Genomic DNA, 57,671 nt, shown 5'->3' on the forward strand with positions numbered 1-57,671 from the left:
TTGAATCCGAATATTCATTTTCATGAAGTAAATGTACCTACATATCCTCTTTTTCATTATCAACCATACGAATTAGCATTGTCTAGTAAATTAGTTGATACGATTAAAAAGTATAAAATAGACGTACTTCATGTTCATTATGCTATTCCGCATGCGTATGCTGGATATATGGCAAAAAAAATGCTTGAAGAAGAAGGGATTTATATACCTATGGTGACTACATTGCATGGTACAGATATTACCTTAGTAGGAAATCATCCTTTTTATAAACCAGCAGTAACATTTAGTATTAATAAAAGTGATATTGTTACTTCTGTTTCTCAAAGTCTTAAAGATGACACATTACGTTTATTTGATATCAAAAAGGATATTGAGGTAGTTCCTAATTTTATTGATGCAAGTCAAAGAAAAACCAGTTTTACAGATTGCCAACGTGAACTTATGGCGACTCCAGAAGAACGTATTGTTACTCATATTAGTAATTTTAGAGCAGTAAAACGTATTGCTGATGTTGTAGATATATTTTATAATATTCAGAAAAAGATGCCTGCAAAATTATTGATGGTTGGAGAGGGGCCAGAACGTAAACCGGCAGAACAAAGATGTAAGGAGCTTGGTATAAAGGATAAAGTAGTTTTCTTTGGTAATAGTAATGAAATAGATAAGATATTGTGTTTTTCTGATTTGTTTTTACTTCCGTCAGAACGAGAAAGCTTTGGGTTGGCAGCATTAGAAGCTATGGTAAATAAGGTGCCTGTAATATCTAGTAATGCAGGAGGGATCCCTGAAGTTAATAGTCATGGAGTTTCTGGTTATATGAGTGATGTAGGAGATGTAAAAGATATGTCAGAAAATTCAATTAGAATTCTGGAAGATGATAGGAGATTAGAAGTCTTTAAAGAAAATGCATATAAAGAAGCAATGAAGTTTGATATCAGTAATATTATCCCTCTTTATATAAAAATGTATGAGAGTGCTTTGGCAGCAGTATAACATCATTTATTTATAAAACTAAAAACCCGTTGTCATATTCATGATAACGGGTTTTTAGTAAGTATCGTTTTATTTGATGATAGTGTACTTAAAAAGTATATCTGGCAGAAATACCAACATTTACTCCTGTATTATCTACATCTCTAAACCCGTTTGATCGATCTATGTCATGGATGTCAAATGTTGGGCGAATACTAAACGCTACTTGAAGTGGAAAATCAAAACGATAATCAACTCCAAAATCAGCTCCTATGTATGGAAAAAATTCAGCATCTCTATCTACGTCACCAATAACAACACCAAGGTATCGGGTTTTAAAATCTATGTACCCAGCACCAACACCTGGACCAGCAAACCAATTTAGTTTATCCCAGATATTATATGTCCAATGGAAAAATACTCCACCACGATAAGTAGAGATAAAAGAATTTGTTTTAAAACCTAAATTGGCATCAATTCTGTTATGTTCACTTATTATTTGTCGTTGATATGTAATTTCGGGACCAAATCCCTCATCACCAACAACTCCATCTGATAATCGAATCCCTATAGCATTTTCAGGAATATCTTGTGCTTGTAGTTGTGAAACCGAAATAATGATTGATAGTACAAAAAAAAGTTTTTTCATGATTTTAATTTTTTAAAGTTTTAATTGATTATTATAATAGAAATGAAATAAATGGTTAGAGTTTTCGAAGGTTTTGTTTATAAAACCTGTGAGTTCAGAATTTTAATCAAATTTATATCTGGCACTTACCCCAAAATTAAATATGATATCATCATTAGTATAGCTATCGAAGTATATCTCTGGTCTGAAGTCCAGTGAAACCACTAATGGAAAATCAAAATTATATTCGATACCGATATCCCCTGTTACAAAACCAAAGGTAGTTAAATCATCATTACGTGTGGCATTGGTATCAAAATCTACTAATCCGCCTCCAATTCCTGGTCCAACATACCAGTTTAGACCTTCGTTTATATTAAAAACCCATTGGTATGTTCCGGTTAGCTTTATAGCATTATAGTTTCTTTTTCCTTGAACCCCAAGTCCTATTTCCATTCTTGTTTTAGAGCTTAAAGCATTTTGATATGAGGCTTCTGCCCAAAAACCATCTCCTTCACTTATACGTAAACCAATAGTATGTTCAGAAATTTCCTGAGATTGTATATTATAAGTACAAAGAAATAAAAAAGGAATTATAAATAATATATACTTCGTCATAATCGTAAATAGTGATTTCCTATTCTCGACTATAACGTCATAAATCTTCTATTCTGTAAACAGAAATCCTAAATCTTTGTTAAGATTAAACTAGTTGCTTTGTAGCTGCATGTCTGTACTCTCAAAAATCTTATCTGCAGAATCAGCTATAAATCCATTAAAAATAGCATCTTGATCATTTTTATGGCGATAAGAAAACTCATAATAACATGATGTGATTTGTTTAACATTTTCTTCAAATTCGACCTCGACCACATCGGCCAAAATACTTGATTGCTCTAATAACTGGGATGGAGAACCTTTTATTTCACCTCCAGAAGTATTCATTTTAAAACCATTCTTTTTGAGAAATTCATTTACCTGAGATAGATCTTTAAATGTTTGAAGTTTGTTGACATCTACTGTGAAATGATTAGAACAAAATCCATTGACATATACCCAGGCTGCATATTCTGATGCTACGAGAAGTTTTTTGTAAATTTCGTAGGATGGTTTATCCCAAACTCTACCTTTTAGAATGAGGTTTTCCTCCTGAAATTTTTTCTGATCTGTTTCATTTAAAATATTCTGAATATCTCTATTTAGTTCCAGAGAAAACTCTTCCAGAATCAATTCACTAATGAAGATTTTTGGTGCGTTAACATTACTCTTATGTTCAAAATGTTTTGCATACAATTTTTTAGCTTTAAAATAGTATTCTTCTTTAAATTCATAGCCCATTGCAATAAATGGTCTTGCTAGAACATCTATACTTACTCTTGGATCATTAAAAGTGCGTATAGCAATATGATCATTAAAAACAGTATTGCCTTCTGTTTCAAATAAAGATCTAATTTTTTGTGCAGAAGGGGTTTTTATAGTGTATTGTTTCCAAAGCTCTTCAAAAAATTGGGTCAAATCCATTTTAATTATATTTTTATTTAAGGCAAAATTATTATTTTTGACTATTATTGTATGTATATATATTATTTTTAGTTCCAATTGTATAAATTTTGTGTCAAATTAATGATAATGTTTTGTTTTTGTTATCAATTTTGACTGCAAGTGTTTTAAATTTTTTAGGAGTATGAATCATTTTGATTATATAGATCAGCAGATATTATTACAGATACGTGAAGATGCTAGGAAACCTTTTTCTCAAATAGCAGAAAATTTAAAAATTTCTAATTCTTTAGTACATCAAAGAATTAAAAAACTTAAGCAGCGTGGTGTGATAAAGAAAGCTGAGTTTGTTGTAGATGAAAAACAGATAGGTTTTAAAACAAAATCTTATGTTGGTATTCGTTTGCGAGAGGCTAGATACGCAAAAGAAGTAGTTGATGGTTTAAAAAAAATTCCAGAAATATTAGAATGTAGCTATGTTTCTGGGCATTATGCTATTTTCATTCTTATTTTTGCATTTGACAACCATCATTTACGTAAGATTCTTTATGAACAGGTACATCAAATTGATGGAGTAGCAGGAACGGATAGTTTTATTTGTTTTGATACTAATTTCAAAAGGCAGGTTTCTTTAAATTCTTTAGGAAAGAATATTTCATACGATGGATAAAAGTATATTGACATCTTTACAAAACCAACTAGAAGGTCAACTAGAATTTGATACTTTGTTTACTGCTTTATACGCTACAGACGCTTCGGTATACCGTAGAATCCCATTGGCAGTAGCATTTCCAAAGTCAATACAAGACGTAAAAAAAATAGTTGCTTTTGCATCCCAGTACAATGTTGGTATTATTCCCAGAACCGCAGGGACTTCACTTGCAGGGCAATGTGTAGGAGATGGTATTGTGGTAGATGTTTCTAAATATTTTACTAAAATAATTGCAATAGATAAAACAAAAAAAACGGTGACCGTTCAACCAGGAGTAATACGGGATGATCTTAATCGTTTTTTGAAACCATATGGATTATTTTTTGGCCCCAACACATCAACATCTAATCGTTGTATGATAGGAGGAATGGTAGGGAATAATAGTAGTGGTACTACATCTATCCAATATGGGGTTACAAGAGATAAAGTCTTAGAATTGCAAACCATATTGTCTGATGGTAGTGAAGTTACCTTTTCTGAAATATCATCAAATGATTTTGAGGTAAAACGAAATTTGGATACTCTAGAAGGAGAAATCTACAAGAAAATCTATACCGAACTTTCTTCTAAAGAGGTTCAACAACAAATTGCTACTCATTTTCCTAAACCCGAAATCCATCGCCGCAGCACAGGTTACGCTATTGATGAACTAATCGATTCTGAGGTGTTTTTTGAAACGAAAACACATTTTAATATGTGTAAGCTTCTTACGGGAAGTGAAGGTACATTAGCTTTTACAACACAAATTACATTGCAGTTAGATGAGCTCCCGCCAGAAGAAGCGTTAATGATTGCAGCGCATTTTAGAACTATTGATGATTGTATGAGAGCTGTAAAGCCTGTAATGCAACATTCGCTATTTACTTGCGAAATGATGGATAAAACCATTTTGGATTGCACGAAAAACAATATCGAACAATTGAAGAATCGTTTTTTTATTGTTGATGATCCTGAAGCAATTCTCATGCTGGAACTTAGAGCAGATGATGCTGATCATTTAGAACAACAAAAAGACAACCTGTTAAAAACTCTGGATGATTCAAAGCTAAGTTATGCTAATCCAATTTTACACAGGAAAGAAATAGATAAAGCTTTAGAGCTAAGAAAAGCAGGATTGGGATTATTAGGTAATATTGTTGGCGATAAGAAAGCCGTTGCCTGTATCGAGGATACAGCGGTTGCTATCCCTGATTTAGCGGAGTATATATCAGAATTTGCTGATTTAATGAAGTCTTATGATCAACAAGCTGTGTATTATGCACATGCAGGAGCAGGAGAAATTCATCTTCGACCTATTCTGGATCTGAAAAAAAGTAATGATGTAATTCTATTTAAAAAAATAACAGATGATGTAGCATCTTTGGTAAAGAAATATCAAGGTTCTATGAGTGGTGAACATGGTGATGGTATTGTGAGAGCAGGGTATATACCTTTTATGATTGGGGAAGATAATTATAAGATTTTAGAACGCATTAAAAACACATTTGATCCTAAATCTATTTTTAACCCGGGCAAGATTATAGATGCCTATCCTATGGATCAAAAACTACGATATGAAATAGATAGAAAAGAACCAGAGATAGATACTATTTTTGATTTTACCGACTCGATGGGAATCCTAAGAGCTACAGAAAAATGTAATGGTAGTGGTGATTGTCGTAAGTCTGTAGAAGAAGGAGGTACCATGTGCCCCAGTTACCGAGCTACAAAAAATGAAAAAGATACTACTAGAGGTAGAGCAAATACACTGAGGGAGTTTTTAACCAATAGCGAAAAGGTTAATAAATTTGATAATAGAGAATTAAAAGAAGTTTTTGACCTCTGTTTAAGTTGTAAAGGATGTTCTAGTGAGTGCCCCTCTAATGTAGATGTAGCTACACTGAAGGCAGAGTTTGAATATCAATATCAAAAAGAAAATGGAGTATCGTTACGTACAAAGCTCTTTGCTAATAGTAATCGATTGAATGATATGGGGAGAATTGCTCCCGGTTTAACAAATTTTTTCTTTACAAATGCACTAACATCCGGGATTTTAAAATCTACATTGGGTATTGCTAAAAAACGAAATTTACCTTTGTTAAGCAAACAATCCTTAAGAGGTTGGTGTAATCAAAATATAAAAAAAATACAACCTGAGCGGTCTATAAAAACGGTATACTTTTTTATAGATGAATTTACAAATCATCTCGATGCCGAAATTGGGATAGATGCTATCGAGCTACTCGTTAAATTAAAGTATGAAGTAAAAATAGTTGATCATAAAGAAAGCGGGCGAACTTTTATATCGAAAGGATTATTAAAACAAGCCAAAACTCTTGCAAATCTTAATGTTGAAACCTTCAGTAATTATATTACAGAAGAAACTCCTCTAATCGGGTTAGAACCTTCTGCGATACTTACCTTTAGAGATGAATATTTACGATTGACTGATGATAAAGAAAAAGCAAAATCAGTGGCAGCACATACTTTCCTGATTGATGAATTCCTGCATTCAGAAATCGAAAAAGGAAATATAACTGCTGATTTGTTTACTACAGATACCAAAATAATTAAAATACATGGGCACTGCCATCAAAAGGCTTTATCTGGCATACATAATACATTTTCGATACTAAATTTACCTAAAAACTTCAATGTTACTATTATCCCATCTGGATGTTGTGGTATGGCAGGGTCTTTTGGATATGAGAAAGAACATTATGATATTAGTATGCAAATAGGGGAGCAGACCTTATTTCCGTCAGTTAGAAAAACACCCGAAAATACTATTATTGTTGCTGTAGGTACTAGCTGCAGACATCAAATAAAAGATGGGACGCAACGAGAAGCGTTACACCCCATTAGTATTCTAAAAAAAGCTTTATTGTAAATAAGATTTTAAAATTGGAAGTTTCAAAGAAATGTTAAGTTCAAAAATTATACTAAAATATCATCCATGTATAGTTTCAGAAGTGCCGTAGTTTTGAATAAGTTCTCCTTCAAATTTTAATAAATCTTCCCATTGTTTATCTACATCAATACCTTTTCCATATTTACGTGCAAAACCGATAAATGTGGTGTAATGACCAGCTTCACTAATCATTAAATCATGATAGAATTTTGATAGTTCAGGATCTTTTATTTTTTTTGAAAGAAGCTTAAATCGTTCGCAACTTCGGGCTTCGATCATTGCTGAAAATAACAACCGATTAACTAAGCTTTGCTTACGACTGCCACCTTTAATACCATATTTAAACAGTTCATTTACATAACTGTCTTTTCGTTCTCGACCTAATTTATAACCACGCTTTTTAATAATTTCATGAACCATTTCAAAATGCTGTAATTCTTCTTGTGCCAAAGTTAATAAATCGGTAACCAAATCAGTATGTTCAGAATTTAACGTAATAATGGTAATGGCATTTGTGGCTGCTTTTTGTTCACACCATGCGTGATCGGTTAAAATTTCTTCAATATTTGTTTCCGCAAGAGTTGCCCAACGTGGATCTGTTGCCAGTTTTAAACCAAGCATATTTGTTTTGTTTTAAGATAAATATAAAGTATTGCCAAAGATACGTTTTGCGATTTTTATTTCAATGATTCTGGCAACTAACTTATTAATATATGATTTTTCAAAATATTTATGTTCACATATCAATTGCTGGCATTAACTAAAAGGTGAGTATAGCTGATTATGATTTCTTGAGAGATGTTATTCTTGATTTATCATGAAAGAGGCTTGTAGAGCTTCGGTATTAATTTCTAAGCTTTCGGCCTCTTCAATTGATTCTTCATAGTTTTTCATCGATTCACTTTCATAGTGAACCAATTTCCACGCAGCATCATGGTATTCTAATGAAGTTAGATTTTCTATCCAGTCGCCAGAATTTAGATAGAGGCAGGAACCATTCTTATCACTATATTCTCGCATTTGAGGTTGATGAATATGGCCACAGATCACATAACTATATTTATTTTTAACAGCTAACTCTGCAGCAACATCTTCAAAATCATTGACATATTTTACTGCTTTTTTTACACTGTTTTTAATTTTCTTAGAAAGTGAGAATTTTTCTTTTCCTATACGTACCAGAAACCAATTAATAGCTTGATTAAAAAGAATAAGCATGTCATATCCCCAACCGCCTAACTTAGCTAACCATTTTGCGTTTTGGATTGAAGCATCAAAAACATCTCCATGAAAGAACCATGCTTTTTTACCATCTAATTCTAACACGAGTTTATCAACTAATTTAAAATGCCCCATTTGGGTGTCACTAAACTTACGAAGCATCTCATCGTGATTACCTGTGATATAGATAACCTCTGTTCCTTTTGATGCAAATGAAATGATCTTTTTGATAACCTTAAGGTGAGATTTAGGAAAGTATCGTTTTCTAAATTGCCAGATATCTATAATATCACCGTTAAGAATAAGAGTTTTTGGTTTGATACTATTTAGATAGTTGAGAAGCTCTTTTGCATGACATCCATAAGTACCAAGATGGATGTCAGAAATTACAACAAGCTCTACAATACGTTTTTTCATGCAATACAATAATATCACAAATAAAGCGAAGGTATTTTGAAATTCAATTACGATAACATAAGCATATTGTTAAGAAACCTTCACTAATTATTTGGAAATATTAATTGGGTATTAACAAATACTCAACGAACTTAGAGAAATAGACTAATATCCAATCCCGGTTTAACTCATGTAATAACCGAGATTGAATATTACACAACTTACTGGCAGGTTACCCCTTGATCTATATAGATAGCTGTTCCGTAGTTCGTTCTAAGGTTACATACTGCTTGAGGTATAGTCGTCAAGGAATTGTTTCGCAAAAACAACACATCTAAATTGGTCAGGTTCCCGATTTGAGAAGGGATGCTGGATAGGACATTACCTTTCAAATCTAAATACCATAATTTGGTTAGTTTCCCGATTTCTGAAGAGATACTGATTAGGGAATTGTTACTCAAAAATAACTCCTTCAAATTGACCAGATTTCCAATTTCTGAGGGGATGCTGGACAGGGAATTGTCTGCCAAAGATAATAAGGTTAAGTTGGCTAAGTTTCCTATTTCCGAGGAGATGCTAGTCAGGGAATTGTTAGACAAGTTCAAATTCGTTAACTTGATCAGGCTTCCGATTTGAGAAGGGAAGCTAGTTAGGGAATTGTTATTTAACTTTAAGTCTGTTAAATTGGCTAGGTTTCCAATTTCTTGAGAGATACTAGTTAGGGAATTGTTACCCAAGTGTAGGATCGTTAACTTGGTCAGGTTACCGATTTGAGAAGGGAAGCTAGTTAGGGAATTGTTACCCAAAAATAACCGCGTTAAATTGGTTAGGTTACCGATTTCCGAAGGTATGCTAGTTAGGGAATTACCTTCCAAGCTTAAATACCATAATTTAGTCAAGTTACCGATTTCCATAGGAATTACTGTAAGGTTTTTATTTCTTAAATTCAATCCGGTTACGTTTCCATTCTGGTGGGTTACCCCACTCCAGGAATCCATAGTTTGATCGGTGAGGTTCCAACCCAGGGTATTATTGAGATTCGTATTATAGAGTTTGATTAAAATTTCCCTATCTGATAATTGGACCACAACAGTCACTGTATATTCCTGTGTAGTACTATCTCCTGCGGTTACTGTATAGGTAAGAGCATTGGTGAAATCCTGCGTTACTTCATTGCCAGGTGATACAGTTGCCTGCTGGGCAGACAATGCTATGGTTGGCTTTAATGCAGTTACATCTGTTCCAGAAGGTACGGTTGCAGTAATAGTATGTGTAGTTTCATCGATCTCTGCAGTTACATCTGCTGAGAGGGCGGTATTTATTGAAGCTGCTAATACAAAGACAGTGATTGCTTTTTCTGTATTTGGAGCTATGGTTACCGTTACGGTATATCCTTGTGTGGTACTATCCACTGCAGTTACGGTATAGGTAACGGCATTAGTGAAATTTTGTACTATCTCATTACCTGGTGTTACTGTAGCTTGGGAAGACAAGGTAATACTTGGCTTTAATGCAGTCATATCTGTTCCAGAAGGTACGGTTGCGGTAATAGTATGGGTGGTTTCATCAATGGTAGCTGTTACATCAGCAGAGAGGGCGTTGTTTTGTGAAGCGGTAAATACAAAGGAGGTAATTGCTTTTTCTGTATTTGAGACTACTATTACCGTAACGGTATATGCTTGTTTAGACCCATCCTGTGCAGTTACGGTATAGTTACGAGCATTGGTAAAATCCTGTGCCATTTCATTACCCGGGGCTACAGTGGCTTGAGCAGACAGGGTTATGCTAGGTTGTAAAGCAGTTACATTCGTTCCGTAAGGTACTGTTACAGTAATGGTATAGGCGTTCTCATCGATCACAGCGGTTACATCCTCAGTCAAGGCGTTGTTTAGTGAAGTGGTAAATACAAAGGCGGTAATTGCTTTTTCATTACTTAAATCTGCTGCTGGTGGTGGCGTAGTATCATCATCGCTACTACAGCTATATTGCATAAAGAGCAAGACAATAAGTATTCCTGTTGTAAATAATTGTTTGAAGAAGTTTCTTTGTCTAGTGTGGTTCCAATGTATAGTAATCATAATTATAGGTTTTTATAACACAAAATTAGTTGGTGTGGTATTCTTAAGAAACCCTGTTTTCTATGAAAAATGCCCCCCTGTTTTCAGGAGGGGGTGACAACGCTTTATCATTAAAAGTTTACGTAAATCTTTTAGAATTGTTGTGCCATTATTCGTTTCAAGGTCACATATCACTTGAGGAATACTGGTCAGAGAATTGTTAGTCAAATATAGTTGTGATAAATTGGTCAGATTTCCTATTTCCGGGATGATCACCATAAGGTTTGTATCTTCTAAATCCAAACCTGTTACGTTTCCGTTCCGATGGGTTACCTCATCCCATGAATCCATGGTTTGGTCGTTAAGATCCTAGCCCAGAGTATTACCGTGATTTGCATTATAGAACTTGGTTAAAATTTCCTTGTCTGATAATTCGACTTCAACAATCGCTGTATTTACTTGTGTAGTTATTGTATAGGCAAGGGCATTTTTGGTAAAACCCTGTGCTGTTTCATTGTCCAGGGCTACAATAGTATGGGCATCCTGATCGATCACTGCAGTTATATCAACAGAAAGGGCAGGGCAATAAAGATTCCTGTCGTAAACAATTGTTTTAAGTGGTTTCTTTATCTAGTGTGGTTTCGGAGTATAGAGGTCATGAGTATATGGTTTTATAACACAAAATTAGTTGGTGTAGTATTCTTAAAAAAACCTTGTTTACAGTAAAAAATACAACCCCCTAAAATAGGGGGTTTTTAAATATAGTATAATTTTATTCTTTAGATATTAAGAGAGTTTAATTGGTCACAAATATAGAGTTTCCTCTAGTCCAATTATCATTGGTAAAAATTGTTTCCACACCATTTTTCCAGTATTTGGTTCCCCCAGTCATATATACATCATTATTAAAAATCATAGTGGATTCTGCTTTTCCACTAATGGCAGTTGACGAACCATTTTTCCAATACTGGTTTTCTCCTCCTATATATACATCACCATTGTTGGCCACTGCAATGGAATATGCTCGACCCGTACCACTTAGGTTAGTGCGTACGCCATTTTTCCAGTATCTTGGAGAATAACCAGTAGGTGATATTTCATACCCTACCACATGTACAACATTGTCAATAACCTTAATCGCCATTGCCCGAGCAAAACTACTTCCTGCACTTGTGTTTAGTGTTATTCTAGTACCGTTTCTCCAATATACGGCATCGACCCCTGCACTTCCTGCAACATATACATCGCCACTAACAACAGTTATATCTTCTGCTACAGAGGAACTAGTACTAGTAATAGTATAAGAAAGATATGTACCCACTCCATTTTTCCAATATCTTGCTTGCGCATTAACACCATCGTTTTGATACCCTGCTACATAAACATCTCCACTAGATACATATACTGAATTACCCTTAGCTCTACTAGTACTGGGAGATAAAGAGGTCTCTGATCCATTCTTCCAGAGTACTGCAAATTCGTTTTTAATTCCTGTAACATACACATCCGTACCAGAGACAAAAATGGAATTAGCCCTAGCATTATTAGTACTGGGAGATAAAAGGGTTGCTGTACCATTTTTCCAGAGTATAGCATCAGGATCTGTTCCACCGAGTGCCTCTCCTGCGATATAGATTTTTGTCGGGGTTATTGTACTGGTTGCACTATTATTTCCGGTAGTTGTATCGGCTTGTTCACCTGCTACGGTGGCTGTGTTTGTATAGTTACCTGTGGCCAGTACTGTGGCTGTTATATCCAAGGTGACGCTTGCTCCATTGCTTAAATTGTCAATAGACCAAATGCCTGTACTATTAGTATAGGTACCTGTCGATGCTGTAGCATTTACAAAAGTATAGCCCGATGGCAGGTTGTCAGTAACCTTAACCCCTGTAGCATCTTCAGGACCTTTGTTTGTAGCTGTTAGTGTAAAGATAATGTTGTTGCCCACATCTGGGGTAGCTATATTTACTGTTTTTGTGATCCCCAGATCTGCTGTTGGATTTGATACTGTTGGTGTAACTGTAGCACTATTATTGCTGACAGTTGCATCAGTTTGTTCACCTGTTATGGTGGCCGTGTTTGCATAGTCTCCAGTGGCAAGTATTGTGGCTGTTATATCCAGGGTGGCGCTTGCTCCATTGCTTAAATTGCCAACAGACCAGATGCCTGTGTTATTGGCATAGGTACCTGTCAATGCTGTGGCATCTACAAAAGTATAGCCCGATGGCAGGTTGTCTGTAACCTTAACCCCTGTAGCATCATCAGGGCCGTTGTTTGTAGCTGTTATTGTAAAGGTAATATTATTACCTACGCTTGGAGCAGTTGTATTTACTGTTTTTGTGACATCCAAATCTGTTTTTAGAGTTGATGCCGTTGGTGTAACTGTAAAAGTAACACTATTGTTGTCAGTAGTTGTATCGGTTTGTTCACCTGCTATGGTAGCGGTATTTGCATAGTCTCCCGTGGCCAGCACTGTAGCAGTTATATCCAGGGTGGCGTTTGCTCCATTGCTTAAATCGCCAACAGACCAGATGCCTGCGTCATTGGTATAGGTACCTGTCGATGCTGTGGCACTTACAAAGGTATAGCCCGATGGCAGGTTATCTGTAACTTTAACCCCTGTAGCATCGTCAGGGCCGTTGTTTATAGCTGTTGTTGTAAAGGTAATATTACTGCCCACATTTGGAGCAGTTGTATTTACTGTTTTTGTGATGCCTAGATCTGCAGTACTTGCAGCTTGAGTATCATCATCATCACTACAGCCATATTGCATAAAGAGCAAGGCAATAAGTATTCCTGTTGTAAACAATTGTTTGAAGAAGTTTCTTTGTCTAGTGTTGTTCCAATATATAGTAATCATAAGTATAGGTTTTTATAACACAAAATTAGTTGGTGTGGTATTCTTAAGAAACCCTGTTTTCTATGAAAAATGCCCCCCTGTTTTCAGGAGGGGTAGTGTGATTTTATTTTGTAAAAGGTTGTAATTTCCCCTAGCTTAATGACATTGAATCTAAATCCATTTTTTTCTATCATATTACTACCTTGTTTTTAAAGATTAAAAATTACATTTGCTAAAAATTGTAGGTATGGCAGGAAATACATTTGGTAATCTATTTAAGGTAACTACTTTTGGAGAATCACACGGAGTAGCGATTGGTGGAGTCATTGATGGCTGCCCAGCTGGTGTAACACTTGATTTAGAAGCTATTCAACAAGAGCTTGATCGTCGTAAACCTGGTCAGTCAGCTATTGTTACACAGCGTAAAGAGCCCGATAGTGTGGAGTTTTATTCTGGTATTTTTGAAGGTGTTACAACAGGTACTCCTATTGGTTTTGCGATCAAAAATGCAAATCAAAAATCTAAAGATTATTCTCATATCAAAGATTCCTATCGCCCGTCTCATGCAGATTATACTTATGATCAAAAATATGGTGTTAGGGATTATAGAGGAGGAGGACGTTCTTCTGCTCGTGAAACCGCAAGTAGGGTAGTAGCAGGAGCAATCGCTAAACAGGTATTGTCTGATATAAAATTTAACGCTTATGTAAGTGGTGTTGGTACTATTAAATTAGAAAAAAGTCATACTGAGCTTGATTTATCATTAACCGAAAGTAATATTGTACGATGCCCAGATCCTAAGTTGGCTTCGGAAATGGAACACTACATTAAACAAATTAGAAAAGAAGGAGATACCGTTGGCGGAATTGTAAGTTGCGTTATTTCTGGTGCACCTGTGGGATTAGGAGAACCTGCCTTTGATAAGCTACATGCCGAATTAGGAAAAGCGATGTTGTCAATCAATGCTGTTAAAGGATTTGAATATGGAAGTGGTTTTGCCGGATCAGAGCTAAAAGGAAGTCAGCATAATGATCTTTTTAATGCTGATGGTACTACACAAACTAATCTATCAGGTGGTATACAAGGAGGGATTTCTAATGGAATGGATATCTATTTTAATGTAGCCTTTAAACCAGTAGCTACAATTATGCAGGATCAGGAGACTATAGATAAAGAAGGTAATATCGTTACTATGCAAGGAAAAGGTCGACATGATCCTTGTGTAGTGCCCAGAGCAGTGCCTATCGTAGAAGCAATGGCTGCTTTGGTACTTGTTGATTATTGGTTAATGAATAGAACTATTAAGAAATAAATTGATAACCAGTTAAGTGGTTTAGTTTTGATATGAGGCAGTAAATTAATAATTACTTGTCTGTAAAACAGTTGATATATTAAAAAAAACAAACCTTTTATTTCGTATTTCGCAATTTCTATCCCTTTTTATTATTTTAAATTTATATATTGGGCGCTGTTTGGCTTAAAAAATTAAATTCTTCACATGAAAAAACTAGCACTGCATTGGAAAATTATGATCGGAATGATACTTGGTATCTTATTCGGATTTTTGATGACAACACTTTCATGGGGAAAGGGATTTACAGGAGATTGGATTGCTCCTTTTGGTACCATCTTTGTGAATTTATTGAAACTAATTGCAGTTCCGTTAATTTTAGCTTCTTTAATCAAAGGAATCTCTGATCTAAAAGATATTTCAAAATTTAAATTGATAGGAGGAAGAACTATTGTAATTTATGTTTTAACTACAGTAATTGCAATAACCATTGGTTTGTTGATGGTTAATGTTTTTAAACCAGGAAATGGGATTACTCCCGAAACTATAGAAAAACTCACTACAGAATATGCTGGTAATGCTAAAATATCTGAACGTATAGCAGAAGCAAGTAAACAAAAAGAAAGTGGACCATTACAGTTTATAGTAGATATGGTACCTCAGAATGCTTTTAAAGCAATGAGTAATAATAAAATGATGCTTCAGGTAATTTTCTTTTCTATTATCCTTGGTATTAGTATGTTATTGATAAAACCTGCACAATCAGAACCACTTAAGAAATTCTTTGATAGTCTAAATGATGTAGTGTTAAAGATGGTTGATTTAATTATGCTTACTGCACCATATGCCGTTTTTGCATTATTAGCCAATGTAGTCGTTACTTCTGATGATCCTGATATATTGTTGGCATTATTAAAATATGCTGGTGTTGTGATATTTGGATTAGCTTTAATGATTGTATTCTATTGTATACTCGTCGCTGTTATTACTAAGAAATCCCCATTATGGTTTCTAAAAGAAATCAGCCCGGCGCAGTTATTAGCGTTTTCAACTAGTTCTAGCGCAGCTACACTTCCTGTAACTATGGAAAGAGTAGAAGAGCATATTGGTGTAGATAAAGAAGTGTCTAGTTTTGTATTACCAGTTGGAGCAACTATCAATATGGATGGAACCAGTTTGTATCAAGCAGTAGCTTCGGTATTTATTATGCAAGTGCTTTGGCCAGAAGGATTAACGTTTGGTAATCAGATTACTATTGTATTAACTGCCTTATTGGCTTCAATAGGATCGGCAGCTGTTCCCGGAGCAGGAATGGTAATGCTGGTTATTGTATTAGAAGCAATTGGTTTCCCGTCGGATAAGTTACCAATAGGTTTAGCACTAATCTTTGCAGTAGACAGACCATTAGATATGCTAAGAACAACAGTTAATGTTACTGGAGATGCAACTGTATCTATGATCGTAGCAAAATCAGTTGGGAAATTGGGTGAACCCAATGTAAAAGAATGGGATGACGATTATCAGGGATAAGTAGATTGTGTTTAACTAACCGACCAATTTTTAAGCAATTCAAATAATAATGGATATTCTATTTCTCGTTCAGGATTCCACATCATAGTTAATTGCGCTTTCTGTTTTATATTTTTTAATTCAATTATTTTTATTGGAAACTCATGTCCATGTAATGAAGATACAGGTTCAAAAGAGATTCCTAATCCAGCTTCAACTAACCTGAAACCCGTACTGGCAGAATCGGTTTCGTGAATAATTTTGGGAGTAAAACCAGCATCAATACATATAGATTCAAGAATACGGACATAGTTTGGCCCATCTGCCACAGAAGGAAATATAAATTCTTCATTTGAAAATATCGAAAAATCGGTATAGTTATGTCTATCAACAGCATGATCTTCAGGTAATAGTATTACAAAATTGTCAATATGAAGTACTTTGCTTTTTAAGTTAAGTGGAACCAAGGGATTTGTAGCAAAACCTATATCTAATTCATTTTGTTGTAATGCCAGATATTGATCACGATTATTCATTTCTTTTAAAACAGCTTTTATGCCGGGAATCTGACGATTCATCGTTTTTAAAATTTCAGGAAGAATTGTTTGCATTATAGAATGTGTAAAACCTATGCTAATCTCTCCTGCATGACCGTGATGAATATTAGCCGTTTGTTTTTTGATTCTTTCTAGTTGAATAAGTAGCTTTTTTACTTCTTTTATAAAATGCTGACCCGCTGGAGTAAGTTTTACGTTACGTTTATCTCTTTTAAATAAAACAGCTCCAATTTGATCTTCTAGCTGTTTAATTTGTCTGCTTAAAGCAGGTTGAACAATATTCAATTCTTCTGCAGCCCTGGTAAAGTTTAATTTTTCAGATAAAACGACTACACTTTTTAATTGCTGAATGTTCATTAATCATTTTTTTTTATTAGTCTATCAAAATTAAGTATTTTTTATTATTAATATGGATCGCTAATTTTGAAATGTATAAATGTTTGTTTTATCCATTGCGCGCATATTGGAGAATTCTTGATCAAAATTAAGTTAGCCTGCCTTTCTGATAAATATTTTAGCATATTTAAAAGCTATAATTACTGGTTTTACAGGCTAGCTTTTTTGATGATCAATTTTTTATATAAATAATATTAAAAGATTTAATTCTAATACACAACATGCAGAATATAATACCAAAAACAGATATATTAGAAAAAGCATATGACCCGTCCGAATTTAGAAAAATGGGACATCAGGTTATCGATTTACTTGCTGATCACTTGGAGAAGGTTCAGACTGATCGAGAACATCCTGTACTTCCGTTTCGTGAGCCAGATGAAGAGTTAGCTTATTGGAAACAGGACTTTATTTCAGATTCTGGAACATTAGATGTGTTTAAGAACATTTTAGAGCATTCTATTCAAGTACATCATCCTAGGTATATTGGTCACCAGATTGCAGTTCCTGCATTGGTTTCGACTTTAGCGGGATTAATGTCTGATTTGCTAAGTAATGGTACCGGAGTATATGAGATGGGAATGGCATCCAATGCAATAGAAAAAATTGTTACTGATTTTGTTGCTGAAAAAATTGGGTATACCAAAGAAACTTCAGGTTTTCTTACTTCTGGAGGTACTTTGGCCAATCTTACTGCATTATTGGCTGCACGTAAAGCCAAAGCACAATCTGCAATCTGGGAACAAGGACATCAGGAAAAATTAGCGGTAATGGTTTCTGAAGAAGCACATTATTGTATTGATAGAGCAGCCAGAATTTTAGGTTTGGGAAGTAATGGAATTATCAAAGTACCTGTAGATAAAGATTTTAAAATAGATACCGGTGTATTAAATAAGTGCCTGGATAAAGCTAAATCTGAAGGGTTTCATGTGATTGCACTTATTGGTTGTGCCTGTTCTACTGCTACAGGATCTTATGATGATTTGGAAATGCTAGCTGATTTTGCAGAGGAGAATAATTTGTGGTTTCATATTGATGGAGCACATGGTGGTGGAGTGGTATTCTCAAATAAGTATCAACATTTAGCCAGTGGAATATCTCGTGCCGATTCTGTGGTTATAGATTTTCATAAAATGCTAATGACTCCTGCTTTAAACACAGCGTTAATTTTTAAGAAAGGAGAAAATGCATATCAAACATTTGCTCAGAAAGCCCAATACCTTTGGGATTCTCAACATACCAGAGAATGGTACAATTCGGGGAAACGAACTTTTGAATGTACAAAACTGATGATGTCTATTAAGGTGTATACAATCCTTAAAACGTATGGAGAAGAAATATTCGAAAAAAATATTGATAAACTTTACGATATGGGTTCGATTTTTGCAAAAATGATCAAAGAGCGATCTTCTTTTGAGTTAGCTCTAGAACCAGAAGCTAATATTATTAATTTTAGATATCTCAAAACAGATAGTAAAGATCTTAATACTCTTAATAATGCTATTCGTCAACGGTTAGTGAAATCAGGTAAATTTTATATTGTTCAAACAACGATAGGAGAACATCGTTATTTAAGAACTACAATTATGAACCCATTAACCCAGAAAGATGATCTGGTAGCTCTTTTGGACGAAATAGAACATATTGCAGAAACTTTGATTTAGTTAGATTCTTATAAAGTGATATGGTTGCATATTTTGATATTTAACATTTGTTAACGCAACGAATACTAAATGTAATTCATCTACTGTTATATAGATAGTAACCAAAAACAGTTGAGATGAAACATTTTATTTATATAGTGTTCTTATTTGCAATGATAGGTTGTAGTGGAGATGATGATGGTAACCCGGGTGATCCTATTCCTGATCCATCTGGTTTAGCAGGGGTGTGGAATTTAGTAAACGTTACAGGAGGGTTTGCAGGTATCAATCAGGATTTTAAAAAGGGAACTATAGTCTGGAATTTTGATGACACTAAAAAAAGAGTAGAAGTAACTAATAATAATCCAACTAGTGCGTCTACCGAGGATTTATTTCCAAGCGGAAATTATACTTTTTCAATTGTTACGATTAATGGTAATAAGGAACTGATCGTCAACGACAGAAACTTAGGTAATTTTGAAATTACTACTAATGAATTTGTCGTTGACGAGCAGTTTAAAGATGGTTTTCGGTATACATTTCAACGTTAAAGGTTGATCTGCTTGTTTTTTGGATACTTAACCTGATAAGAAAATTGTTTTTCTGCCTTTTGGTTGGGAGAAATATCTAGTTTCCAATTCATAATACCAGTTTTGGGATCATATTTGGCACTACCAGAATTTATATTACCCAGTTTGATTTCTTTATTCTGTGAAACAGGTATGCGATCTTCTAGAGTAATAAGGATTTTATTTTGTTTATTATTCTTGATACTTATTTTGTATCCACGATTTATAATTCTATTGCTACCTGTAAAGGATTTACTTTTAATATTGTCTAATCGTTCTCTTTTTACAACAATATTTGGGTCAACACCTAAAGAAATAGTCAAACTATCTGTGGTGGCCAAAGGATCAATATTTGTTTTACCAGCAAAACTACCTTCAAAATAGATATTCGCTTCTCCTGCTAAGAGGTTAAATTGTTCCCAGTTTCCTAATTTAGCAGTAAGAAACACATTTTCATTCAGTTCTGGTGCGATATAGTATTGATAATCAGCTTTCATGTCAAATTTATCAATAGCAATTACAGTAATATCGGCATTAGAATTAATGGTATGCTTTTTTTTGATTTTAAATCGGGTAGTGGTTATTCCTGATTCTTTGGTTTCGACGATTTGGTTGTACTCTTTTTTTTCTTCTTTTCTTCCGGTAGAAGAAAGACCACTAACTTTTCCTCGTAATTTAGAAGTTACAACTACTTCTTCTAATTCATGAGAATCTACTTCTAGAGCTATATTTATTGATGATGAATAGATAGGAATCATTTTATTGGTAAAACCGAGATACGAAAAAGAAAGTTCTCGACCACCTTGGATATTAATGGTGTATCTACCATCAAAATCTGTTTGTGCACCATTAGTTGTTCCTTTTTCTATGACATTAACTCCAGGAAGAGGTAGCCCTTGTTCATCTGTTATGATTCCAGATACTCTTCTTATAGTTGGATTGTATTTGTAAGAATATTTATTAACTGTATTACTTTTTCTATATCCTCGATATGTGAAATTTAAATATTTTGGGTTTAGATCTGGTTTTAGATTATTAGTATTAGGATCTCCCGTAGATAGAATGATATTAGCATTTTTCCAATCCGTACCTGTTTGTTGATATACATTCGCTTTATAAGTTATGTTAAGTGGTGATTCTGTGCTATTTGATTTAATATCATATAGAGGGAACCATCCAGCATTAGCAACATTATATCGTATTTCTAAGATCAAATTAGAGGCAGTAGGTGCGTCTAGTTTCAATTTGATCTCGCCTCGCTGTTCTTTGGTATGATCTTCAAGTTTATTGATCTCATTTTTATGATCTTGAATTTGATTATTTAGGTCATCTACTTTTTGAGTGAGTGTGTATATTTCGTTTTCTATTGCTGTTGACCTTTCTCGATAATAAGTAGAAATTTCTTTTACTTTCTCTAAAGAAATAGGAGAGGTGTCACTTCCAATACGTTGATTGTTATTTAGGAGTTTTTGTTCTTGTTGAAAACCTGATATACTATTGTTGAAATTATTTTTTTGCTGTAATATTGATTTTAATTGTTTTCTTAAAGAAGCTAATTCTTCAGAATCTTTTTTCTTATCTAGATAATTAATTACAAAATTTATGGCAAGAATGGACGTATTTTTTAATCCAGAGACTTGAATACTGTTTTCATCGATATTAGGAGACAAATTGGGTAATGTAATTTCATTAGCACCTGGAGTCAGGTTAACAGAGGCTGTTCGTTTTATTTGTGCTCCTTCAAGATACACAATTACCTCTTCTATTGTAGTTTCGGTTTTTTTTTCAGCACCGGGTGCTATTATAAATGAAAAAAACAAAAATAATATTGTATAGACTCTCATAGTAGTATGGTTTTAATTACAAAGCGAATGTATAGTGCTATTTTTTTTATAAAAACCAGTATTGAGTGAATTGCCCTTTTGATTTAGGTAACGTTTCTTTTTGAAGTTGTTTGTCTGTAATTTTAGTAGGGGAAAAACCCCCTATGCATTCTTAGTTATAATCCCCTTACGCCGTATTGTTCTTATCTATACATTTGAAGTATCACATAAACACTTATAAAAATGAAACGGCTTTTACTACCCATAGTGCTTATTACTTTTGCTGTAATATGTCTTAGTATTGTACATATTGATAACATTAATAAGCTAGATGCTCAATCAAATGAATTAAGAAAAAAACATGAAACAGAACGTGCAGTAGATTACCAAGCAAATAATCCTTCGACTATCAAGGATACTAAATGAAAGGCAATACATGATTCAATTACAATTGATCAATAAAAAGCGCATTGAGTTCTGGAGTTGGAATCATACAACTTTCTTTTTTGCCAAACCACTTATACCTGTTTTTGGCAATAATATCATAAATCCAATCTCTGAAGAACCTTGGTAAAATAAGAAAAACCGAGAGCATGGGATATATACCAGACAACTGTTTTGCAATATGTAGAGCAGCTGTTGATTTATAATAGTAAGCAATATTAGGATCAATTAGTAGTATAGAATCCAATTTTGAAGGATCAATATTTCTCTCTTCAATTAACCTTTTACCAATTTTACTTTGTAATGGTGCATAACGAAATAGGTCATTCTTGTCTCGTTTAATAATAAATAAGACCGTAGTGTTGCATAAATTACAAACACCATCAAATAATATAACCTTTTTCCCTTCTTCAATCATATTACAAAGATAATGGTAATATGCATCATTAATAATCAATTATAAATATATTAAGAATCATTTCACGGTTACAGAATCAATTACTTGTTGAGTAGTAATCTGAAGACTTCTAGGAAGCTTATTGTCTTTTGGTAAAACAGCAAGATAGCGATCATTATTTGAGTCATAAACTTGCTTGAAAACCGGATCTTCTAACTGAAGAGCATCACAAATTTCTTTAATTAGATCAAGATGATAAATAAGATCGGTACTCCCAAGGTGAAAGATGCCTTTCTTATTGCGATTAATAATATAATGTATCTGCAATGTTAATTTGGATATAGAAGTTGCATTAATAATTACATTAGGAAAAACCTCTATAGGAGCTTTAAGGTCATGAAGAGTTTTAAGCTCTTGTACTCTGGGAGTAGTAGAGCCAAAAACCATAGGTACACGAGCAATAACATATTTATGAGCAGGCAATCGCATTAGTGCATTTTCAATTTTTATTTTGAACCTTCCAAAAACACTATCGCTAAGCGTTTTGTCATATTCGTATGATGGGTAGTTACTAAAAGAATCAAATACGTTAGCACTAGAGATAAAAATAAGTCGGCATTTATGTTTCTGAATCCATTGTATGATACGTTGATGCGCATCTAATTGTGAATTAAAGTTGCCTCTAAGAGCAGTAATTATAACAGTAGGTTTAAGATTATCCAATAAAATAGAAATATCTTCCAATTCCATATCATATTGAAAGAATTTTTGATTTTTTTCAAAAAAGGTATTATCTGTACGGTATGTGCCATAGGTATCAAAATAAGAATTAAGCTCTTTATATAGTGCATTTCCTATAAAACCACTGGCTCCTATGATTAAAATTCTTTTCAATGCTAATTGTGTAAAAAAAATTAAGTTCCAAATATTACTACTGTAACTTTGAAACTTAACTATACTATTTTTATTGTAAAACTATCCTTTATAGAAAGGTAATTTTACTACTGTTGCAGGAATTGCATTTTTACGTACCTGAATATTTATTTTGCTTCCCGGTTTTGCAAAAACCGATGGAACATAGCCAAGACCGATTCCTTTTCCTAAAGAAGGCGACATTGTACCAGAAGTTACTATCCCAATAGTGTTTCCGTTTCCGTCTACAATATCATAATCATGACGAGGAATACCACGTTCATCTAACTCAAAACCAATTAGCTTTCGCTCTGCACCATGTTCTTTTTCTTTGGCTAAGGCATCTGCATTAATAAAATCTTTTGAGAATTTAGTAACCCACCCTAATCCAGCTTCAATAGGAGAGGTCGTATCATTGATGTCATTACCATAAAGGCAGTATCCCATTTCTAATCTCAATGTATCTCTGGCAGCTAGACCAATGGGCTTAATACCATAATCCGCTCCAGCTTCTAATACTTTACTCCAGATTTGTTCTACTTCAGAATTTTTGCAGTAGATTTCAAAACCACCACTACCAGTATATCCTGTGGCAGAAATAATAACATGTTCAATACCCGCAAAATCAGATACTTCAAAAGTATAAAATTTCATGGCTTCAAGATCAACAGAAGTTAAAGATTGCATGGCTGCAGCTGCTTTTGGTCCTTGGATAGCTAATAAAGAATATTCATCAGACAGATCGCGCATATCAGCATTCATTGTATTATGACCGCTTATCCAATCCCAATCTTTTTTGATATTAGATGCATTGACAACCATAAGATACTTCTGATCAGCAATTCTATATACAATTAGATCATCAACAACTCCTCCTTTATCATTTGGCAAATAACTATATTGTGCTTTTCCATCTACTAACTTAGAAGCATCATTAGAAGTTACTTTTTGGATAAGATCTAATGCATTAGGGCCTGTAATAAGAAACTCTCCCATATGGGATACATCAAAAACCCCAACACCTTTACGTACTGTTTCGTGTTCTATATTTACACCTTCGTAAGATACAGGCATATTATAACCAGCAAAAGGAACCATTTTAGCTCCCAAAGCAGTATGAATTTCTGTTAAAGCAGTATTTTGCATAATAGGATGATTTAGTGTTATAAAATTGACGCCGAATGTAAAAAACTTTGTGTAGGTATCCAATGCTTTTTTGGTATAATCCTAATAAGTTATCAGTTTCACATCATATTGATGATTAAAACTTATAGAAGGCGTAACAAATAGATAAAAGGTACAAAATAATTCTAAGAGAGCTTCTAATTCATCGCGTTTAGTAATTTTGAGAAGCGTTATTAATTTATTGTAAAACCACTTTTCATGTTAACAGGATATTCAGGCACACCTCTAGCCAAAAAATTAGGAATTAAAGACAATAATGTATTAATGCCATATAAGCAGCCAAACTATTATTATAGTCTCTTTTCAGATTTACCGAAAGGAATTAAAGAGATAAAGCAGGCTAAAAATGAAACTGTAGATTTTATTCATATTTTTTGCACGACTTTTAAAGAATTACAGGAAGTAGCAGTAATTTATAAAACTGCTTTAAAGAAGAAAGGGATGTTATGGATTAGCTGGCCTAAGGGAAGTTCTACCATTCCTACAGATCTTAAAAGAGATCCCATAAAAAATTATCTAATTAGCATAGGATTAATTGATGTTAAAGTAGCGGCAATAGATAATAATTGGAGCGGACTAAAATTTGTATATAGAATTGAAGATAGAAATTAATGAGGTAAAAACATTCTTTCGATACTTATTTTTGAAACGATGATGACAAAATAAAAAATCAATGAAAACCCTGCATGTATGCGTATGTAACAAAGGAATCCGGTTAGTTTTATTAAAATGAAATTTTTAATGTTAATTATTTGTTGTAGTATCGTTAAAAAAAAATATTTACCTTTATCATGAATTATTGTACAGGTGAAAAAGGAATCACAAATAACACAAAGTTTTTTTATTAAGAATATAAATGAAGGAAATGAAGAAGCCTTCAAGATTCTTTTTGAACTTTATTATGGTAAGTTATTATACGTAGCTCAAAGCTATGTTTCTAATAAAGAAGAAGCAGAAGAGATAGTACAAGATGTATTTGTGAAGACTTGGAAAAACAGAAAAAATATTGCCACAAATATCAATGGATACCTGTTTAAAAGTACTAAAAATTCCTGCCTAGACTATCTACGATCCAAAAAATATAAGCTTAGTAAAGCAAATAATATAGTACAACTTGAAGCATTTATAAATCATAAGGCACTTGCTGATAAAGATGCTTCTTCAATACTAGAAAAAGAATTAGAACAACAAATACAGACAGGTATTGAATTACTTCCTAAAAAATGTAAAAAAGTTTTTGTAAAAAGCCGAATTGAAGGTTTAAAGAATAGAGAAATATCTGACGAATTAGATATTTCTATTAAAACTGTAGAAAATCATATGTCTAAGGCTATAAAGCATATGAGGCTACATCTACGTGAATTTTTATCTTTTTTTTAAAAAAAACCATAAATTATTGGGGGGAAATACATATTTGTACGTCTGTATAAATATAAGACTGTAATTAATGCAAGAAAAAGACCTTATAAAGTATATAAAGGGAGATGCTAGTCCAGATGAAAAGAAATTAGTAATTGAATGGATTAAGAAAGATAGTGAGCACCAAAAAAGGTTCAGTTTACTCAAGGCAGAATATATTGCTTCTACTTTGGATTCGTTCAGTAATATGGATGTCAAGACACAATATCAACGTTTTGCTTCAAAGAAATCTAAAAAAAGAAAATATTACTATACGGCGGCTATTGCAGCATCAGTAGTAGTGCCTTTTATGATGTGGTATATGTTCACATCATCGTCTTATGATAATTCGATTGTTGATGTAACAGAAATTTTTGACTCTAGTACTAAAAATGTAACTACGGGTCATGGTGGATACAAAACAGTAGTTTTACCAGATGGCTCTACTATTGTATTAAATGCAAATAGTAGTCTTACTTATCCCAATACATTTACAGATAGTGTTAGAAAAGTTACTTTAATAGGGGAGGCGTTTTTTGATATAAAGAGAGATGTTACCAAGCCTTTTATTGTAACTACAGATCATATCAATATAAAGGTTTTAGGAACATCATTTAATGTGAAGTCTTATCCGAAAGATGAAAAAATTGAAACTACATTAGTAACAGGTAAAGTTGAAGTTTTTCAACAACAAAAAGAAAAGCCTATCGTTTTAGAACCGTCCCAAAGGGCAGTTTTTGATAAAGAAAAAAGTAATATCAAAGTGGATAGAGTTGATTCTAAAAGCATAGTTGCTTGGCAGGAAGGTAAATTAATTTTTGATAAAACTCCATTAAAACAAGTTGTTTTAGATCTAAACAGAAAATATAATGTAGAGTTTGTGATAAAATCTGATTCACTTCTCCAATATAAGTATACAGGAGAGTTTGATAACCTTACCCTAAAAGAAGTTTTAGAGTTACTTAAAATCTCTTCACCTATTAATTATAAATACGTAAACAACAAAGTCATGCTTAATTCAGAATAATAAATAGAGAAGAGGATGCTGTAACATCCTCCTCTATTAATCATTTAATTAGACTCAGAATTAGAATAATTAAAATCACACAAAATTATGAAAAAAAACCTTTCCGGAGTTTTCTTATCCAGAAAACATCTTATAAGAATTATGAAAATTTATTCTTTACTTATTTGTATTACCATTTCAAAACTATTTTCATTCAATACATATTCTCAAAATATATCCATTTCATTGGAGGAAGTTACGTTGCAGATGGCTATTGAAGAGATTGAACAAAAAAGTGAGTTTCGCTTCTTTTATAACAACAATTTGGTTGATATTTCAAGAAAAGTATCTCTTACAGCAACTAATGAACGAGTAAAAAAAGTACTATATGGACTATTTGATGATACTAATATAAATTTTAAGATTTATAAGAATCAAATAGTTTTATTTCCAAGAAATGTAAAAACATCAGATTTAGCACTTAAAAATCTATTAGATTATATCGAAGAAAAATCATTAGAGAAAGCTAAGAAAAGTACCATTAGTGATATAACAAAACCACAGCAAAACTTTGTAAGCGGTAATGTGAAAAGTAATGAAGGTTACCCTTTACCAGGAGTGAATGTAGTTATTAAAGGTACAAATAAAGGTACATTAACAGATTTTGATGGAAATTATAAATTAGAAGCAAATCAAGGAGATCCTCTGGTTTTTTCTTACGTAGGTTTCGAAACACTAGAAGTTATAGTGAATAAAAACACCATTGATGTAACACTAAAAGAAGATGTTAGTAATCTCGAGGAAGTGGTTGTAACAGGGTATGCGGTTCAGCGAAAATCTAGGCTTACAGGTTCAGCAATAAATGTAAAGTTAGAAGCTGTTAATGCTACACCTAGAGCAGCGATACAAGAAAGTATTCAAGGTAACGTTCCTGGAGTATTAGTAACTTCTGATAGTGGTCAACCTGGATCTACACCAAATGTAAGAATAAGAGGTGTTGGATCTTTCACTGCTTCATTTCCACTATACGTCATTGACGGTATACAGACAAGAGATGCTTCTATAATTACTTCTCTTAATCCAGGAGACATTAAAACAATTTCTGTTTTAAAAGATGCTGCTGCTACTTCTATTTATGGAACTAGAGGAGCTAATGGTGTCATTGTGATACAGACAAAATCAGGAGAACAGGGTAAAATGATTATTTCATATAGTGCACAAGCAGGATTATCTTCTCCAACAGTTGCAGATCGCTTTAGACCTCTTAATACCTCAGAATTACAAGAGTTATTGGTAGAAGGAGTACAAAATGCAGGAATCAGAGATAATGATAATGAAGCTTTGGCTTATATAACGGATAGAGGGTTTAATTCAGATGTGAATACTGATTGGTTTGATTTGTTAACTCAAGATGGTTTTTACCAACAACATGATCTATCATTAAGAGGAGGGAACGAAAACACAAAGTATTATATATCTGGAGGATACTTTAATCAAGAAGGAGTTATTGTTGGTTCTCAATTTGAAAGAATGAACTCAAGAATCAAATTAGACCAAAAAATAAATAACAAAATTCAAATTAGCGCCAATATATCTTACAACAAGAATATTTTTGATGAAAGACGAGATGGAGGATCTTTTGCAAATCCTGTAAGATCCATATATCGAATACGTCCTGATATTTCTCCTTATAATGAAGACGGAACTTATAATTTTAGATTCAACAGTACTCATAACCCAGTAGCTCAAGCTGAAACAGAAACAAGAAGAAATATTACACATAGAATTTTAGCCGGGGCTGACCTATCTTATGAAATATTGGATGGACTTTCGTTTGAATCATCAATTAATATGAATCAAGGATTTAGAGATGATTATATACGACTACCTGCTGGTTTTGGAGATGGCAGACCAACAGGAAGAGGAAATCAGGACTCTGATTTTTTATTCACTTGGCTATTTAGAAATATGTTGAGATATAATATGAGTTGGAGAAATCATAACATGTCAGCTTTTGGAGGGTATGAATTACAAAAAACTAGAAATAAATTTACAGATATACAGGTAGAAAACATACCCGATGGTTTTGTAGACTTAAATGCAGGTAGTTTACCTACAGAAGCTTCTACAAACAGAAGACAAAGTGGATTAAATTCTATATTCCTTAACGCAGAATATTCTTATAATGAGAAATATTTGATTAGTGGGTCGCTTAGACGTGATGGTAGTTCTACATTTAAGGATGATAACCAGTTTGGTGTTTTCTGGTCTGTTGGTATTGGTTGGAATATTGCCAACGAAGAGTTTATGAGTTCATTAAGTTTTATAAATGACTTTAAATTAAGAGCAAGTTATGGAGAGAATGGAAACGACCCTATTGCTGGTAATGAAAACTCTAATAGTGTAGATGATAATCCTTATGCAGTATTTGATCTTTTTTCTATTAATGATTATGATGGTAGTCCAGGATTGTTCTTTTCAGATTTAGGAAACCCTAATTTAAAATGGGAGGTTAACAAACCTCTGAATATTGGTATTGATTATTCGTTTTTTAACAATAGAATACAAGGGAGTTTTGATTGGTATAAAAGAGAAACTACAGACCTTATTAGAGCAAGACCTATTTCATCTACAAATGGAGACGTAGATATTGTACAAAATATTGGTGCAATGGAAAATACAGGAATAGAGTTTGATATCACTACACGTAATATTGTGAGCAGTAATAATGGTTTTAGTTGGACGACCAGTTTTAATTATACTACAAATAAAAATAAAGTCACAAAACTGTCTGATGGTGGAGAACCAATTATAGATGGTACTCGTATTACAGCAGTAGGAGAAGATTTTGAAACATTTTATTTGGTTCGATATGCAGGTGTAGATCCTGAAAATGGAGAAGCTTTATGGTTTATTAATGATGAATCAGATGCTACTACTAATAATTATGGTGATGCAGATCAGGTAATTATAGGGAATGCTACTCCTGATTTTTATGCAGGACTAAGAAATACATTTTCATATAAAGGAATCTCGTTAGATTTTCAGTTGTATAGTGCTTGGGGAGGTTTAGTGTATGATACCTGGAATAGATTTACACTTAGTGATGGATCTCGTAGACTCTCTAGTACAGGTAATGTAACTCGAGGTACATATGAAAGAAGATGGCAGCAACCGGGAGATGTTACAGATGTACCAGCTTTCGTATATGGTAATAGGCAAACTGGACAATCATCAAAGTCATCAAGCAGATTTATATATGATGGATCATTTATACGATTACGAGATGTGACTCTTGCATACAAATTACCTCTTAAGAGTATTGAGTCAATTGGACTTTCTTCTGCCAGAATTTATATCAAAGGAAACAATTTGTACACCTATATAAAAGATGATCGGTTGGAGAGAGACCCTGAGTCAGGATCAGATGGAAGGTTAAACCAGGAGATTCCGATTTCGAGAGCACTGTTCTTAGGTTTAGATTTAACATTTTAATTTATAGCATCATGAAAAATAATATAATATATACCCTTGTAGCATTAGTTTTGATGTTAAGTGCTTGTGAGGACACATTGGAGCAAGAATTTTCTGATAATGTAGAGGTTTCTAATGCCATTATAGATCTTAATTCTTTAAATTTAGCAGCAAATGGTTCCTATAGCTTATTTGCAGATACAGATGTGTATAACCGTACCGTGATGTTGCTTCCCGAAATTTTGTCTGACAATGCATTCATAGATGCATTTGATAATACAGGGAGATATTTGGATTTTGATTTATATACAGTAAACTCTAATAATAGATTCATAACCCCTGCTTGGGAAGATCTTACACGTATTATAGCTTCCACTTCAATAATTATAAAAAAGGCAGAGTTGTTATCCTTTCCTGAGTCAGAGCAGGAAGATGCCAAACAATATATAGGTGAAATGTATGCTTTAAGAGCATTGGCATTTCACAATCTTCAATTATTATTTGCGCAACCTTATAATTTTACACCTGATGCTTCTCATTTTGGAGTACCTATTCCTGATTTTGAAACTTTAGGGGATGGAGGTACTATTCAAGAACCAGGAAGAAGTACTACAGCAACAGTCTATGCTCAAATTGAAAATGATTTAGTAAAGGCTATAGATTTAATGGAAACAAAATCATCTCCTTCTAGAATGGATGTTTATGCAGCAAAAGCATTACTTGCCCGAGTGTATTTGCATATGGAAGATTGGGGAAAAGCAAGAGATATGGCTACCGATGTAATTGATAATAGTGGAAATAAACTATTAGAGAATCAGGAGTATATTGCAAGTTGGGCTTTAGATGATAATAGTGAGACATTATTTACATTGGTAAATAATGAAACCGATAATTCTGGAACAAACTCTATAGGTTATTTTTATCTTACTTATAAAGATGCTTTTGCTACTGATGATTTTGTTAATACTTTAAGTATGACTGATATTAGGAGAGAATTATACCCTACAGATGATGGAGTGAATTTGGTTAAAAAGTTCCCTAGAACAAACGTTCAGGATGATAATATTCAAATATTGAGGCTTTCCGAGATATATTTAATCAAAGCCGAGGCGCATGCACAATTAAATGAAAATATTGACGCTCAGCAAGCTCTGGATGCTATCATACAAAGAGCTGATCCAACAGTAGGAGCATCCACAGAAATAGGACAAGCACTAATCGATAAGGTTATTTTGGAAAGAAGAAAAGAATTAGCCTATGAAGGATTTAGGTTATATGATCTTACCAGATATGGAATGACATTTAGTAAATTTCTACAAGACGGAGATCCTATTGTAATTTCAGCTCCAGAAAACAGAACAGTTATGCCTATACCTGTAGATGAGATTAATGTAAATCCAAATATTGCAAATCAACAAAATCCAGGATACTAACTATATAGAAGTTGCACTGAAGATGTCGGTATACATGATAGAAATTAAGGATGTCAGTACCTGACAATAGGTTCGCACCAAGAAAATTAATGGTAACATTTATGAATGCTACAGGTGCACGAATGATTTTATATTTAAAAAAGAATTTTACAAAAAAATATAGAGATTTGAGTTAGTTATTATTGATAAATGGGCTCGACCTAATATTGAGCATTAGTCGAGCTCATTTTTATTAGTAACTTTTTTTTAATTATCATGGCTAAGTTCTAAAAAGCATATTATTTACTACTATGTTTTTAAATTCCATCCAGGCAGTATTGGAAGCAAAGGCTATAGCTGCTACGGTTGCCATTTTACTGGTTGAATTTTTTATTTTTTCTAAGACTAAAAACCAATTCAGATAATTCTGAAGGTATTTTGTTGCCACTCCATTGAAGGGCTCCATAAATTTCCTTAGACGCATATCCATATTATTCACATTTTGTACGTGATATATTTTGTCAACAGCTCTTTGACCCTTCGAAGCATTAAATTTTTTGTGTGCTACCTTCTTGTCTTTTGCAAATGCAGTATAGCTTCTGTGACTGTCGCTACAAAGGGTTTCTACTTTAGCCAACTTCCCTTGTAATATAGTCTCCAAGTCACTTTTACTAATGCGACCTCTGGTAGCTACTTTGAAATCTTTGTTCCCTGATCGGTCACAACTGGCTATCACAGCTACTTTTTCATTACTGAGACCAGCTTTACTTGCCTTTGCGCCACGTTTTCTAGCAGGACGATCCAAATTTCGATTCCCTTTTTCAGAGTAAGCAAAGAAAAGATCATCACTCTCTAGGATTCCTTGGAATTCATCCACACTTACGCTCCCAAAGGAGACAAGTAATTTGTGCCTCCAATCAAAAGAAGTCTGAATAGAAATCCCTGTTTCTTTGGCACTCTTGCGAATACTATATCCAGAGAGTAAACAGAATAAATAACGATTAACTTTGTCTTTCTTCTTGAGGTTGTACCAGAACTTACCGGTAGTTTCACTAAAGTTTTTATGACAAGTATTACAAACATAGCGCTGTACTCCTTTGAGCTTACCATTAGCCTTAATTTTATTGCACTTACAATGAGGACAGCTTATGGCTTTACTCTGATTGCTATCAATCAGGGCTGAACCCTCAGTAGAGATCTCCAATAATGTGGAAACAATTTCTGATTGAACCAAAGCCGATGAACTAATGAAAAAATCTCTAAAATCTTCTGGTATCATTTCTCCGTTTTTATAAAGTAAAGATAAAACATATTCTAATTAGAACTTAGCCATTATCATCTGTGGTTAATCATTACATCTCCAGTTAAAAATCCATACTTTAAACTATTTTGATATATTACCTATACTTAGGACACAAAATGAGCGATCGAGATTAACGAGAACAGTAAAGTAAATTTGATGAATTGAAAAGGATTTGTTAATTACAATTGATAGTAGCGGTTACCTTTTTTAGTTTCTTCCAAATTTGATGTTGGTAGGGTTTTGGAGATATATTAAACAATACAAGGTGTTTATTTTGCAGCTCACACATACTATAACTTACCGTAATATTTAGATTCACTTCTTTTTTTGTAGTAAAAGCATCATAAGTGAGTATTTTTCCTACATATAAAGAATCATTTACTTTTTCAAAAAAAGCTTTAGACTTAGAGATTTCATTATTTTGTTCTGGATTCATTTTGGATACTGAACTCATTAAACCATCAAAATAAGTTTCTATTTCGGATTCAAGTTTTTTGGCGGATAGCTGTGGATCTTCACTTAAATTCCATAAAAACACATATGAAAAATAGTCAGAAGAGCTCTCTTCCCCCCATTCTGGCGCGAAACGTACATATTCGATACCTGAATATTGTAAAGAAGTGGCAAATTCTAATGGAAATTCAATAACTTCGCCTTTCCAATTCTCTGGAGCACTTAATAAATTTTTAGTGTTGGTATCAGTACCACATTGAATAAATAATGATGTTAATAGAATAAAAGGTATGATTTTTGCAAAAGACATATTAAAGTATTATTTTAAGCAATAAAAATACAAAATTGTTTAATTACAAATTTTTAATAAATTTGTGTTAAAGGGAAAAAAGAATACAAAACCTACAAAATGAATTATTATAGAGAATTTTTACTATTATTTATTTTCGTAATTCAGATGGCCCCAGCTCAGACTGAACAAGATCGAAAAGAAGCAGAGATTATTAATGTCCAAAAAGGAATTGTTGCCAAACTTACCGGCCACGAACCTATAAAAGGCAAGAAAAAATTAAAAAGTAGAGCAAGCAAATCTGAGAGAAAGATTTCTGCTGACTTTTTATATAACTCCTTAAAAGATATAGGACTTAAACCTGAAAGGCATAGTTATAATGTAAAGGATAAAAAAGGAAACTTATTTAATGGCGCAAATATTTATGCAGATATTCCTGCTACCAATGGTAGTGATGAATATGTCATATTAGCAGCACATTTTGATACAGTTGAAAATAGTCCTGGTGCAGTTCATAATGCTACAGGTGTTGCAATTGCATATTATGTTGCTATGAAATTGGTAGAACTAAAGGAGCGTAAAAGAAATTTTATGGTTGTGTTTTTTGATCATTGGAAAAGTAATATGGTGGGTACAAGAATGTTCACCAAAAAATTGAAAGACGAAGAATATAAAATTCATTCTATGCACCGATCTGATTATATGGGTTGGGATAATGATGAAGATAGAGCAATAGAAATGTTAGCATCTAGTCTTAGTTTAGAGTCATTATACCGTATAGAATCTCCAGTACCTATTTATAAGAGAGAAGTAGCTACACCAGAGAGTAGATTTTTTGCCAATTTTGGTTTCGAAACTGTAACACTTACAGCAGAATTGAAAAATGCAGATAACTCACCTTTTGTACGTAAAAGTGAAGATAAGTATACAACGGTAAATTTTAAATACCTGGCATCTACAACTGATATCGTTCATGGGGTAATGAAATCCCTAGCTAAAGATTGAAAAAATAAAGACTATATTTTAGAAAAGAGTGCTTACTTAAGTAAGCACTCTTTTAATTTTTCATAACTATTTACCTTTATACTGTGTTTTTTCTTATCCATTATTTGTTGGATTTGATTAGGAATCTCTATAGTCGTACCTAAAGTATCTTCAACAATATTTAAAAATTTAACCGGGTGCGCGGTTTCTAGAAATATACCATATTCATCATTAGTTAGCTCTTGTTCTTTAAGACCTAAATATCCAACAGCCCCATGTGGGTCAGAAATATATCCTGTTTCATTATATATCATTTTCATCGCTTCTCTGGTCTGATCATCATTAAAACTATATGCAGAGAAATTATTCTTAAGCTCAGTAAAACTATGATTAAAAAGCTGTTGTATTCTAATAAAATTGCTAGGATTACCAACATCCATTGCATTTGAAATGGTAGCTTTTGATGGTTTTGGTTGATATTCTGAAGTCTCTAAATATCTAACAACAGTATCATTTATATTGGTCGAGGCTACAAATTGTTTAACAGGAAGCCCTAATTTATGAGCAACAATTCCTGCGCAAATATTACCAAAATTACCACTTGGAACAGAAAATACAATATCTTTTTTCTTATGTTTAACTTGTTTGTAGGCAAATAAGAAATAAAATAATTGAGGAAGCCATCGAGCTACATTAATTGAATTTGCTGAGGTTAATTGTTTGTGATTAGTAATGCTTGCATCCAGAAAAGCAGTTTTTACCATTTCCTGACAGTCATCAAAAACCCCGTCAATTTCTAGGGCCGTTATATTTTGCCCAAGTGTAGTTAGTTGTTTCTCTTGTATTTCACTTACTTTCCCGCTTGGATAGAGAATAACCACATTTACACCTTTTACTCCCAAAAAACCATTTGCAACTGCACCACCAGTATCTCCAGAAGTAGCAACCAAAACGGTAACCTGGTTTTCGTTGTTTTTATTAAAATACTCTAAACATCGTGCCATAAAACGAGCTCCAACATCTTTAAAAGCCATTGTTGGACCATGAAATAGCTCTAATGTTCCTATATTATTTTCGACTTCTATAACAGGAAAATCAAAACTTAAAACATCTGCCAGAATATCTCGTAACTCTGGTTCTGGTATTTCATCTCCTACAAATTGCTGTATTGCTTGATACGCAATTTCGATATTATCCAGATGTTCTATGTTTTCAAAAAACGAACTAGGGAGTGGTGTTATATTTTCTGGAAAGTATAATCCTCGATCTGGAGCTAAACCTTTTATGACAGCTTCAGAAAAAGATACTTTAGGAGCATTATTATTTAAACTATAGTATTGCATTGTTTTTTATTTTCTGTATTCAGTTTCTTCTATTATTTTAATTCCTTTGCTATTAATTTTTGAGATGTGTATATCAAAATCAATTCCTGTTTTGTTATAAATATCGTTTATTGCATCTGCTACGTCGTTTGCAATCTTTATACCTTTGCTTAGCGCAAAAATTGAAGGCCCTGAACCAGATATTCCTGAGCCCAAGGCACCCTTTGCAATAGCAGCATTTTTAACATTGTTAAATTCTGGAATTAAGATAGATCGCAAAGGTTCGATAATTACATCATCTAAACTTCTACCGATTAAATCATAATCTTCTGTAAACAACCCGGCTACTAATCCACCAACATTTCCCCATTGGTGAATTGCTTTTTTTAGCGTTACTTTATGTTTGATTACAGATCGGGAATCTGATGTTTTTACTTCGATTTGTGGGTGAATAACTGTCATTACCAAGTCTTTTGGAGAATGTAGTTTTATAATATCCAATGGGGCATAACTGCGTACCAAAGTAAATCCACCAAGAAGGGCAGGAGCAACATTATCTGCATGTGCATTACCACTTGCCAATTTCTCACCTTCCATAGCAAATTTTACCAATTCGTGCGTGGTAAATGGAGAGCCTAATAAATAATTTACAGCCCAAACGGCGCCAGAGCTACTGGCTGCGCTACTTCCAATTCCACTACCAGCTTTTATCTTTTTGTAAATTTCAATATTTACGCCTACATCTTTTCCGTATGCTTCAAGAAAAGCTTCAACAGCAACACCAGCAACATTTTTATGAGTTTCCATCGGAAGGTTAGCTCCTTCAATCTTTGTTATTTTTACACCTGGTTCTGAAGTAATAGAAATTACCATTTCATCACCAACATTATCCAGACAACATCCTAATACGTCAAATCCACAAGATAGATTAGCAACGGTAGCGGGTGCGAATATTTTAATACTTTTCATCTGTTTTATATATTATTTTAGACGTCATATTTCGACTGTACTATTTCAAATTATTTGCTTTTACCAATCCTTATGATATCAGCAAAAATACCAGAAGCAGTAACTTCGGCTCCAGCCCCAGCTCCTTTAACAATGAGTGGTTGTTTAGGATATCTGTCTGTATAAAAAAGAACAATATTATCACTTCCTTCCAGATTATAAAATGGATGGCCGACTGGTATATGCTGCAATCCAACTTTGGCATTTTCTGCTTCATATTGTGCTACATACTTCAATCGACATTCATTTTTATTAGCCTCTGCAAGGATTTTTTTAAAATGTTCTTCATTTTGAGCTAGTGAATTAAAGAATTCATCCACACTTTTGGCCTCTAAGCTTTCCTGAGGAAGAAATGCTTCGTTCTCTATATTTTCTAGCTCCATAACTTTTTCACTTTCACGGGCTAGGATCAATATTTTTCTAGCCACATCAACCCCACTCAAATCGATCTTTGGATCTGGTTCTGTGTAGCCTTGTTGCTGAGCTTGTTTTACGATATCATGAAAAGTAACTTCTTCAGTATAATTATTAAACACAAAATTAAGACTACCTGATAGTACAGCTTGTATTTTGTGAATATTATCTCCAGAAGCTATCAAATTGTTAAGTGTATCAATTATTGGTAATCCTGCTCCAACATTGGTTTCATATAAAAATGGAGCATTAAATTTTCTGGAGAGATCTTGCAATTCTTCATAATTTGAATATTCATCGGCACATGCAATTTTATTACAAGTTACAACTGCCATGCTCTCTGCCAGGTAATGTTTATAGATCTTAGCAATATTGGGATTTGCAGTATTGTCTACAAAGATAGAGTTACGTAGATTTGTTTCTTTTGCTTTGGTGAAAAATGATTTTGCATTGGCCTTTTTTCCTTGTGCAAGAATTTCTTGCCATGAGTTGAGGTCAATTCCATTTTCATTAAAGATCATTTTTTTGGAATTTGATATTCCGGCCACACGAATTTTTAAATGTAATTTATTCTTAAGGTATTTATCTTGTTGTTGGAGTTGTTCTAGTAGTTTACTACCTACGTTTCCTACACCAGTTATAAATAGATTTAATTGTTTAGTCTTTACTTCAAAAAATCGTTCATGTAATATGTTTAAGGCTTTTTTAATGTCTTTTTTGGCTATTACAACAGAAATATTCTTTTCTGAAGCACCTTGCGCGATAGCTCTAATATTTACATTGTTTTTACCTAGCGTACTAAACATTTTTCCGCTTAATCCTTGATGATGATACATATTATCACCAACCAATGCTATGATAGCGACATCATTTTCTATTTTTACAGGATCTAGTTTATGTTTAGAGATCTCAAATTCAAATGTGGTATCCAAAATCGCTTTGGCTTTCTCTGCTTCTGAAGCTTCGACAGCAAGGCATATAGAATGCTCAGACGAAGCTTGAGTAATAAGGATGACATTTATATTTTCTAAAAACAAAGCTTCAAATAGTCGTTTAGAAAATCCAGGGATACCAACCATGCCACTTCCTTCTAGAGAAATAATCGCGATACTATCAATATGACTAATCCCGGTTACAGGTTTTTTTCTTTCCTCTACTTTTCGAGTAATAAGAGTTCCTTGATCCTTTGGTTTAAAAGTATTTTTAATAACTATCGGTATATTCTTTTCTAATACAGGATGTATAGTAGGAGGGTAGATTACTTTAGCTCCAAAATGAGAAAGTTCCATGGCTTCCTGATATGAAATATGATGTACAGGTTTAGCTTGTTTTACTAGTTTTGGGTTAGCGGTATATAGACCACTCACATCTGTCCAGATTTGCAATTCGTTAGCATCAATAGCTGCTGCCAGAATAGCTGCGGTAAAATCAGACCCACCTCTTCCTAGGGTAGTAGGTTCACCATTTTGTGTTCTTGCTACAAAACCAGGAAAAAGACTTACTTTATGTATACTGTTATTTGCAAATTTTTTGATTCTCGCATTAGTTTCTTTATAATCAATTATGACTTTAGAATTAGTTGTTTTAACAATGAGCTCTCTAGAATCTTTTAAAACAATATCTAAACCTTTTATTTTGGCTGCTTCGGTAATGATATATGAAGAAAGCATCTCTCCAAAACTTGCAATTACAGCAGCTGTTTTAAGGGATAACTCACTTAATAAATATACTCCTTCACATAATGATTCAAGGGTGTTAAGTTCAGCTTTGACCTTACTAAGTATGGCACTTTGAGACAGTACAGGAATAAGAGTTTTAACAGCTTCAAAATGTGTTTTTTCAATTTCTACCAGTGTGTTTTTATAGTTTTCATTATTAGCAGAAGCCTCTTCTCCAGCTTGTAGCAGTAAATCGGTAATTCCGCCCATTGCAGAAACTACAACATATAAAGATTGTTTTTGAGATTGTTGTTTAATGATTTCTATTACACTTTCTATGGCCGATGCATTAGCGACAGAAGAACCTCCAAATTTTAGAACGTTCATGATATATTATATTTTTTAAGTTGAAATAATTTATAAAAGTTTTGTTGGTAATTCTTTTGTCAGAATTACGTATGTGCAGTGATATTATATAAATGAACTAACCCCTAAGGGTAATAATAGTAATAGTACCTGTAGTAATAGAAGAAGCCTCAGAAACAATAATTGTTCCTAAGGTAATTAATAAAGCCAATAAGAAAATGGTACTAAACATTTGTTTGCTTTACTTTGCGAGTTCAAATGTATAATTTTTTAATTTTAAAGAAAATTAAATTAACAGCATCCTTAAATTTTTGTTAATTCAATAATTAAAGACTTGTTTCATTATGTAATTCCTAAAAAATAAAAGAAACTGGCGTAATTAATTTTTTTTAACTTCTTTGAGGAAAGGTTATTTGGCTTATTGAAAATTCTTTATAGAGCTTCTATAATAATGTAAACAAGTAGAATAAATTTAATAAATATAGATAGATGAAAATATTTTCTGCACAACAAATGCGTATGGCGGATGAAGCTACAATGGTATCGGCTAAAATCACATCGTTAGAATTGATGGAACGTGCTGCGACACAAATTTTTAATTTGATCCATAGCAGATTACAAGGGTCTCCAATTATGATCCACGTTTTTTGCGGTATTGGCAATAATGGAGGAGACGGACTAGTAGTTTCTAGGTTATTGTTAGAACATGGGTATAATGTAAAAACATACATCGTAAATTTTAGTGATAATAGATCAAAGGAATTTCTATCTAACTATGATCGATTAAAAGAAATTGCTAAGGATTGGCCTATGCAGCTTAAATGCAAAGAGGATTTTCCTCAACTCAAACGAGAGGATATGGTTATTGACGCAATTTTTGGTATTGGACTCAACAGACCATTGGTATCTTGGGTAGTTTCTTTAATCAAACACCTTAATACTTCCAGGTGTTTTATGTTTTCTATAGATATCCCATCTGGTTTATATTCTGATAAAGCACCAGATGATCCTGAAGGAGTAATTTTTGCTAATGTTACAGTTACATTTCAATTGCCTAAACTTGTTTTCTTTTTACCAGAAACCGGTATGTATACAGAAGATTTACAGGTGATTGATATTGGATTGGATCGCAATTTTTTAATGCAAACACCCGGTGTAGGTATCTTAATTAATAAAAATGAAGTGCTACCATTATATCGTCCAAGACATAAATATAGCCATAAAGGGACTTATGGGCATTGTGTAATAATAGGAGGGAGCTACGGTAAGATGGGAAGTGTGGTATTGGCAACTAAAGCAGCCTTAAGAACAGGAACAGGTTTGGTTACAGCATATATTCCAGAATGCGGGTATGAAGTACTTCAGACAAGTGTTCCAGAAGCGATGGTAATTGCAGATAGTGATGATGAATTAGAGGAAATTACTCTGGATTTTAAACCTTCAGCCATAGGAATTGGAGTTGGACTTGGAACCGATGAAAAAACAATTAAGGCGTTTGGAGAGTTCTTAAAAGAAAATGAATCACCTCTTGTAATAGACGCTGATGGAATTAATATTCTGGCAAAAAAACCTGAATTTCTCGAGAAACTTCCTAAGAAAACTATTTTAACACCTCACCCTAAGGAGTTAGAACGATTAATAGGAGAATGGAAAGATGATTATGATAAAATTAAAAAAACAAAAGCATTTTCAAAGCAGCACGATTGTATTATTGTTGTTAAAGGGGCAAACTCCATAGCAGTACATGAAGACCAATTGTATGTGAATAATACAGGGAATCCCGGAATGGCTACAGCGGGAAGCGGTGATGTGCTTACAGGGATGATTACCAGTTTACTGTCTCAAGGGTATGACTCACTACATGCAGCTGTTTTTGGTGTTTATTTACATGGGAGTGCTGGGGATATAGCAATTCAAGAAACTAGTTTTGAAGGATTGATCGCAAGTGACATCATATCTCATATTGGTGCTGCTTTTATCGAACTATTTAAAACACCTACTATTGAAGAACAACAAGAGAAATAGAGAATACATTTAGCATAGAAGAATACGTTTTTGTACACAATTTTGTACGTATTTTGGAGTTAATTTTATTGTAGCCTAATTTACATTTGAAAGATAATTAAAAAGCAAAATGATGACAAAAACAAAATTATTTATAGCTGCTTTACTTTTTGGAGTGCTATGCAATTCGTGTTCCAGTGATGATGGTCCGCCAGTTGCCACAATAGAATTAGAGACGATAGGGTTAAAACCCCTTGTAGGAGGAACTGCTTATCAAGGATGGATTATAGTTAACGGACAAGCTGTTGGCACCGGAAAGTTTACTAACCCTACAGGGGTAGTTCGTTTAGAGGTGTTTGCATCTGATCTTGCAGATGCAACTGAATTTGTGCTAACTGTTGAGTCAGTAGGAGATATTGATAATGAGCCCTCAGATGCAAAAATTTTGAAAGGTAATTTTAATGGTAATTCTGCGCAGCTTACTTTTTCGCCAGTCGTCGCAGATCTTTCTAATACTACAGGTCAGTTTTTTTTAGCAACTCCTACAGATAATGTCGGAGGTACAGATAACGGTAATGATGAGTTTGGTGTATGGTTTATGGATGGATCTAATGCCCCTGGTTTATCTCTTCCTGCTTTAGCTAGCGGATGGAAATATGAAGGTTGGGTAGATTTTGGAACTAAAATTTTATCTACCGGAACTTTTTCAGATGTTAGTGGTGTTGATGACGGAAACTTTTTTAAAGGATCTGGAGGTACTGTTCCTGAATTTCCAGGAGAAGATTTTCTTATCATACCTTCTCAAGTTCCTATCACCGGTATCACACTTCCTGCTACTGTAACCAGTAGAAAAGTATTTATTACAGTTGAGCCTTTTCAAGATGGTGATCCAGCTCCATTTTTTATAGAACCGCTTAGTGCAGTTGCAGGAATTACAACTGGAGCAGGAAATCCTGTTACTATGCAATCTAATACCGTTGTTCCTTCAGGAATTGTAAAAAGACCAAATTAGTATTTTTAAATAGATATGGTATTATAAAAGGCTCTCTGATAGATTTATATTTTCAGAGAGCCTTTTATATTGTTATAATTCTAAAAAACAAGTTGTATAATTATCTCCTTGGGTGAAAACTATGTATAACCTCGCTTAAATGACTTCGGTCTATATGCATATATATTTCTGTGGTGGTAATACTTTCATGACCTAGCATTAATTGAATAGCTCTTAAATCGGCACCATTTTCCAGAAGATGAGTAGCAAAAGAATGTCTAAAAGTGTGCGGGCTAACCTGTTTATGAATTCCGGCTTTTTCTACCAATCGTTTTATGATCGTAAAAATCATTGCTCGGGTAAGTTGTCTGCCTCTTCTGTTTAAAAACAAGGTATCTTCGTATCCTTTTTTAATATCAATATGATTACGTATTTCGGTAGTGTAAATATCAATATATTTTTGAGTAGTTTCTCCTATAGGCACAAAACGTTGTTTATCACCTTTTCCAGTAACACTAATGTATCCTTCGTCAAAAAAAAGACTGGATTTTTTTAAAGTTATGAGCTCACTTACTCTTAAACCGCATCCGTAAAGAGTTTCAATAATTGCCCGATTACGTTCTCCTTCTGGTTTTCCAAGATCGATTTGGGCAATAATGAGATCTATTTCTTCTACAGATAATGTATCGGGTAATTTTCTTCCTATTTTTGGAGATTCTATGAGTTCCATAGGATTAGATTCTCTATAATCTTCGAATACAAGGTAGTTAAAGAAACTTTTTAATCCAGAAATAATTCTTGATTGCGAACGGGGATTAACCAGTTTTGCTATTTCAAAAATAAACTGCTGAAGTATTTCTTTTTCAATAGAAAGAGGGGTAGTTACTATATTTTGATGTTCCAGAAATTTTAATAACCGCTGGATATCAAGGGTATAATTAACAATAGAATTTTCAGATAATCCTCTTTCGATTTTTAGGTAATGTCTGTAGTCTTTTATAGCGTGGCTCCATTTCATTACTACTAAGATATGATATAAAAGAAAACCATACCAATTTACTTTGAGACGGTTTTAAAATAATACATCAATGTTTTAAGTATATCAAAAATTCTACATTCGTTAACACTATTTTTTATGAATGATTATTTTGATTGTACTTTTTTGATTCAATAATGAGTTTGTTTTCAATGTATTGGTTATTTCAGTATTAAGAAAACTTAAAATAGCATTATTTGCTCCTAATTATGTCAGTAAAAAAGATACTTTTGTCGGAAAATTTAAAAGTCAATCATTATGAGGAAATTATTATTTGTAGTAATCGCTACTTTTAGTTTGGGAGTTACTGCACAAGAAGAGAACATTAGATTTGGTGCAAAAGCTGGTTTAAACATTGCCAATATTGCTGGAGATGCAGTAAATGGTATTAGCAGTAGAACAGGCTTTCATTTAGGAGCAGTTGTAGAGATACCAATTTCTGAGAAGTTTGCTTTTCAACCAGAAGTATTATACTCTGCACAGGGATATACAATGGATGAAACCGTTTTTGGGATTAGAATAGAAGGTACTACAAAATTAGATTATATCAATATCCCATTGATAGCCAAATATTATGTTGTTAAGGGGTTAAGTATTCAAGCAGGGCCACAAGTTGGTTTTTTAGTTTCTGCAAAAGGAGAGGTTAAAACTGCTGGTATCGAACGAGAGGAGGATATTGATGATTTTTATAAAAGTGTTGATTTAGGTTTAGGTTTTGGTGCCGGATATCAGTTAGATATGGGACTTTTCTTTGATGCACGTTATAATTTAGGGTTATCAGATATTAACGATGTTGATGGAGATGATGATAAAAATCAAAATGCTGTGATCCAGTTTTCAGTAGGATATAAGTTTTAAAAAACGATACGTATCAATAATATTTAAGAGCATCTCAAAATATTGAGATGCTTTTTTCGTTTACAGATTCAGGTTTTTTAAAAAATAAAACTACTTTTGAGTAGTAATAGTGTTTTATATATGGTAAAGAATTTTTTATACACAGTTTCGATCCTTTTGATAATGACCACTTCTCTGTATGCCCAAGATGAAAGTGAAACATTATACACTCGTGCGGGATTTAAAGCAGGACTTAATTATACAAATGTAATTGGAGATATAGAGGATACCGATGCAAGAGTTCGTATGCATTTAGGGGCAGTAATAGAGTTTCCAGTATCTCAACGTTTTTTTATACAAACCGAGGTATTGTATTCTGCACAAGGATATAAAGTTGATGTTAATGGAGAAGAGAATAAGATAAGTTTGAACTATTTGACTCTTCCTATTATTGCAAAATTTTATTTTACAAATAAGTTTAGTCTGGAAATAGGACCACAATTTGCTTTGTTGGCCAATGCTACAGAATCTAAAGGAGATACTCCCGATGAATTCTTTGATTCTTTCAATAATTTTGATTTTAGCGGAGGATTTGGAGCTGGATATAAGACAGAAAGCGGTTTGTTTTTTCAATTTCGATATAATCTTGGCTTAACAAATATTAACGATATTGATACATTAGATGTTGATTTTAAACATTCTGTAGCGCAATTATCAGTTGGGTATTTGTTTAGGACTAAGAATAATCGAAGACAGAATTCTAATAACGAGTAATAAGGATGTTATAGGGTTGATTACCAGTTAATCAATTAACTACTAAAAATAATAAGTACGTGAAATTACTAATCATAAATGGCCCAAATTTAAATCTCCTCGGAAAAAGAGAGCCTGAAGTATATGGAAATCAAACTTTTGATGCATTTTTTGCTCAATTACAATCTGATTTTCCTGCATTAGAGTTATCATATTATCAATCTAATATAGAAGGGGAATTGATTACTAAACTACAGGAGGCTGATGATCAGTGTGATGGGGTTATCCTTAATGCAGGAGCTTATACACATACTTCTATTGGTATTGGGGATGCTATAAAGGCAATATCAATCCCTGTTGTAGAAGTTCATATATCAAATACTTTTAGTAGAGAAGAATTTAGACATCAATCTTATATATCGCCTAATGCCAAAGGTGTTATCCTAGGTTTTGGTTTGCAAAGCTATATTTTGGCAATACAAAGTTTTTTACAAAATGATTAATACAGAATATCAATTTTTAATTTAAATTGTTGATATAAAAACGCCTTACTATTTTATGTAGTAAGGCGTTTTTTAATATGTATGTTGTATTATAAATGAATTACTTCATCATATGCATCTGCTACAGCTTCCATTACAGCCTCACTCATTGTTGGGTGAGGGTGAATCGCTTTTAATACTTCGTGACCAGTAGTTTCTAATTTTCTACCTAATACAGCTTCAGCAATCATATCGGTAACTCCTGCACCTATCATATGACAGCCTAACCATTCACCATATTTTGCATCAAAAATCACTTTTACAAAACCGTCTTTAGTTCCTGCTGCACTCGCTTTCCCTGATGCAGAAAAAGGGAATTTTCCAACTTTTAATTCGTAACCTGCTTCTTTTGCTTGCTTTTCGGTCATTCCTACACTAGCAATTTCTGGAGAAGCATATGTACATCCTGGAATATTTCCATAATCTATAGGTTCTACATGCATTCCTGCAATTTTTTCTACACATGTAATTCCTTCTGCAGAAGCTACATGGGCTAGGGCAGGACCAGGAACAACATCACCAATTGCATAAACTCCAGGAATATTGGTTTGGTACCAATCATTTACTACAATTTTATCTCTATCTGTAGCTATTCCTAACTCTTCTAAGCCTATATTTTCTATATTGGTTTTGATACCCACTGCAGATAATACAATATCTGCTTCGAGAATTTCTTCTCCTTTTTTAGTTTTTACAGTTGCTTTTACTCCATCACCGCTTGTATCTACACTCTCTACAGAAGAATTTGTCATTACCTTAATTCCAGCTTTCTTAAAGTTACGCTCAAACTGTTTTGATACTTCTTGATCTTCAAGAGGCACAAGGTTAGGTAAAAATTCTACAATAGTAACTTCTGTACCCATTGCATTATAGAAATGAGCAAACTCAACTCCAATTGCTCCTGATCCAACCACAATCATCTTCTTTGGTTGAGACTCTAATGTCATAGCTTTTCTATACCCAATTACTTTTTTACCATCTTGTGGTAAATTAGGCAGTTCTCTTGATCTAGCTCCCGTAGCAATAATAATATGTTTTGCCTCATAATCAGTAGCTTTTCCATCTGCATCTGTAACTGTTAGTTTATTACTGGCTTTTAGTTTACCAAAACCTTCAATAACATCAATTTTATTTTTCTTCATAAGAAACTGAACTCCTTTGCTCATTCCTTCAGCAACACCACGACTACGTTTTACAACTGCATCAAAATCTTTATCAAATTTATCCACAGTAAGTCCATAATCAGAAGCATGTTTTAGATATTCAAATACCTGTGCACTTTTTAATAATGCTTTTGTTGGGATACATCCCCAGTTTAAGCATACTCCCCCTAAGCTTTCTTTTTCAACTACTGCGGTTTTAAACCCTAGTTGTGAAGCTCTAATAGCAGTTACGTAACCTCCAGGACCGCTTCCTAAAACGATGATATCATATGTGCTCATAAATGTCAATTTTTTGAAGTCACGAATTTAAGGATAATTCGGCTAACCAAAAAAGGATTTAAGTATTCCCTAAGAATAAGATTTTCATTAAAAAGGGTAAAAAAACACCATATTTGTATAATATGGTGTTTTTTTTTGATGTTTTTGTTGTATTCAATGTATGTCATAAGATATAATTGAATTATGTGTCTCTTTAAATTTTCAATTTGAGTGCCTTTTGTACAGCTTTAAAATCGGTTAAATCAACTTTTGATTTTTTTGCAAAGGCAGAGGGTACTATAACTATTCTAAACACTTGATCATTTGTAAAGTTTGCTCCGATAAGATTAATATCTGGAGTATCTAATAAGATATCGACATCATTTATAGTAAAATTAAACCGGTATGTCAATTTACCTCCGTTGTCTAATTCAATCAGAGGAGTAGGAACCGGTTCCCATACATCGCGACCATCAACAACATTTTCCAATCGATATACTAAAACTACATCTGCATCAAAAACTTCGATATTCGAAGGGAAAGGAATATTAACAGCATATTCTGGTGCAATAAAGTCTACTTTGTCGATCTCGAATGTTTGTCCTATAGTATCAAAATCTGTGTCATCATCACTAGAACAAGATGTAAATATAAATGTGGCAAGGCATAGTAGTGCGAAAATTTTTCTCATGAATTCTAAATTTTACTTATTATTGATTTTATCTTTATTAAAGTCTATACTAACAGAGTTTACACAATAACGTTGACCTGTAGTTGTAGGCCCATCATTAAATACATGACCTAAATGACTACCACAGTTAGCACATAATATTTCTGTGCGTATCATACCGTGGGACTTGTCTTTGATATATTCTACCCGTCCTTCTATTGATTCATCAAAACTAGGCCAACCACATCCTGAATCAAATTTGGAAGCACTTTTAAATAAAGGTACATCACAAGCCATGCAAGTATAGGCTCCATCTTCAAAATGCATATTATATTCTCCGGTAAATGGTCTTTCGGTTCCTTTTTGCCTCAATATTCTATATTGCTCTTCTGTTAGCTTTTCTTTCCATTCAGCATCAGATTTCTGTATTGGATACTTACTCATTTTTTGATTAATTAGATTTAAACACTAAGGCATCCCCGTTAATACAATGTCTCATTCCTGTAGTTTCTCTAGGTCCGTCACTAAATACATGACCCAAATGTCCACCACATGTTGCACATAATAGTTCGGAACGAGCGTATCCTAATTTATGATCTATGTCATTATCGATACTTCCTTTTATTGCACGATCAAAACTTGGCCAACCTGTTCCACTATCAAATTTGTGTTTACTTTCATATAATGGAGTATTACATGCGGCACAATAAAATGTACCAGAAGTATACAATTTGTTTAGAGGGCTAGAAAATGGTCTTTCTGTTCCCGCTTGCCTAAGAACATAATATTGTTCTGAGGTCAGAATCTTTTTCCATTCGGCATTAGTTTTAGAGACTGCATAAACTTTATTTTCCTTTTTACTCTCTTTTTGTGCTGTACTTGTACAACTTATAGCCAGAACACCAAAGCATAATATAATAAAACGTTTCATAATTTTTCCAATTTTTATTAAAGATATACTTAAGTAGTCGTACAAATTGGCTAACAATAACTAATCAATAACTATTCCAGAATAAATTCTACAATTTTCGATATTACTTTTTGATCACCCAAAATTTTTCTATGGCCTAGTTGTTCTGTAATTAGTAGTTGTCCATTCTCTAAATTATTAACTATTTCATGAGCTGCACTGTAGTGTACATCAACATCGTTTTTGTCATGCACAACTAATGTTGGTACCTTGACTCCTTGAGCAGAGGTTGCTCCCGAGTAGTTGTCTAAATCTTCTCCGTATTTATTATCAAAGTAGGTTTTTAACAAACGAGCAACCTTTTGGTTTAGTTGCAAATTTTTTGCAAAATTCTTAGTGATTGCAGTAATACTATTGGCTGTACCAATGATTACTAGGTTTTTTATTTGCAATCCATATTTAGTAGTTCTCAACAATGACATTCCACCTAATGAATGTCCTATTGCTGCTTCAAATGGGCCATGGGTTTTTTCTAATTGATATATGGTTTCTATAAAATATGGCATCATACTTCTTTTTCCTGGGGCATTGCCATGTGCTGGAGCATCAAAACTCACGGTGCTGTATCCGTGTTCTAATAATTGATCTGCAATCTTTGAAAGTTGTGTTCCACTTCCGGACCAACCGTGAGCTAAAAGAATTTTCTTATCAGAATCTCCATAATTATATACGACAACCTCTTGGTTAATTTTTTCAATTCGAATTCTTTCCTTTTTACTCCTTTCATACATTTCCTTCTCCCTATTAGGCATTTTATAACCAAAAGGGGTCAAGAATATTCTGGCAGCAAATCTTGCAGCTAAGAGCGGGGATATCCTATTCAATACTTTTGCAGTATATACAATAGGTTTAGGAATTAAAAGTGCTTGTACAGGAATTAAGTCTTTATCTGCTTTAGCCATTAAGTTTATATTAAATTAAAGAGTTAAAATTATAATAACCACTGTTCTTGAAATATATAATTATGATAAATTAACATTTTACAAAAAAATGAAGAAACTAAAAACATTTCCTTTTTATATAAACATTGAACTTATGTGAATTCTGATACGATAGTAAAGAATAAAATATAAAATAGATCAAATATATCTCTTCAATTCTTTCATATAACCTTTAAAAGTGTTTAATTTTGTAGTTTACTTTTTTAATAGAAATTACATGGGATTACAACCCAAAGGGGTAGATAAAAAAGAACAAAAAGTACTTTACGATTATCAGCAGCGGGATATTGATAAGATATTTAACCGTCTAAATGAGTTTTCCCAAAAATATAATCTGTTGTATCAGCTCCCTACAGGAGGAGGAAAGACTGTTATTTTTTCTGAAATTGTTAGAAGGTATATAGAATCCACTCGAAAAAAAGTGGTTGTTCTTACACATCGAATAGAGCTCTGTGGACAAACTTCTAAAATGCTAACCGAGTTTAGAGTAAAGAATAAAATCATAAACAGCTCTGTTAAGGAACTCGATGATCAAAACGAATATATGTGTTTTGTTGCGATGGTAGAAACCCTTAACAATAGACTTAATGATGACCATTTGGAATTACATAATGTAGGAATGGTAATTATTGATGAAGCTCACTATAATTCATTTAGAAAGCTTTTTAGGTTTTTTAAAAATTGTTTTATTCTTGGAGTCACCGCTACACCTCTTAGTTCAAATATGAAACTTCCAATGAAGGATAATTATAATGAATTGATTGTAGGAGATACAATTAGTTCATTAATTAATAGCGGATTTTTGGCTAAACCTGTAATTTATACCTACGATGTTGGATTAGGATCTTTAAAAATAGGGATGAATGGTGATTACACTGTAAAATCCTCAGAAGATCTGTATACCAATATGTTGATGCAGGATAAATTATTGCATGCTTATGAAGAAAGATCAAAAGGTAAAAAAACATTGATTTTTAATAATGGGATTAATACCTCTATCTATGTGTATGAAGCTTTTAAAAAGGCAGGATATCCGATTCGTCACCTCGATAATACAAATAGTAAGCAAGAACGAGAGGATATTTTGGCATGGTTTAAAAATACTAATGATGCAATACTTACTTCAGTTAGTATCCTTACTACTGGATTTGATGAACCCACAGTAGAAAGTATTATTCTTAATAGAGCAACAAAATCACTTACATTATATTTTCAGATGATTGGTAGGGGATCACGTATATTACCAACTAAAAAAGAATTTTCAATAATTGATTTAGGAAATAACACTGCAAGATTTGGATTATGGAACTCTGATGTTGATTGGCAATCTATTTTTAGATCACCAGATTTCTATTATGATAACCTAGTTGGGGATGAGGAGATAGAACGTAATTTTATATATGTATTGCCAGAGGAATTAAGAAAAGAATTTTTAAAATCTGAAAATATTGAGTTTGATATCGAAGCCGAATATGCAAAAACAAAACGCTACGGACATAGAAGCTTAACGGTTCTTGAAAAATCTATAGAGCAACATGCTGTAATGTGTATACAAAATAGCGAAGATGTTTTTGATGCACGAATTTTAAGTAAACTTTTGGATCAGGATATAGAATATCGTGTGCGTAGATATTCATATTGTATTAGTAAAAGTACTAAGAATTATAGAGATTGGTTAGAAGAAGATTATAAACGAAAATTAAGATCTAAGATTAATCAACTATCCATGGATGATTAATCTTATACCTCAAAATCAATAATTATTAAAATATTATGATTTTACTTCAGTAACAATTCTTAAAATTATATTTCTATTTCTCCGATCAAGTATGGAACCGAGTACCCGCTAAGAAAAACACGATTTTCATCTAGTTTGCAATCTAATTCTCCTCTACGAGCAGATAATTGTTGAGCTTTAAGATTGTTTTTTCCTAGTTTTTTAGCCCAAAGTGGTACTAGAGAAGTGTGAGCAGAACCTGTAACAGGATCTTCGGGCTGAATAATACCATTTGCATCAAACACACGAGAAACAAAATCAACATGTTTTCCTTCGGCAGTGATTATAATACATAAATAGGGTAGGTTCTTAAGTAAATCCAGGTTAGGATTCTCATTTAGTACTTCTTCTTCAGATGAAAGTGTGATTACCAAATCACGAGCAGCAAAAGTAGCAATAGGTTTTGCATTAAGAGCCTGGTGTATTTGAGAAGGAATTTCAATAGGTTCTGGTGGTCTGGAAGGAAAATCTAATGTAATTGCTCCGGTATTTTCTTTTTTGGCTTTTAGAATTCCGCTTTTTGAAGAAAATGTGATTTCGTCGATAGAAGAATCAATGTAATTAAAGATTACATATGCTGATGCAAGTGTAGCATGACCGCATAAATCAATTTCTGCATGAGGCATGAACCATCTTATTTCATAGATATTACTCTTTTTTACAAAAAAACCTGTTTCTGCTAAATTGTTTTCTACAGCAATGTTCTGCAAAGTTTGATCGTCTAACCAATTGGGTAAATGACATATCGCAGCAGGATTACCCCCAAATAAAGTTTTGGTAAAAGCATCGATTTGATACATTGAAATTTTCATAAGCCTATGTGTTTTATTTTTAATATTTTTTATAAACAGTACCTGTGTTATTGTTATTAAGTATTTGTTTATAACTATCCACTACATCTGTAATATTAACTGGATAGTATCCTGCGAATTTTTGATCTTCTGGGAAATCTCCCGAGATAGCACCAGGAGCTACAACATTTAGCCTAATCCCGCGATCTAATTCTTTTGATGCTGCATTTACAAAACTATGCAAAGCGCCATTTACTAGTGATAATCCTACGGCGTTGGGTTCATAGTGTTCTGCAAGAATACCAGTTGTTAGAGTTATTGAGGCATTATCATTGAGATAATCTTTTGCTATATGTACAAGGTTAACTTGCCCCATTAATTTACTGTGTATCCCGATATAATAATCGTCTTCTGTTAATTCTGATAAAGGTTTCCAAGAAGCTGTACCTGCAGCATTAATTACAGCATCTATTTTTGGTAGTTTTTTGAATAAGGTTTTTATAGAAGCCTTATCTGCAATATCAATAGGGTAGGACTTGCTATTTCGATGAGCACCAAATACATTGCTATATTCATCTTTAAGCGTATTATAAATTGCACTACCGATTGTTCCGGTAGCACCAATAACTAAGATTTTCATAAGCTGTTATTTTAAATAGTTTCTAATTTATCTTGCGTTAAATTTCCAGGAGCATCACCTGTATTGATTGTAGTATTTGGTTCGAAGAGCATTACAGAAACTTCTTTATCTGCTACAGGTCTATGCTCTGTTCCTTTGGGGATAATCAAAAATTCATTAGGTTTTAAATGTACTGTTCGATCTCGAAATTCCATTTTGAATTCACCATTTACAACATAAAACATTTCATCTTCATTATCATGTTTATGCCATACAAATTCACCTTTAAACTTTACTAATTTTACATGTTGTCCATTAAGTTCCCCAACAATTCGAGGATTCCAATGATCAGAAAAAATAGAGAATTTGTTTTCGATGTTAACTTTTTCTATTTTCATATTATTATAATTATATATTTAATTTTATAAATATGTTTATCTAAATTTTTTATAACTCTTTGCTTATGGCCTCTAAAAATTCTTTGATTACAAGTTCATTCCTTTTAAAGTATGTCCATTTCCCATGTCTAGTGGTGATCAATAAACCAGCTTTGTGCATACCTGTTAAATAGTGAGATATGGTAGGCTGTGATAATCCGGATTTGTCTTTTATATGTTGTCCACATACTCCATCATTAAAGTGTCCAAGCTCTTTATGAGGCGGGAAATTAGCTTCTGGATTTTTTAACCATTTCAGTATATCCAAACGAGTAGCATTAGATAGAGCTTTATTTATTTCAAGTATTCTTCCATTATCCATACAACAAATATACATATTTAATTTTATAAATATGTCGCAAAGCTATTTTATAAACTGATTTATGATAAATAATTAGTTTTTTATTATTTATGCATCTGATAATCAGTATCATGTAAAATAATTTAATTTTATTATGTAACAAAATAGAACAATGTTCGTCTAGTAAGTGTAGGTAGTAAAGAAATGAATAATTTCTTGAAGACAAGCAAATTAGTTTTAGCGACACCTATAGGGCGCGTATCTTGATATATCTTGAGATGAGTGCCTTAAAAAAAGGTTTTATTTGCTTTAAACCAATCATAGAATTGAGTTTTCTATACTGAAAGAACTCTTGATTCAAACAATATAGATAAGAGCGTTTATCCTGATACACCTTGGGATGGATGCTTTTTTTATGACTATTCTGGGAGTAAACAGTACTTATTTTGAGTTTTTTCTGTATCCGAATACTGTGTAATTGTATTATTTTTACTGTGATTAATATTGAATTTTATTTAACCACAAATATTTACACAAATGAAAACTATCTTAGACCTGGATGGTGTAAAAACTCTGAGCAAAGATGAGCAAGGTAAAATCTCAGGAGCAGGGCGTTATGCATGTTCGCAAAGAGGAAGAATGTGTTGTGAACACGCTCCTGGAGGTCCATTCTGTGAAGCTGGTATCTGTATTGGTATTGGTGGATCTGGAGGTTGTCTTTGGTATTGATCATTACTCAAAAAACAATTTTAAAAACGAGACTGTAATAAAACAGTCTCGTTTTTTTGTTTAAGTTATTACTTGATAGCCTGTTATTGTGAGTTCAGTATAACAAAACCTCAATTTATTTAGTAAGTAAACAATTGTTTTGATTCAAAATAATGAATTGCATCATTTTAAGGAAACAAAATAATCACTATCCTTGCATACGATGAATATTGTTCCTGAAATAAAAACAAAAAGACTAGCTGTTAAGGTAAGACCTGCTGCAGAAAAGATAATAAAACAAAGACATCCCTGGGTTTTTGAAGATAGTATTATAAAGCAAAATGCAGAAGGAGAAGCAGGTGATCTGGTGATTGTTTATGATACCAAAAAAAATGCTTTTTTGGCTTGTGGTTTATATGATCCATATTCTCCTATACGTATTAAATTGATTCAATTTAGAAAAACAGCACAGATTAATGAAGAGTGGTTTGTTGAAAAAATTTCTGAAGCCTACAAAAAACGAATTCCCTTACTAGAGATGGATACAAATAGCTATCGATTGTTATTTGGAGAGAATGATCATCTTCCCGGGTGTATTGCAGATGTATATGACAATGTTCTAGTTATTAAGCTATATTCACATATTTGGTTTCCATATCTCAATTGGATTGTGGAGCATTTGGTTGCAATATCTGGTTGTAACTGTGTTGTTCTTAGGTTAAGTAGACTATTACAGTCAAAAGGTGAAGTGCATGATCTTAAGGATGGACAGGTAATCTACGGAACCCTGGAAAATGAAGTTGTGGTTTTTAGAGAACATGGAGTTTTGTTTTCTGCAAATGTAATTAAAGGTCATAAAACTGGATATTTTCTTGATCACCGTCATAATAGAAAAAGAGTAGGGGAGCTTGCCAATGGTAAAACTGTTTTAGATGTGTTTTCTTATGCAGGTGGATTTTCGGTTCATGCTTTAAAAGGAGGCGCAAAAGAAGTTATAAGTTTGGATATTAGTAAACAAGCTTTAGGTATGGCGAAGGAGAATGTTGCACTAAATATACATCAAGGAAATCATAGTGTTATGGTAGCTGATGCTTTTGATGGATTGCAGAAATTAATAGATCATAAAACGGTATTCGACATTGTAGTTATTGATCCTCCTTCATTTGCGAAGAGAGCAAGTGAAATTAATAAGGCTATGATTAGTTATGCACGATTAGCAGAATTAGGGTCGCATTTAGTATCTTCTAATGGGATTTTGGTTTTGGCTTCTTGTTCTTCCAGAGTTTTAGCGGAGGATTTTTTTAAAATTTCTGAAGGGAGTATTCTTAAATCGGGAAGAAACTTCAGTTTGTTAGAAAAAACTGAGCATGATATTGATCATCCCATTTCTTTTCCAGAAGGAGCCTATCTTAAATGTGGATATTATCAACTCGATTAATTTGAACTATAAAATATCTTAATCTATTTTTTGAATAAAATAAAAACGGGATGAATATATATTCATCCCGTTTTTCATTAATATGAGATTAACTTCATTATTAGTTAGAAGATAACATAGCAAAAAACTTATCCATATTTGGTAATAGAACGATTCTTGTACGTCTATTGATTGCCATATTTTCTTCGGTATCATTCTCTACAAGAGGTTTGTAACTACTTCTTCCAGAGGCTATTAATTTGGCTGGATCTACATCATAACTAGATTGTAGTTTTCTAATAATAGATGTTGCTCTTTTTACACTTAAGTCCCAGTTATCTCGTACAACTGCATTGCTAATAGTTCTTGGATCAGTATGACCTTCTACCATTACCTCTATACTTGGTTCAGAGTTAATTACGTCAGCTAATTTTTTTAATACATTATCAGCTTTGTTACTTATTCTATAGCTTCCACTATTAAATAACATTTTATCAGATATTGATATCATTACTACAGTATTATCAATATCTATAGAAATATCTTCATCTTGTTTTAGATCATCTGATAAAGAATTTTTTAAGTTGTGAGACACTGCCAAATTCATCGAATCTTTTAGAGATTTAGCTCCCTGAAGTTTTTGTTGATCAACTTTGGCTAATGTTGCTTTCATCTTCTCTTTGGTTTTATTAGATATTGCAGCAACATCTTCTACCATTACCATTTTTTCATCATTAGCGTCTTTTAAAGAATTGATCTTTGCATTATAATCAGCTACTCTAGATTCGATTTTAGCAAATTTGCCTTCCAATTCATCTTTTTCAACTGAAGTTTTTTGTAAAGTACTACGTGTATCCTGTAATTCTTGTTCTAATGCAACATACTTCTTTTTTGACACACACGATGTCATGATTAATGCCCCTGACAAAGCAATAAATGTGAACGATCTTTTCATGGTTATTTAATTAATAATTAGTGTTATTCTAACTATTACTGAGGTCATTTATTGTTTTAATAATTATTAATGTTTTCATATGAATTTCTTAAAAAGTGTTAATGGTTTTTCAAATACATATTATCCCGTAAAAGACGTACGGAAAGTCTATATGGCTTGTGTTTAATAATAGGTTGATTATCAGAATTATAAAGCAACTACCGAAAGAGAACAGTATATAATAAGGTAATAAAATATTAATTTATTGTAATAACGTATTATTTTTACAGTTATATTGTAGAACATAAATCCTATACCCAGGTCTACTTTAATTACTAAAAAAGTATAACGATAATTGATGTTTTTAATTAAAAAGAGACTTGTATTTTGTTTCCTGATATTTTCACCATTCCTTATGGTAGTAGCACAGGAAACTTTGGAGCAAACAGAAAATATTCCCGTAGATCATAAAAAAATAGTCGTACAAGGTGAGATCATCTGTTTACCAATTTACCCTAAAAAGAATAATAACTATCCTTCTGATAAAAATATTTCACAGGAAAATTTAGAAACGTATACTACAAAATGGGACAATCAGCAGTTTAACCCATATTGGAATGAAAATCTTACATTTCCTTTTCAGTTAGCATTTCAAGATGAAGATTTTTCACCTCCCGTTGATCGTAAAATGGTGATTACCTCTCGTTATGGATGGAGGAGAAGGAGACCGCATCAAGGTATAGATATTGATCTTCAGGTTGGAGATAGTGTGAAATCAATATTGGAAGGTAAAATTCGATATGTTGGATATCATGGTGGACATGGAAATACAGTAGTCGTAAGACACCATAATGGATTAGAGACAGTATATGCCCATCTATCAAAATCATTGGTAAAAGAGAATGAAGAGGTAAAAAAAGGACAAACAATAGGTACAGGTGGGGTTACAGGAAATGCTAGAGGTAGCCATCTACATTTAGAAGTACGATATCATGGTAAAAGTATTAATCCAGAGTATTTATTCGAGTTTGCCAGTGATACAAAAATTCGATCAAATACTCTTTTTGTAACTAAGAAATGGATGACACCCAGATATCATAAATCTACTCGTATGAGTAAAATAGTTATTCATAAAACAATGGAAGATATTGCACGAATTAAAGAAGAGCAAAAAAAGATTTATACTGTACGTAGAGGGGATACTCTACATAGAATAGCGAATAAATATGGGCTGGCAGTTTCTGAAATTTGTAAAACTAATTCGTTAAAATATAACTCTGTACTAAAAATTGGACAACAAATAATCATAAACTGATTAGCGTGTAGGTATCGGATTGTTTATATGTTTATGAATCATATCTAATAAATGATTTTTGTTGTAAGGTTTTAATATATAATCGTTTAATCCTGCCTGTACGATCTGCCTATTTAGCTGGGTAACATCTACAGCTGTTATAGCAATGACTGGTGTTTTTGTATTAAACTCACGTATTC

54 protein-coding genes (2 of these 54 running past the window's edge) are annotated in these 57,671 nt (G+C 33.0%); 23 read left to right on the top strand and 31 right to left on the bottom strand.

The features are described from left to right. Positions 1–993, top strand: partial view of an N-acetyl-alpha-D-glucosaminyl L-malate synthase BshA gene (bshA, locus tag ATE84_RS15835; RefSeq protein WP_101448886.1) — the 3' portion only. Its footprint begins 135 nt before the window's first position; the window shows 993 of its 1,128 coding nt (coding positions 136–1,128); its start codon lies beyond the left edge, outside the window; its stop codon occupies positions 991–993. 88 nt (positions 994–1,081) lie between these two features. Here bshA and ATE84_RS15840 read toward each other — a convergent pair whose 3' ends face one another. The 3 genes from ATE84_RS15840 to ATE84_RS15850 all read right to left on the bottom strand — a co-directional run bounded on the left by ATE84_RS15840 (position 1,082) and on the right by ATE84_RS15850 (position 3,121). Then, positions 1,082–1,621, bottom strand: coding sequence for a hypothetical protein (locus ATE84_RS15840; protein ID WP_101448887.1), 540 nt, complete (start codon positions 1,619–1,621; stop codon positions 1,082–1,084). 102 nt (positions 1,622–1,723) lie between these two features. Further along, entirely contained in the window at positions 1,724–2,218 is a 495-nt protein-coding gene (locus ATE84_RS15845) for an outer membrane beta-barrel protein (protein WP_101448888.1), read from the bottom strand. Positions 2,219–2,308: 90 nt separating this feature from the next. Next, on the bottom strand, positions 2,309–3,121 hold the full coding sequence (locus tag ATE84_RS15850) for a DUF1338 domain-containing protein (RefSeq protein ID WP_101448889.1): 813 nt from the start codon (positions 3,119–3,121) through the stop codon (positions 2,309–2,311). A gap of 163 nt (positions 3,122–3,284) precedes the next feature. Here ATE84_RS15850 and ATE84_RS15855 point away from each other — a divergent pair, with 163 nt between their 5' ends. Beyond that, the gene (locus tag ATE84_RS15855) at positions 3,285–3,770 is read left to right on the top strand and encodes an Lrp/AsnC family transcriptional regulator (RefSeq protein ID WP_101448890.1); all 486 of its coding nucleotides are present in this window, start codon (positions 3,285–3,287) and stop codon (positions 3,768–3,770) included. Next, entirely contained in the window at positions 3,763–6,681 is a 2,919-nt protein-coding gene (locus ATE84_RS15860) for an FAD-binding and (Fe-S)-binding domain-containing protein (RefSeq protein WP_101448891.1), read from the top strand. The genes ATE84_RS15855 and ATE84_RS15860 overlap by 8 nt, the downstream gene beginning before the upstream one ends. 60 nt (positions 6,682–6,741) lie before the next feature. On the opposite strand, the gene ATE84_RS15865 is transcribed toward ATE84_RS15860, so the two are convergent. The 6 genes from ATE84_RS15865 to ATE84_RS15890 all read right to left on the bottom strand — a co-directional run bounded on the left by ATE84_RS15865 (position 6,742) and on the right by ATE84_RS15890 (position 13,236). Next, positions 6,742–7,323, bottom strand: coding sequence for a tRNA-(ms[2]io[6]A)-hydroxylase (locus ATE84_RS15865; protein ID WP_101448892.1), 582 nt, complete (start codon positions 7,321–7,323; stop codon positions 6,742–6,744). 180 nt (positions 7,324–7,503) lie between these two features. Then, positions 7,504–8,340 (bottom strand): UDP-2,3-diacylglucosamine diphosphatase, encoded by an 837-nt coding sequence (locus ATE84_RS15870; protein WP_101448893.1) that lies wholly within the window; start codon positions 8,338–8,340, stop codon positions 7,504–7,506. A gap of 200 nt (positions 8,341–8,540) precedes the next feature. Then, positions 8,541–10,397, bottom strand: coding sequence for a leucine-rich repeat domain-containing protein (locus ATE84_RS15875; protein WP_101448894.1), 1,857 nt, complete (start codon positions 10,395–10,397; stop codon positions 8,541–8,543). 60 nt (positions 10,398–10,457) lie between these two features. Then, complete coding sequence (locus ATE84_RS26615; RefSeq protein WP_101448895.1) at positions 10,458–10,727, bottom strand: hypothetical protein; 270 nt, start codon at positions 10,725–10,727, stop codon at positions 10,458–10,460. A gap of 18 nt (positions 10,728–10,745) precedes the next feature. Then, positions 10,746–10,931: a hypothetical protein gene (locus tag ATE84_RS15885; RefSeq protein WP_101448896.1), complete on the bottom strand. Its 186-nt coding sequence runs from the start codon at positions 10,929–10,931 to the stop codon at positions 10,746–10,748. Positions 10,932–11,172: 241 nt separating this feature from the next. Continuing rightward, positions 11,173–13,236 carry a DUF11 domain-containing protein gene (locus tag ATE84_RS15890; RefSeq protein WP_101448897.1) on the bottom strand — a complete coding sequence of 688 codons (2,064 nt, stop codon included), beginning with the start codon at positions 13,234–13,236 and terminating at the stop codon, positions 11,173–11,175. A 226-nt stretch (positions 13,237–13,462) separates the two neighbouring features. Here ATE84_RS15890 and aroC point away from each other — a divergent pair, with 226 nt between their 5' ends. Continuing rightward, positions 13,463–14,527: a chorismate synthase gene (gene aroC, locus ATE84_RS15895; protein ID WP_101448898.1), complete on the top strand. Its 1,065-nt coding sequence runs from the start codon at positions 13,463–13,465 to the stop codon at positions 14,525–14,527. Between the two features lie 186 nt (positions 14,528–14,713). Next, a complete protein-coding gene (locus tag ATE84_RS15900; RefSeq protein WP_101448899.1) occupies positions 14,714–16,036 on the top strand; it encodes a dicarboxylate/amino acid:cation symporter in 1,323 nt (440 codons plus the stop codon). A gap of 11 nt (positions 16,037–16,047) precedes the next feature. Here ATE84_RS15900 and ATE84_RS15905 read toward each other — a convergent pair whose 3' ends face one another. After that, positions 16,048–16,929 (bottom strand): LysR family transcriptional regulator, encoded by an 882-nt coding sequence (locus ATE84_RS15905; RefSeq protein WP_101448900.1) that lies wholly within the window; start codon positions 16,927–16,929, stop codon positions 16,048–16,050. A gap of 260 nt (positions 16,930–17,189) precedes the next feature. Between ATE84_RS15905 and ATE84_RS15910 the strand changes: the two genes are divergently transcribed. Further along, positions 17,190–18,632 (top strand): aminotransferase class I/II-fold pyridoxal phosphate-dependent enzyme, encoded by a 1,443-nt coding sequence (locus ATE84_RS15910; RefSeq protein WP_101448901.1) that lies wholly within the window; start codon positions 17,190–17,192, stop codon positions 18,630–18,632. Between the two features lie 116 nt (positions 18,633–18,748). Further along, on the top strand, positions 18,749–19,162 hold the full coding sequence (locus ATE84_RS15915; RefSeq protein WP_101448902.1) for a hypothetical protein: 414 nt from the start codon (positions 18,749–18,751) through the stop codon (positions 19,160–19,162). Here the strand turns inward: ATE84_RS15915 and ATE84_RS15920 are convergent. Beyond that, positions 19,159–21,024, bottom strand: a complete 1,866-nt coding sequence (locus ATE84_RS15920) for a mucoidy inhibitor MuiA family protein (RefSeq protein ID WP_101448903.1) — start codon at positions 21,022–21,024, stop codon at positions 19,159–19,161. The genes ATE84_RS15915 and ATE84_RS15920 overlap by 4 nt on opposite strands. A gap of 222 nt (positions 21,025–21,246) precedes the next feature. Between ATE84_RS15920 and ATE84_RS15925 the strand changes: the two genes are divergently transcribed. After that, positions 21,247–21,429 (top strand): hypothetical protein, encoded by a 183-nt coding sequence (locus ATE84_RS15925; protein ID WP_101448904.1) that lies wholly within the window; start codon positions 21,247–21,249, stop codon positions 21,427–21,429. Between the two features lie 19 nt (positions 21,430–21,448). Here ATE84_RS15925 and ATE84_RS15930 read toward each other — a convergent pair whose 3' ends face one another. The 3 genes from ATE84_RS15930 to gcvT form a co-directional block, all read right to left on the bottom strand. Continuing rightward, on the bottom strand, positions 21,449–21,865 hold the full coding sequence (locus ATE84_RS15930; protein WP_101448905.1) for a thiol-disulfide oxidoreductase DCC family protein: 417 nt from the start codon (positions 21,863–21,865) through the stop codon (positions 21,449–21,451). 57 nt (positions 21,866–21,922) lie between these two features. Further along, a complete protein-coding gene (locus ATE84_RS15935) occupies positions 21,923–22,738 on the bottom strand; it encodes a sugar nucleotide-binding protein (RefSeq protein WP_101448906.1) in 816 nt (271 codons plus the stop codon). A gap of 81 nt (positions 22,739–22,819) precedes the next feature. After that, complete coding sequence (gcvT, locus tag ATE84_RS15940) at positions 22,820–23,902, bottom strand: glycine cleavage system aminomethyltransferase GcvT (RefSeq protein WP_101448907.1); 1,083 nt, start codon at positions 23,900–23,902, stop codon at positions 22,820–22,822. 237 nt (positions 23,903–24,139) lie between these two features. Here gcvT and ATE84_RS15945 point away from each other — a divergent pair, with 237 nt between their 5' ends. The 5 genes from ATE84_RS15945 to ATE84_RS15965 all read left to right on the top strand — a co-directional run bounded on the left by ATE84_RS15945 (position 24,140) and on the right by ATE84_RS15965 (position 31,252). Further along, on the top strand, positions 24,140–24,553 hold the full coding sequence (locus tag ATE84_RS15945; protein ID WP_101448908.1) for a DUF3052 domain-containing protein: 414 nt from the start codon (positions 24,140–24,142) through the stop codon (positions 24,551–24,553). A gap of 195 nt (positions 24,554–24,748) precedes the next feature. Further along, positions 24,749–25,321, top strand: a complete 573-nt coding sequence (locus ATE84_RS15950) for an RNA polymerase sigma-70 factor (RefSeq protein WP_158237266.1) — start codon at positions 24,749–24,751, stop codon at positions 25,319–25,321. A 67-nt stretch (positions 25,322–25,388) separates the two neighbouring features. Continuing rightward, positions 25,389–26,366 (top strand): FecR family protein, encoded by a 978-nt coding sequence (locus ATE84_RS15955; RefSeq protein ID WP_101448910.1) that lies wholly within the window; start codon positions 25,389–25,391, stop codon positions 26,364–26,366. Between the two features lie 87 nt (positions 26,367–26,453). Beyond that, positions 26,454–29,840 (top strand): TonB-dependent receptor, encoded by a 3,387-nt coding sequence (locus tag ATE84_RS15960; protein ID WP_101448911.1) that lies wholly within the window; start codon positions 26,454–26,456, stop codon positions 29,838–29,840. Between the two features lie 11 nt (positions 29,841–29,851). Then, entirely contained in the window at positions 29,852–31,252 is a 1,401-nt protein-coding gene (locus ATE84_RS15965) for a RagB/SusD family nutrient uptake outer membrane protein (RefSeq protein WP_101448912.1), read from the top strand. A gap of 259 nt (positions 31,253–31,511) precedes the next feature. Here ATE84_RS15965 and ATE84_RS15970 read toward each other — a convergent pair whose 3' ends face one another. Together ATE84_RS15970 and ATE84_RS15975 are read right to left on the bottom strand one after the other, a co-directional pair. After that, the gene (locus ATE84_RS15970) at positions 31,512–32,510 is read right to left on the bottom strand and encodes an IS1595 family transposase (RefSeq protein ID WP_101444842.1); all 999 of its coding nucleotides are present in this window, start codon (positions 32,508–32,510) and stop codon (positions 31,512–31,514) included. Positions 32,511–32,709: 199 nt separating this feature from the next. After that, positions 32,710–33,297 (bottom strand): hypothetical protein, encoded by a 588-nt coding sequence (locus ATE84_RS15975; protein WP_101448913.1) that lies wholly within the window; start codon positions 33,295–33,297, stop codon positions 32,710–32,712. Positions 33,298–33,396: 99 nt separating this feature from the next. On the opposite strand from ATE84_RS15975, the gene ATE84_RS15980 reads away from it, so the two are divergent. Beyond that, positions 33,397–34,281: a M28 family metallopeptidase gene (locus ATE84_RS15980; protein WP_101448914.1), complete on the top strand. Its 885-nt coding sequence runs from the start codon at positions 33,397–33,399 to the stop codon at positions 34,279–34,281. Between the two features lie 32 nt (positions 34,282–34,313). On the opposite strand, the gene thrC is transcribed toward ATE84_RS15980, so the two are convergent. The 3 genes from thrC to thrA are packed head-to-tail and all read right to left on the bottom strand — an operon-like array spanning position 34,314 to position 39,049. Beyond that, the gene (gene thrC / locus ATE84_RS15985) at positions 34,314–35,603 is read right to left on the bottom strand and encodes a threonine synthase (RefSeq protein ID WP_101448915.1); all 1,290 of its coding nucleotides are present in this window, start codon (positions 35,601–35,603) and stop codon (positions 34,314–34,316) included. Positions 35,604–35,609: 6 nt separating this feature from the next. Then, positions 35,610–36,551 (bottom strand): homoserine kinase, encoded by a 942-nt coding sequence (locus ATE84_RS15990; protein ID WP_101448916.1) that lies wholly within the window; start codon positions 36,549–36,551, stop codon positions 35,610–35,612. Between the two features lie 50 nt (positions 36,552–36,601). Then, positions 36,602–39,049, bottom strand: a complete 2,448-nt coding sequence (thrA, locus tag ATE84_RS15995; protein WP_101448917.1) for a bifunctional aspartate kinase/homoserine dehydrogenase I — start codon at positions 39,047–39,049, stop codon at positions 36,602–36,604. Positions 39,050–39,517: 468 nt separating this feature from the next. On the opposite strand from thrA, the gene ATE84_RS16000 reads away from it, so the two are divergent. Together ATE84_RS16000 and ATE84_RS16005 are read left to right on the top strand one after the other, a co-directional pair. Further along, the gene (locus ATE84_RS16000; RefSeq protein WP_101448918.1) at positions 39,518–41,053 is read left to right on the top strand and encodes an NAD(P)H-hydrate dehydratase; all 1,536 of its coding nucleotides are present in this window, start codon (positions 39,518–39,520) and stop codon (positions 41,051–41,053) included. Between the two features lie 112 nt (positions 41,054–41,165). Continuing rightward, positions 41,166–42,044, top strand: coding sequence for a hypothetical protein (locus ATE84_RS16005; protein WP_101448919.1), 879 nt, complete (start codon positions 41,166–41,168; stop codon positions 42,042–42,044). A 100-nt stretch (positions 42,045–42,144) separates the two neighbouring features. Here the strand turns inward: ATE84_RS16005 and ATE84_RS16010 are convergent, their stop codons facing one another. After that, a complete protein-coding gene (locus tag ATE84_RS16010; protein WP_101448920.1) occupies positions 42,145–43,041 on the bottom strand; it encodes a site-specific tyrosine recombinase in 897 nt (298 codons plus the stop codon). Positions 43,042–43,317: 276 nt separating this feature from the next. Between ATE84_RS16010 and ATE84_RS16015 the strand changes: the two genes are divergently transcribed. The 3 genes from ATE84_RS16015 (at position 43,318) to aroQ (ending at position 45,152) form a co-directional block, all read left to right on the top strand. Further along, positions 43,318–43,917, top strand: a complete 600-nt coding sequence (locus ATE84_RS16015; protein WP_101448921.1) for a porin family protein — start codon at positions 43,318–43,320, stop codon at positions 43,915–43,917. Positions 43,918–44,037: 120 nt separating this feature from the next. Further along, positions 44,038–44,670, top strand: coding sequence for a porin family protein (locus ATE84_RS16020; RefSeq protein WP_101448922.1), 633 nt, complete (start codon positions 44,038–44,040; stop codon positions 44,668–44,670). 59 nt (positions 44,671–44,729) lie between these two features. Further along, positions 44,730–45,152, top strand: a complete 423-nt coding sequence (aroQ, locus tag ATE84_RS16025) for a type II 3-dehydroquinate dehydratase (protein WP_101448923.1) — start codon at positions 44,730–44,732, stop codon at positions 45,150–45,152. A gap of 89 nt (positions 45,153–45,241) precedes the next feature. Here the strand turns inward: aroQ and lpdA are convergent, their stop codons facing one another. The 5 genes from lpdA to ATE84_RS16050 form a co-directional block, all read right to left on the bottom strand. Continuing rightward, positions 45,242–46,633, bottom strand: coding sequence for a dihydrolipoyl dehydrogenase (lpdA, locus tag ATE84_RS16030; protein ID WP_101448924.1), 1,392 nt, complete (start codon positions 46,631–46,633; stop codon positions 45,242–45,244). 193 nt (positions 46,634–46,826) lie between these two features. Next, a complete protein-coding gene (locus ATE84_RS16035) occupies positions 46,827–47,303 on the bottom strand; it encodes a hypothetical protein (RefSeq protein WP_101448925.1) in 477 nt (158 codons plus the stop codon). A gap of 12 nt (positions 47,304–47,315) precedes the next feature. Continuing rightward, a complete protein-coding gene (msrB, locus tag ATE84_RS16040) occupies positions 47,316–47,726 on the bottom strand; it encodes a peptide-methionine (R)-S-oxide reductase MsrB (protein ID WP_101448926.1) in 411 nt (136 codons plus the stop codon). Positions 47,727–47,733: 7 nt separating this feature from the next. Then, positions 47,734–48,213, bottom strand: a complete 480-nt coding sequence (gene msrB, locus ATE84_RS16045; protein WP_101448927.1) for a peptide-methionine (R)-S-oxide reductase MsrB — start codon at positions 48,211–48,213, stop codon at positions 47,734–47,736. A 71-nt stretch (positions 48,214–48,284) separates the two neighbouring features. Continuing rightward, positions 48,285–49,154, bottom strand: a complete 870-nt coding sequence (locus ATE84_RS16050; RefSeq protein ID WP_101448928.1) for an alpha/beta hydrolase — start codon at positions 49,152–49,154, stop codon at positions 48,285–48,287. Positions 49,155–49,410: 256 nt separating this feature from the next. Here ATE84_RS16050 and ATE84_RS16055 point away from each other — a divergent pair, with 256 nt between their 5' ends. Further along, on the top strand, positions 49,411–50,931 hold the full coding sequence (locus ATE84_RS16055) for a DEAD/DEAH box helicase (protein WP_101448929.1): 1,521 nt from the start codon (positions 49,411–49,413) through the stop codon (positions 50,929–50,931). A 65-nt stretch (positions 50,932–50,996) separates the two neighbouring features. On the opposite strand, the gene ATE84_RS16060 is transcribed toward ATE84_RS16055, so the two are convergent. The 4 genes from ATE84_RS16060 to ATE84_RS16075 are packed head-to-tail and all read right to left on the bottom strand — an operon-like array spanning position 50,997 to position 53,139. Next, positions 50,997–51,782: a PhzF family phenazine biosynthesis protein gene (locus ATE84_RS16060; protein ID WP_101448930.1), complete on the bottom strand. Its 786-nt coding sequence runs from the start codon at positions 51,780–51,782 to the stop codon at positions 50,997–50,999. A gap of 19 nt (positions 51,783–51,801) precedes the next feature. After that, the gene (locus ATE84_RS16065; protein ID WP_101448931.1) at positions 51,802–52,401 is read right to left on the bottom strand and encodes a short chain dehydrogenase; all 600 of its coding nucleotides are present in this window, start codon (positions 52,399–52,401) and stop codon (positions 51,802–51,804) included. A gap of 11 nt (positions 52,402–52,412) precedes the next feature. Then, the gene (locus ATE84_RS16070) at positions 52,413–52,778 is read right to left on the bottom strand and encodes a cupin domain-containing protein (RefSeq protein ID WP_101448932.1); all 366 of its coding nucleotides are present in this window, start codon (positions 52,776–52,778) and stop codon (positions 52,413–52,415) included. Positions 52,779–52,827: 49 nt separating this feature from the next. Beyond that, positions 52,828–53,139: a helix-turn-helix transcriptional regulator gene (locus tag ATE84_RS16075; protein ID WP_101448933.1), complete on the bottom strand. Its 312-nt coding sequence runs from the start codon at positions 53,137–53,139 to the stop codon at positions 52,828–52,830. 516 nt (positions 53,140–53,655) lie between these two features. Here ATE84_RS16075 and ATE84_RS16080 point away from each other — a divergent pair. Both ATE84_RS16080 and ATE84_RS16085 read left to right on the top strand, forming a co-directional pair. Then, complete coding sequence (locus ATE84_RS16080) at positions 53,656–53,847, top strand: hypothetical protein (RefSeq protein ID WP_101448934.1); 192 nt, start codon at positions 53,656–53,658, stop codon at positions 53,845–53,847. 202 nt (positions 53,848–54,049) lie between these two features. Next, positions 54,050–55,264, top strand: coding sequence for a class I SAM-dependent rRNA methyltransferase (locus ATE84_RS16085; RefSeq protein ID WP_101448935.1), 1,215 nt, complete (start codon positions 54,050–54,052; stop codon positions 55,262–55,264). Positions 55,265–55,364: 100 nt separating this feature from the next. Here the strand turns inward: ATE84_RS16085 and ATE84_RS16090 are convergent, their stop codons facing one another. After that, entirely contained in the window at positions 55,365–56,198 is an 834-nt protein-coding gene (locus ATE84_RS16090) for an OmpA family protein (RefSeq protein ID WP_101448936.1), read from the bottom strand. A gap of 394 nt (positions 56,199–56,592) precedes the next feature. Between ATE84_RS16090 and ATE84_RS16095 the strand changes: the two genes are divergently transcribed. Next, positions 56,593–57,492, top strand: a complete 900-nt coding sequence (locus tag ATE84_RS16095; RefSeq protein ID WP_158237268.1) for a M23 family metallopeptidase — start codon at positions 56,593–56,595, stop codon at positions 57,490–57,492. Here the strand turns inward: ATE84_RS16095 and ATE84_RS16100 are convergent, their stop codons facing one another. After that, positions 57,493–57,671: the 3' end of a response regulator gene (locus ATE84_RS16100; RefSeq protein ID WP_101448938.1), read on the bottom strand. It continues 1,051 nt past the right edge of the window; 179 of the gene's 1,230 nt are visible here — the last part of the coding sequence; its start codon lies off the right edge, out of view; its stop codon occupies positions 57,493–57,495.

The organism is Aquimarina sp. MAR_2010_214 (assembly GCF_002846555.1).
Taxonomy (GTDB): domain Bacteria; phylum Bacteroidota; class Bacteroidia; order Flavobacteriales; family Flavobacteriaceae; genus Aquimarina.

What these genes read in the sequence shown, in the direction of transcription:
- ATE84_RS16065 (WP_101448931.1), bottom strand. Translation starts at nt 52,401, where the DNA reads ATGAAAATCTTAGTTATTGGTGCTACCGGAACAATCGGTAGTGCAATT.
- ATE84_RS15840 (WP_101448887.1), bottom strand. Translation starts at nt 1,621, where the DNA reads ATGAAAAAACTTTTTTTTGTACTATCAATCATTATTTCGGTTTCACAA.
- ATE84_RS15905 (WP_101448900.1), bottom strand. Translation starts at nt 16,929, where the DNA reads ATGAACATTCAGCAATTAAAAAGTGTAGTCGTTTTATCTGAAAAATTA.
- ATE84_RS15890 (WP_101448897.1), bottom strand. Translation starts at nt 13,236, where the DNA reads ATGATTACTATATATTGGAACAACACTAGACAAAGAAACTTCTTCAAA.
- ATE84_RS16090 (WP_101448936.1), bottom strand. Translation starts at nt 56,198, where the DNA reads ATGAAAAGATCGTTCACATTTATTGCTTTGTCAGGGGCATTAATCATG.
- ATE84_RS15975 (WP_101448913.1), bottom strand. Translation starts at nt 33,297, where the DNA reads ATGTCTTTTGCAAAAATCATACCTTTTATTCTATTAACATCATTATTT.
- ATE84_RS15855 (WP_101448890.1), top strand. Translation starts at nt 3,285, where the DNA reads ATGAATCATTTTGATTATATAGATCAGCAGATATTATTACAGATACGT.
- aroC (WP_101448898.1), top strand. Translation starts at nt 13,463, where the DNA reads ATGGCAGGAAATACATTTGGTAATCTATTTAAGGTAACTACTTTTGGA.
- ATE84_RS16005 (WP_101448919.1), top strand. Translation starts at nt 41,166, where the DNA reads ATGACAAAAACAAAATTATTTATAGCTGCTTTACTTTTTGGAGTGCTA.
- ATE84_RS15980 (WP_101448914.1), top strand. Translation starts at nt 33,397, where the DNA reads ATGAATTATTATAGAGAATTTTTACTATTATTTATTTTCGTAATTCAG.
- ATE84_RS16020 (WP_101448922.1), top strand. Translation starts at nt 44,038, where the DNA reads ATGGTAAAGAATTTTTTATACACAGTTTCGATCCTTTTGATAATGACC.
- ATE84_RS15925 (WP_101448904.1), top strand. Translation starts at nt 21,247, where the DNA reads ATGAAACGGCTTTTACTACCCATAGTGCTTATTACTTTTGCTGTAATA.
- ATE84_RS15930 (WP_101448905.1), bottom strand. Translation starts at nt 21,865, where the DNA reads ATGATTGAAGAAGGGAAAAAGGTTATATTATTTGATGGTGTTTGTAAT.
- ATE84_RS15875 (WP_101448894.1), bottom strand. Translation starts at nt 10,397, where the DNA reads ATGATTACTATACATTGGAACCACACTAGACAAAGAAACTTCTTCAAA.
- ATE84_RS15955 (WP_101448910.1), top strand. Translation starts at nt 25,389, where the DNA reads ATGCAAGAAAAAGACCTTATAAAGTATATAAAGGGAGATGCTAGTCCA.
- ATE84_RS15915 (WP_101448902.1), top strand. Translation starts at nt 18,749, where the DNA reads ATGAAACATTTTATTTATATAGTGTTCTTATTTGCAATGATAGGTTGT.
- ATE84_RS16060 (WP_101448930.1), bottom strand. Translation starts at nt 51,782, where the DNA reads ATGAAAATTTCAATGTATCAAATCGATGCTTTTACCAAAACTTTATTT.
- ATE84_RS15990 (WP_101448916.1), bottom strand. Translation starts at nt 36,551, where the DNA reads ATGAAAAGTATTAAAATATTCGCACCCGCTACCGTTGCTAATCTATCT.
- ATE84_RS16000 (WP_101448918.1), top strand. Translation starts at nt 39,518, where the DNA reads ATGAAAATATTTTCTGCACAACAAATGCGTATGGCGGATGAAGCTACA.
- ATE84_RS15920 (WP_101448903.1), bottom strand. Translation starts at nt 21,024, where the DNA reads ATGAGAGTCTATACAATATTATTTTTGTTTTTTTCATTTATAATAGCA.
- ATE84_RS16010 (WP_101448920.1), bottom strand. Translation starts at nt 43,041, where the DNA reads ATGAAATGGAGCCACGCTATAAAAGACTACAGACATTACCTAAAAATC.
- ATE84_RS16080 (WP_101448934.1), top strand. Translation starts at nt 53,656, where the DNA reads ATGAAAACTATCTTAGACCTGGATGGTGTAAAAACTCTGAGCAAAGAT.
- ATE84_RS16085 (WP_101448935.1), top strand. Translation starts at nt 54,050, where the DNA reads ATGAATATTGTTCCTGAAATAAAAACAAAAAGACTAGCTGTTAAGGTA.
- msrB (WP_101448927.1), bottom strand. Translation starts at nt 48,213, where the DNA reads ATGAAACGTTTTATTATATTATGCTTTGGTGTTCTGGCTATAAGTTGT.
- ATE84_RS15970 (WP_101444842.1), bottom strand. Translation starts at nt 32,510, where the DNA reads ATGATACCAGAAGATTTTAGAGATTTTTTCATTAGTTCATCGGCTTTG.
- gcvT (WP_101448907.1), bottom strand. Translation starts at nt 23,902, where the DNA reads ATGCAAAATACTGCTTTAACAGAAATTCATACTGCTTTGGGAGCTAAA.
- ATE84_RS16050 (WP_101448928.1), bottom strand. Translation starts at nt 49,154, where the DNA reads ATGGCTAAAGCAGATAAAGACTTAATTCCTGTACAAGCACTTTTAATT.
- ATE84_RS16070 (WP_101448932.1), bottom strand. Translation starts at nt 52,778, where the DNA reads ATGAAAATAGAAAAAGTTAACATCGAAAACAAATTCTCTATTTTTTCT.
- ATE84_RS15860 (WP_101448891.1), top strand. Translation starts at nt 3,763, where the DNA reads ATGGATAAAAGTATATTGACATCTTTACAAAACCAACTAGAAGGTCAA.
- ATE84_RS15850 (WP_101448889.1), bottom strand. Translation starts at nt 3,121, where the DNA reads ATGGATTTGACCCAATTTTTTGAAGAGCTTTGGAAACAATACACTATA.
- msrB (WP_101448926.1), bottom strand. Translation starts at nt 47,726, where the DNA reads ATGAGTAAGTATCCAATACAGAAATCTGATGCTGAATGGAAAGAAAAG.
- ATE84_RS15945 (WP_101448908.1), top strand. Translation starts at nt 24,140, where the DNA reads ATGTTAACAGGATATTCAGGCACACCTCTAGCCAAAAAATTAGGAATT.
- ATE84_RS16055 (WP_101448929.1), top strand. Translation starts at nt 49,411, where the DNA reads ATGGGATTACAACCCAAAGGGGTAGATAAAAAAGAACAAAAAGTACTT.
- ATE84_RS15965 (WP_101448912.1), top strand. Translation starts at nt 29,852, where the DNA reads ATGAAAAATAATATAATATATACCCTTGTAGCATTAGTTTTGATGTTA.
- ATE84_RS15870 (WP_101448893.1), bottom strand. Translation starts at nt 8,340, where the DNA reads ATGAAAAAACGTATTGTAGAGCTTGTTGTAATTTCTGACATCCATCTT.
- thrA (WP_101448917.1), bottom strand. Translation starts at nt 39,049, where the DNA reads ATGAACGTTCTAAAATTTGGAGGTTCTTCTGTCGCTAATGCATCGGCC.
- ATE84_RS16095 (WP_158237268.1), top strand. Translation starts at nt 56,593, where the DNA reads ATGGTAGTAGCACAGGAAACTTTGGAGCAAACAGAAAATATTCCCGTA.
- ATE84_RS16015 (WP_101448921.1), top strand. Translation starts at nt 43,318, where the DNA reads ATGAGGAAATTATTATTTGTAGTAATCGCTACTTTTAGTTTGGGAGTT.
- ATE84_RS15865 (WP_101448892.1), bottom strand. Translation starts at nt 7,323, where the DNA reads ATGCTTGGTTTAAAACTGGCAACAGATCCACGTTGGGCAACTCTTGCG.
- ATE84_RS16035 (WP_101448925.1), bottom strand. Translation starts at nt 47,303, where the DNA reads ATGAGAAAAATTTTCGCACTACTATGCCTTGCCACATTTATATTTACA.
- lpdA (WP_101448924.1), bottom strand. Translation starts at nt 46,633, where the DNA reads ATGAGCACATATGATATCATCGTTTTAGGAAGCGGTCCTGGAGGTTAC.
- ATE84_RS15845 (WP_101448888.1), bottom strand. Translation starts at nt 2,218, where the DNA reads ATGACGAAGTATATATTATTTATAATTCCTTTTTTATTTCTTTGTACT.
- ATE84_RS15960 (WP_101448911.1), top strand. Translation starts at nt 26,454, where the DNA reads ATGAAAAAAAACCTTTCCGGAGTTTTCTTATCCAGAAAACATCTTATA.
- thrC (WP_101448915.1), bottom strand. Translation starts at nt 35,603, where the DNA reads ATGCAATACTATAGTTTAAATAATAATGCTCCTAAAGTATCTTTTTCT.
- ATE84_RS15910 (WP_101448901.1), top strand. Translation starts at nt 17,190, where the DNA reads ATGCAGAATATAATACCAAAAACAGATATATTAGAAAAAGCATATGAC.
- ATE84_RS16075 (WP_101448933.1), bottom strand. Translation starts at nt 53,139, where the DNA reads ATGGATAATGGAAGAATACTTGAAATAAATAAAGCTCTATCTAATGCT.
- ATE84_RS15900 (WP_101448899.1), top strand. Translation starts at nt 14,714, where the DNA reads ATGAAAAAACTAGCACTGCATTGGAAAATTATGATCGGAATGATACTT.
- ATE84_RS26615 (WP_101448895.1), bottom strand. Translation starts at nt 10,727, where the DNA reads ATGGATTCATGGGATGAGGTAACCCATCGGAACGGAAACGTAACAGGT.